Source organism: Labrys sp. Lb11 (assembly GCF_057554225.1).
Genome location: NZ_BAAJOT010000002.1, coordinates 457968 through 512777, shown reverse-complemented (window position 1 = coordinate 512777; position 54810 = coordinate 457968). Strand labels below are relative to the sequence as shown.

Here is a 54810-nt window from a genome sequence, read left to right as displayed (position 1 = left end):
ACATAGTCCGGAGCCGGGTCGAGCACGATGCGGGCCTCGTCGCCGATCGCCACGCGCCCGGCGCTGCGCGCCGGCAGGAAGATGGTCATGGTGACGTCCGTCAGGTCGAGCAGCGTCACGATCGGGGCGCCGGCCGCGACCACTTCGCCCGACCGCACCAGCTTGTACTCCACCCGCCCGCGGCGCGGAGCGGTCAGCACCGTGTCGTCGATCAGGGACTGGATGCGCGCGACGTCGGCCCGGGCGGCATCGGCTGCGGCATGCGCCTCTTCCAGGCCCGCGGCGGCCGCTCGGCCGGCCGCTTCCGCCACGTTCAACTGGCTGCGGCGCAGGTCGAGCTGCTGCGTCGTCCCGTATCCCTTGGCGTTGAGGGTCGTGGCGCGCTCCAGCTCCTGCTGGGCCAGCACCCGCTCGCTGTCGCGCTGCGCGATTGCAGCTTCTGCTTCCGCCGTCGCCTTTTCCGCTCGTCGGACCTGCGCTTCCGCCCCGGCGAGCTGGGCCTTGAGGTCGGACGCATCGAGCCGGGCGATGACCGCGCCGGCGTCGACGATCTGGCCTTCCTCGACCAGGACCTCGGTGACGCGGCCGGCCAGCTTCGCCGCGACCAGGCTCTGGTCGGCCTCGATGCGGCCGTTGGTCCGGACGATGTCCGCCGGCAGGCGATTGCCGCCGAGCGTGTTCAGGAACGACTGGAACCGGCTCGCGAGGCTTTCGCCTTCGGCCGCGGCGACCGGACCGGACAGGCAGGCGCCGACCAGGGCTGCGATCGCGACGCGCGACAGACGGTGGTGGCTCATGTTTCCTGCTCCGGTGGGAACCGCGACGGTGCGGGCGCGCCCGCTGGAGGCGCGTCCCGGATCTTCGAGCTGCTACGGCGCGCCGGGGACGACCGCGTTGATCGAGGTCAACCCGCCCGCTCCCGGCCGGCAAGCGCGGGTCGAAGCAGGGCGGGCGTCATGCACCGGCGCCGCTCCCCGCGCCGTAGGGCCAGCGCCAGTTGCGGATCTCGGGCATGTCCTCGCCGTGCTCGCGGACATACTGGATGTGCTCGGCGAGCTTGTCGAGGAGCTGGTGCTTCAGCTTCGCTCCGGCGGCGCCGAGACCGGACAGGCGTTCGAGCGCGGCGATGGCGAGGTGGAAGCGGTCGAGCCGGTTGAGCACCGTCATGTCGAACGGCGTGGTCGTGGTGCCCTCCTCCTCGAAGCCGTGCACATGCAGGTTGGCATGGTTGGCGCGGGCGTAGGTGAGGCGGTGAATGAGGTAGGGATAGCCGTGATAGGCGAAGATCACCGGCCTGTCCCGGGTGAACAGGGCGTCGAACGCGGCGTCGTCCAGCCCGTGCGGGTGTCGCGCCTTCGGCTGCAGCGCCATCAGGTCGACGACGTTGACGACGCGGATCGTCAGCTTCGGCAGGGCCTGGCGCAGGATGTCGACCGCCGCCAGGGTCTCCAGCGTCGGCACGTCGCCGGCGCAGGCCATCACCAGGTCCGGCTCGGCGCCCGCCCGCTCCGTGCCGGCCCAGGCCCAGCGGCCGATGCCGGCGGCGCAATGGGCCGACGCCTCGGCGATCCCCAGCCATTGCGGCGCCGGCTGCTTGCCGGCGACGATGACGTTGATGCGGTCGTAGGTCCTCAGGCAATGGTCCGTGACCCAGAGCAGGGTGTTGGCGTCCGGCGGCAGGTAGACGCGGACGATGTCCGCCTTCTTGTTGGAGACGAGGTCGACGAAGCCCGGATCCTGGTGGCTGAAGCCGTTGTGGTCCTGGCGCCAGACATGCGAGGTCAGGAGGTAGTTCAGCGAGGCGATCGGCTTGCGCCAGGGCAGCTCGCGCGAGACCTTCAGCCATTTGGCATGCTGGTTGAACATCGAATCGACGATGTGGATGAAGGCCTCGTAGCAGGAGAACAGTCCGTGCCGGCCGGTCAGGAGGTAGCCTTCGAGCCAGCCTTGGCACAGATGCTCGGAGAGCACCTCCATCACCCGGCCGTCCCTGGCCAGGTGCACGTCATAGGGCTCGATCCGCTCCATCCAGGCTCGTTCTGTGACGGAGAAGACGGCGTCGAGCCGGTTCGAGGCGGTCTCGTCGGGCCCCATGATGCGGAAGTTGCGGGCCTCGGCGTTGATGCGGACGATGTCGGCGAGCATGCGGCCCATGACCCGGGTCGCCTCGCTCTCGACGCCGCCCGGCATGGGGACGGTGACGGCGTAGTGGCGATAGTCCGGCAACACCAGTTCGCGCCTGACGAGCCCGCCATTGGCATGCGGGTTGGCGCCCATGCGCCGTTCGCCGACGGGCGCCAGGGCCTGCAGCTCCGGCCTGAGGCGCCCGCCCTGGTCGAACAGCGTCTCGGGCTGGTAACCGCGCATCCAGGCCTCCAGGATCGCGCGATGGGCGGCATCGCCGCGGGCATTGGCGACCGGCACCTGGTGCGAGCGCCAGAAGCCCTCCACCTTCAGCCCGTCCACCTCCTTCGGTCCGGTCCATCCCTTGGGGCTGCGCAACACGATCATCGGCCAGCGCGGCCGCTCGATCGTCGCCCCGGCCCGGCGCGCCTCGTCCTGGATGGCGCGGATGCGGACGACGAGCTCGTCGAGCACGCCGGCCATCCGCCGGTGCATGGCCGCGGGCTCGTGGCCCTCGACGAAGACCGGGTCGTAGCCGAAGCCGACGAACAGGCTGGTGAGCTCCTCGTCGCTCATCCGGCCGAGCACGGTCGGGTTGGCGATCTTGTAGCCGTTGAGGTGCAGGATCGGCAGCACCGCGCCGTCATGCGCCGGATTGAGGAACTTGTTGGAATGCCATGAGGCGGCGAGCGGTCCGGTCTCGGCCTCGCCGTCGCCGACGACGCAGGCGACGATCAGGTCGGGATTGTCGAGGGCGGCGCCATAGGCGTGCACCAGGGCATAGCCGAGCTCGCCGCCCTCATGGATCGAGCCGGGCGTCTCCGGCGCGGCGTGGCTGGGAATGCCGCCGGGAAAGGAGAACTGGCGGAACAGCTTGCGCAGGCCGTCGACGTCCCGGCCGACCTGCGGGTAGATCTCGCTGTAGCTGCCTTCGAGATAGGTGTTGGCGACCATCCCCGGCCCGCCATGGCCGGGGCCGCAGACATAGATCACATCGAGGTCGTGCCGGCGGATCACCCGGTTCAGATGGGCATAGATGAAGTTGAGGCCCGGCGTCGTGCCCCAGTGGCCGAGCAGACGGGGCTTGACGTGCTCGGCCCGCAGCGGCTCGCGCAACAGCGGGTTGTCGAGCAGGTAGATCTGGCCGACGGAGAGGTAGTTGGCGGCACGCCAGTAGCGGTCGATCAGGTCGAGCTCGGCCTGATCGAGGGCGTCGCCGCGCGTGTCCGGTTCGTCGTTCATCATCGGTCTCCTGTCGGGCGCGACCGGCGGCCTTGCGTCAACCCGGTTGGCCGGCGCTTGTGCCCTGCCGGATCGTGGGGTGTCGTGTTGGCGACGGTAGCATGAAACCGGGACTATGGAATTATCGGCGCGGATGGTCGTCGTGGTCCCGGGCATCGAGCAGCGCCCGGGCTCGCGCCAGGACGTCGCCGGGCGCCGCGGATGCGTCGAGCCGCGTCCATCCCAGGGCACCGAGGTCGTAGTCGAGCTGGCGGCGGACCACGGCGGCGTCGGCGTCCGAGGCGTCGTCCTGCCGGGCGGCGACGCGCTCGACCAGGACCGGCGCCGGCGCTTCCAGCCAGAGGCCGAGGAAGGGGACGTCGCAGCGTTCGGCCAGCTCGGCCAGCGCCGCGCGCTCCTCGGGGCGGGCGTGGACGGCGTCGACGATCACCGACCATCCGGCCCCGAGCGCCAGCTCCGCCTTGTGCCGGAGCCGGTCCTGGACCGCCTCGCTGACGGCCGGGCGATAGGCGGCGCCCGGCAGCCGATCGGTCTCGGCGACGCCGAACATCTGCTTGCGCTGGATGTCGCTGCGCAGGTGGACGGCGCCGGGCGCGCCGCCCAGGGCCGGCGCCAGGGCGGCGGCCAGGGTGCTCTTGCCGGTGCCGGAGAGGCCGCCGACGGCGACGAGCCGCGGCGGGGCGGCATCCAGGAACGACAGGGCCACGTCGAAATAGCGCCGGGCCTCGGCGATGAGCGGCGGGCGCCCGGCCCTGTCGCCGACCCCTGCCGCGGCGGCCGCGATCTTGGCGCGCAGGGCGGCGCGGATGCTGAGGAAGAGGGGCAGGGCGCCGAGCGCCGACAGGTGCCGCTTCTCGCCGGCGGCCCACAGATAGCGGTTCAGGACGGCGTTGGCCTCGGCCCTGAGGCCGCTCTGCCACAGGTCCATCAGGAGGAAGGCGAGATCGTAGAGCACGTCGCAGGTGGCGATGCCGTCATCGAACTCCACGGCGTCGAACAGCGTCGGTACGCCGTCGATCAGCACGAGGTTGCGCAGGTGCAGGTCGCCGTGGCAGCGGCGCACGAAGCCCTGGCGGCCGCGCTCGTGCAGGCGTTCGCGGCAGGCGGCGAGGATCGCGCGCGAGCCGGCGGTGAGGCGCGCCGCCCGGTCCGCCGCGAAGATGGCCGGAGATTCGGCGAAGGCCTCCTGGTTCTGGTCGAGATAGGCGCCGAGGGCGGCGGTCGCAGCATCGCCGTCGCGCAGCGGCGCCCGCTCATGCGAGGCGAGGACGGCCCGGGTCAGGCTGCGCAGCAGCGACGGCGTCAGCCCGCCGGCCTCGGCGACACGGTCGAGGGTCAGGCTCTCGTCGAATCGGCGCATGCGCACCACCCAGTCGACGGCCGTCCCGGCGCCGCCGAGATGGAGCCCGCCGTCGCGGCGCGTCACCGCGACCGCGTCGAGGTAGATCGACGGCGCATTGGGCCGGTTGATCGCGATCTCCGCCTCGCAGGCGGCGCGGCGTTTCTCGACCGTCGAGAAGTCCATGAACGGAAAGCGGACGGCCCGCTTGAGCTTGTAGGCATGCGCCCCGGCGAGAAACACCACGGCGCCATGAGTGTCGATGCGCTTCACCGGCCCGGCGAGGCCGTGGCTGGCCGGATCGGCGAGGAAGGCGATGACGTCGGACTGGTCCGCGACCACGTGGGAGGGGGACGTATCGCGCGTCGGTGCAGCGGCAGGCGTGGGGGGCATCGGGTCCTTTCCTCGGCGGCGCATCAGGTCAACGGGGCATTCCGCCGGCCGTTCCCGTTCCGGATGATCGGCCCGCGGCGCCTGCGGCTCCAGGCGCGCAGGCTGAGCGAGGCCGTCACCCCCAGGCAGAGCATCGCCAGGACAAGCAACAGCATCATGAAGGGCGGGATCGCCATGCCGTCCAGAGCCTCGAGTCCCGACCAGTTCATGACCGCCTCCCGCATCCGAGATCGGGCGCAGGCTAGGTGGCCGGCGCTCGCCCGGCCTTGATCCGGCGCAAGGCGCGGTGCAACGACGCATGGCAGCGGCCGGCGGCTTTCCCTCGCCGGCCGCGACGGCTAGACATGCGGCGGTGTGCGGGGATGCGTCGATGAGCGCGGCGTTCGGTGCCGGAAATGCGCAATATGCGGGCCTCACGGCGGGAGCCGTGCTCGAGGCCATGACGGATCTCGCCGTCATCCTCGTCGACCCCGACGGCGTCATCCTGGCCTGGAACAGCGGCGCCGAGCGCATCACCGGCCTCGATCGCGCCGCCGCCGTCGGCCGGAACGTCTTCGAGCCTCCGGTCGCCGCGGCCGCCGGCGGCATCGGCAAGCTTGCGGCCGCCCGCGAGGCCGGCCGGGCGGAGACGCACGGCGTGCGGGTGCGCGGCGACGGCACCAGCATCGCCGTCCAGGAGACGGTCACGCCGCTGGCCGGAGCCGATGGCGGGATCGAGGGCTATGTCGTGGTGCTGCGCGACATTTCCGAGCAGGTCGCGGCCGAGGCCGGGCTGCGGGCCAGGGAAGCGCATCTGCGCTCGATCCTCGACACGGTGCCGGACGCGATGATCGTCATCGACGAGCGCGGGCTGGTGCAGTCGATGAGCGCGACGGCCGAGCGCCTGTTCGCCTACCGGGCCGACGAGGTCGTCGGCCGGAACATCAAGATGCTGATGCCGGCGCCCTACCGCGAGCAGCACGACGGCTATCTCGAGCGCTACCTCGCCACCGGCGAGCGCCGGATCATCGGCATCGGCCGGGTCGTCGTCGGCCGGCGCAAGGACGGCGCGACCTTTCCGATGGAGCTGTCGGTCGGCGAGATGCGCTCGTCGGACGTGCGCTTCTTCACCGGCTTCATCCGCGACCTGACCGAGCACCAGGAGACGGAGGCGCGCCTGCAGGAGCTGCAGTCCGAGCTCATCCACATGTCGCGCTTCACGGCGCTCGGCGAGATGGCCTCCACCCTCGCCCACGAGATCAACCAGCCGCTGACCGCCATCGCCAACTACCTCAAGGGCTGCCGGCGCCTGTTGGAGCAGAGCGCCGACCAGAATGGCCCGCTGCTGCGCGACGCGGTCAACCTCGCCGCCGACCAGGCGCTGCGCGCCGGCCAGATCATCCGGCACCTGCGCGACTTCGTCGCCCGCGGCGAGGGCGCCCACCACGTGGAGAACCTGTCGAAGCTGATCCAGGAGGCGGGGGCGCTGGCCCTGGTCGGCGCCAAGGAGAAGGGGATCCGTGTCTATTTCCGGCTGGATTCGCATATCGACCGCGTGCTGGCCGACCGCATCCAGATCCAGCAGGTGCTGCTCAACCTGATCCGCAACGCCATCGAGGCGATGGAGAGCGGCGAGCGGCGCGAGCTCGTCGTCGCGTCCCGGCCGGACGGGGACGGCCTGATCCAGGTGAGCGTCGAGGACAGCGGGCCCGGCATCGCCCCCGAGATCGCCACGCAGCTGTTCCAGCCCTTCGTCACCACGAAGCCGCACGGCATGGGCGTCGGCCTGTCGATCTGCCGCACCATCGTCGAAGCCCATGGCGGCAAGATCTGGGTCGAGGCCGGCCCGGGCGGCGGGACGATCTTCCGCTTCACGCTCCGTTCCGTCGAGGACCCAGCGCATGTCCCATGACCTCGTCGTGCACGTCGTCGACGACGATATCGCGGTCCGCCAATCGCTGGCCTTCCTGTTCGCGACCCACGACATCTCCACGCGCCTGTACGAGTCGGCCCAGGCCTTCCTCGAGGCCGCGCCGCGGGCCGCGCCGGGCTGCATCCTCACCGATATCCGCATGCCCGGCATGGACGGCCTGGAGCTGCAGCGCGAGCTCAACCGGCGCGGCAGCGCCATGCCGGTGATCGTCATCACCGGCCATGGCGACGTGTCGCTGGCCGTGGCCGCGATGAAGCAGGGCGCGGTGGACTTCATCGAGAAGCCGTTCGACGACACCGCGGTCATCGCGGCGGTGCGGGCCGCGCTGGACCGGCAGGTCCGCCGGATCGACGAGGCGGCGGAGACGGCCGCCGTGCGGATGCGCCTGGCCGGCCTGTCGGAGCGCGAGCGCCAGGTGCTGGAAGGCCTGATCGCCGGCCATCCCAACAAGACGATCGCCGCCCATCATGGCATCAGCCCGCGCACGGTGGAGATCTACCGGGCGCATCTGATGACCAAGATGCAGGCCTCCAGCCTGTCCGAGCTGGTGCGCCTGGCCATCGTCGGCGGCGTGCAGCCGGCCGACGGCGCCAGGACGAAGCCCGCTCCGGCGGATTGACACAGGTCAAGTTGCCGCAGCCTGGGACGCGCTACTGATGGCAAGCCAGTTCCGGCCCTGCTGTAGGCGTTTTCGATGCTGCCCCCGTACTCGGGTTCCATACTCGTCGTCGACGACGATGCGGCGGTCCGCCACGCCCTCAAATTCGCCCTGGAGGCGGAGGGGCTGGAGGTCCGTCTCTACGGCGGCGGCCTGGAACTGCTGGGCGAGAGCGCATTGCCGGCAAAGGGGTGCCTGGTCGTCGACTACGCCATGCCGGTGATGAACGGCATCGAGGTCGTCGACGCCTTGCGCCGCCGCCATGTCGACATGCCGGTGGTGCTGATCGCCGGCCGGGTGACGCAGGATCTGCGCCAGCGGGCGGCGAAGGCCGGAATCGGCAGGGTGCTGGAGAAGCCGCTCTCCGACGGGGCGCTGGTCGAGGCGTTGCTTCGCGCCCTGCGCACCGGGCGCGCCTGAGGCGGGCTCGCCGCCGGAAGAGTCGGTCGATGCGGGCCGATCCCGGGTTCGGGGGCGGCGGAACGCCCGCCGGAGCCCGTCCTCCTCAGGGATTCCCCTTAAGGGCCGGTCCCCAGGGGATGCCCCTTAGCGTTGAACCGGAATTTCCGGCGCCCGCATCAGGCATTAGCCAGGAACCAGCACCGTCGGCACGGGGAAGCGAGGTTCCGATGCAAGCCGTTCAGACCATCTTCAGGCCGCAGGCCGCCATTGCCCTGGCCGCCGTTCCCGCCCTCGAGGCCGGGATCGCCCGCAGCTACGCCAAGGACGCCGAGATCTATGCGGAGGGCGATCCGGCCCAGCACTACTTCAAGGTGATGTCGGGGGTGGTGCGGTCCTGCAAGATCCTCAGCGACGGCCGCCGCCAGATCGACGCCTTCTACGTCGCCGGCGACATCTTCGGCATCGAGCGCGGCGAGGAATACCGCTTCTCGGCCGAGGCGGTCGGCGAGGTGACCGTGGTGACGTATCGACGCTGCCCGCTGGACATGCTGGCGACCAGCGACAGGCCGCTGGCCCGCCAGGTCGTCGCGACGGCGCTCCTGCACCTGGAGCGGGCCCAGCAACACACCATCCTGCTCGGCCGCCGTTCGGCCGTGGAGAAGGTCGCATCCTTCCTGCTCGACATCGCCGAGCGGGTGCAGGGCGACGCCATCGAGCTGCCGATGTCGCGCAGCGACATCGCCGACTATCTCGGCCTGACCATCGAGACGGTGTCGCGCACCCTGACCCAGATGGAGCGCGACGCGATCATCGAGCTGCCGTCGGCGCGGCGCAACATCCTGCTGCGGAACAAGGCGGCGCTGCGCCGGCTGAACGCGTGAGGGGGGCGCGAGCCTGCAGGATCGATGGAGGCAGGCAATAGTCCTGCGCTGTTCCCCTATTATAATCTCCGCCCCATCAGGGAATGCCATTGATTGCTCTGCGGCTCCTGGCGGACCGTAGGGTATGCTCGATGGTGGCGAGCGATGTCGTTGTCCGAAAATTGCGTCGGATCAACGAGTAACAGGGGATGCGTATGCTGCGGGTGGACGGAGGCCGGGTCACCGATCCGGAAACGTGCTTGCCAACGGAGATCGTGGAGACCTGCGGCCAACGCGAGCAACTGGTCATTCAGTTCAGCAGGCCCGATGCCTACACCCCGGCGACCTTGCAATCATTGAACGAAGCCTGCCGATTTCTCAAGGAACGTCTCCAAGTTCGCTTTTTCAGCCACCACGGAACGCAGTTCGATGCGGCCTTGCTGCGCCATCTGCCCGAGGCACGCAACCTCGCCGTCGATTGTCTTTCCGAGATCATCCACGAAGAAGAAATCGGCCGGCTACCGAAGCTGCAACAGCTGAGTTTCGGAGTGTTCGAAATGAATCGCTCCGACTTTCTCGACACGATCAACCTTGGTCAGCTTGAGCGCCTTGTGCGGACGGAAAACCGCAAGCGGAATATCGATCTGTCGCCCCTGGCGCTATGCGAATGGCTATACGAGCTATTTATCCAGGGCCATTCGAAAGGCATTGATTCCATCACAAGCCTGTACCGGCTACGCAAGCTGACGCTCAGCGCCTACGCCAAGGCCCATCCACTCGGCTTTATCGAGGCCATTCCCGGCTTGAACGAATTGACCCTGGTCCTCGGCAGCCGCGCCGATGTCGGCGCCCTGTCGAGTGCGACCATCGAGATGCTGCAAATCCTGCGCGTGCGCGGCCTCACCACACTGGGCGAACTGTCACGCTTACCCGCGCTTTCGGCTTTGCGTATCGAGGATCAACTTCGGCTTTCGCGACTGGATCTGAGCGGGGCGAACTTGGAACGGGTGTGGTTGTTCAATTGCAAGACGTTGGCCGAATTGCCTGGGTTGGACAAGCAGGACCGACTGCGGGAGTTCCACGCTTCAGGCGTGGCACTCGATCTGGACGCCTTGCGTGACCGGAATTGGCCCTCGACCATGCGTTCTGTCAGCCTGTTTTCTGGCAGAACGAAATGGAATGATGACGCTAAGGCTTGCCTGGCTACACGAGGATTGGGCGAGAAGAGCAGTCTCTGACCGTGCAGGTTCAGGTGATTAGGTGCGCTCATAGAGACAAGGCGGCTTCAGGTCTATCGATGCGATGACCGTCGCGATCGTCCAGATTCCCAAACATCGTGCAGGTCGCTAAACCAGCAGATTCCGGTTCACGTCCTGCATCTGGTGCAGAATGCGGATGATTTCCAGCCGGTCCCCACAGTCGCGAAAATAGACCATGTGCACTCCGGCGGCGTATTTCAGGTAGTCGGTGCGCACATCGACCGGCCGGCCCCGTCTGATGTCGGAGGCCAGAGCGCGGCAGGTCTCCCGGATTTCGTCGATATAGCGGATCCGCTTGGTCCGGGCCCCAATGCTCGGCGCCGTGGTTCCAGATGTGGTCAAGGTCCGCTCCCGCTGCAGGCGAGAGGGCAAGGGCCTTCATGGGCCCTGGTGCTCGGCGCGCTTGCGGGCCTTGAAGGCCTCGAAATCGAAGGGGCGGGGTTCTCCGGACTGCTCCCCGGCAACCAAGGGCATCCTGCAGGGCCTTTACCTTGGCCTCGTGCTCCTCCAAAAGCCGCAGCCCCGCCCGCACGACGTCACTGATTGAGCCGTGGCGGCCCGTCTTCACCCGATCGTTGATGAAGCTGGCGAAGTGATCTCCGAGAGTCACGGACGTGTTGTGGGCCATCGCTGCCCCTCTCCTGCCTGTTCCCGATGAAGGGGTCCGTACCAAATGTACTACACGGTCGGGGCAGGCAAGCTTCCTCCGGAAAAGTCCGGGAACGGTCAAAAAAGCTGCATGCTATGAGACGGGTTCGCCCGGTCTCATGCGTACATCCGGTCCAGGTTCAAACCTTGCGGATGGGGCCGGGATATTCTGCGACACGTTCATCGGCGGTCAGGAGGGTGATGCCTTCAACGGTGGCTTGCGCGACCAGAAGGCGGTCAAATGGGTCCCGGTGTATTGGCGGCAAGCTGTCGATCGACACGGCGTGCTCGCTGGTGATGACCAACTCCTCATAGCCGTTATCGAGCAGCGATCGGCGCAACAAACGCGGATCGACCTGAAAATCCTCTCGGCCAAGTCTCCGCTTGATGCTGATTTCCCAAAGACTGGCGACGCTGAACAGCAACGTATTATTCGTATCGAGGATCAGGCTGCGCGCAACTTTGGACAATTGCCTGGAATCGCCCGCGGCCCATAGCAGGATATGGGTGTCGAGCAGGAATTCATCCCTCGCCGCCGAACAGCTTCTCGACCTCGGGTCCGCCCATCCGGTCGAAATCGTCAGGCATCTTGATCTGCCCCGCCATGAAGCCGAGACGGCGCATCTTCTCGCCCGTGGGCCCGCTGATCGGGATCATCTTCACCATGGGCTTGCCCGCCTTGACGATGATGAAGGATTCGCCCTGCGCCGCCCGCTCGACCAGGCGCGACAAATGCGTCTTGGCCTGATGGACATTGATCGTTTCCATCGATCGATCCTCATGGACTAAGCTCGGTTAGCCTATCGCGAGGGTCGATCGCGTTCAACAAGCGGGGGGCGCCTGACTGTGCCCTCCCGCACTCACCCCAGCAGCATGCCGGTGAGGGCGGCGAGGAACAGCGCGCCGTCATGCAGGGCGAGGGCGGCGCGTCCCGGCGCAAGCCATGCCAGCCAGACCGTCGAGGCCGTGGTGGCGAGGCACCAGCCGACGCCGACAGCGACGAGTGACCCGGCCAGCACGGCGGCATCGGCAGCGGGCGTGGCCTGCGCGACGGAGGCCGCCGCGATGAGGCCGAGGCCGCCGGCCGCCAGCGTCGCGGGGCGCAGCCGGGAGAGCAGGGCCGGCGCCGCCAGCGCCGGGACATACATGGCGACGACGTGCCAGGCGACCGTGGCCGAGACGCCGGCGAAGGACACGCCGCAGCCGGCGAGGCCTACCGGCGTCGTCGCCATCAGGTGCCCCATGCCGAACCAGGCCGCTGCCGCCAGGCCGGTGGCGAGAACCACCTCCTGCCGGCGCTGCGCCCCAGGCGGGACGGCGGCCGTGGCCGCCTCGTCCGCGGGCACGGCGCCGGGGATGCCGGCCAGCGCGACCACGTGCGCAACTGCCGCGACGAGCAGCGTGCCGGCAAAGGCGTAGGGCGCGGTCGCGGCTTCGGCGAAGCGCACCAGGCTCGGCGCGGCGAGCCCGGCCACCGCTCCGGCCGCGACGATCGCGGCGACCGCAACCGTTCCGGCCCGCCCGGCCTGCCGGGCGCCGGCATGGCGGTAGAACAGGCCGAAGCCCTGGGCGATGCCCAGCCAGAGCGCGCCGACGACCAGGGGCGCGAACTGCTGCGCCGCAACGGCCCAGGCGGCGAGCAGGCCGCCGGCAATGCCGAGGCTCGAGCCGAGGGCGAAGGCGGCGCGCCGGCCGAACCCGTCGCGCAGCAGCGAAGCCGGCAGGGTCGCCAGGGCGGCGCCGATCATCATCGCGGCGAGCGGCCAGGCGGCGAGGCCCGGGCGCGGCGCCAGCATGGCGCCGGCCAGCGGCAGGGCCGAGACGCTCAGGACCTGCGACAGCACGGCCGCGCCGAAGCCGACGGCGAGCACGGGCACCGCGGTCCGCGGCGCCGGCCCGCCGGCCTCGTCGGGCGCCAGGAACGGGCCGCACAGGCATTGGATCAGGCCCGCCCGCGCCCGGCCGGCCGAAGCTCGGTCAAGGCTGGTCACGAGGCTTCAGGTCGTCGTTGGAGAGGATGCGCACGGCAGCGCCCTCGACGTCATCATACTGGCCGGCGCGCAGCGACCAGAGGAAGGCGAAGAGGGCGGTCAGCCCCAGGGCGAGGGCGAGCGGCACGAGATAGACGAGCACGGTCATGGCGATGGGGCTCCGGCCGGTTGCAGGCGGGGCGGCAGCGCGGGCGCCGACGGCGGCTCGGCTGCCGCGGCGGCGCGCCGGGCGCGCAGGGCGTTGAGCGTCACCAGCGCCGAGGAGCCGGACATGGCGGCGGCGGCGACGAGCGGGGTGACGAGGCCTGAGATCGCCAGCGGCACGGCCACGGCGTTGTAGATCACCGCGAGCCAGAGGTTCTGCCGCATCAGCTTGCGGGCGGTGGCGGCGATCGCGACGGCATCGGCCACCGGCGCCAGGCGGTCGCCGAGGAAGACGGCGTCGGCGCGGGTCTGGGCGATGCCGGACCCGGTGATCGGCGACAGCGAGACATGGGCGGCGGCGAGCGCCGGTGCGTCGTTGATGCCGTCGCCGACCATCAGCACCTGCCGCCCCGCCGCCTGCAGCGCCTCGATGGCCGCGACCTTGTCGGCTGGCTTCTGCTCGGCCAGCCAGCCGGCGAGGCCGAGCGTCACCGCGACGCTGCGGACGGGCGCCGTCCGGTCGCCGGACAGGATGCGCACGTCGAGGCCGCGGGCGACCAGGCGCGTCACGGTGCCGACGGCGTCGGACCGGAGCATCTGGCGCAGGCGAAACACGGCGCGGGCGCCGCCATGCGAGACGGCGATGAGCGAGGCCTCGGGATCGGCGCGGGCCGCCGCCAGCGCCTCGGCCGCGGCGCCGCAGAAGGCCGGGCTGCCGAGCCGCGCCGCCTCGCCGTCGACGGGCGCTTCCACGCCCTGGCCCGCCGTCTCGACGATGCCGGGGACGGGGCGGCGATCGTCGGCCTGTCGGGCCAGCGCCGCCGCCAGCGGATGGTGGCTGGACAAGGCCAGGCGGCCCGCCAGCGTCCGCAGGGCGGGAGGGATCTCCGGCGCGTTGACGAGGCCGGCGTCGGGCAGGGTCAGGGTGCCGGTCTTGTCGAGGATGACGGTGTCGGCCTGCGACAGGCGCTCGATGGCGTCGGCGCCGTTGAGCAGCACGCCGGCACGGAACAGGGCGCCCGAGGCCACCACCTGCACGGCCGGCACGGCGAGGGCCAGGGCGCAGGGGCAGGTGATGATCAGCACGGCGACCGCGATGACGAGGGCGTCGTGCAGCGAGGCGCCGGCGAGCAGCCAGCCGACGGCGGTGGCGGTGGCCGTGACGTGGACGACCGGCGCGTAGAGGCGCGCGGCGCGGTCCGCCAGCCGGACATAGCGCGAGCGCGTCTCCCCCGCGCGGGCCAGCAGCCGTTCGATCTCGGCCAGCAGCGTGTCCTCGCCGGCGGCCGTCACCGCGACGGTGAGGGCGCCGCCATGGTTGAGCGCGCCGCCGTGGATCGCGTCGCCGACGCCGACCGGCCGGGCTGCGGTCTCGCCGGTGACGAGGCTCTCGTCGATCTCCGATGCCCCGGCCAGGATCCGGCCGTCGACCGGACAGCGGTCGCCCGGGCGGACCAGCACGCGGTCGCCCGGCCGGATCGCCGCCACCGGCACCAGCACGGCCTCGCCCCGGCCGTCGAGGCGATGGGCGACCTCCGCCTTCAGGGCCGCGAGGTTGCCGGCGACGGCGCGGGTCCTGCGGCGCATGGCGAGATCGAGGTAGCGCCCGCACAGGAGGAAGAACAGCAGCATCACGGCGCTGTCGAAATAGGCGTGCTCGGCGTGGCGCGCGGTCTCGACGACGGACATGCCGAGCGCGAGGAGGATGCCGAGCGAGATCGGCACGTCCATGTTGATCGCCCGGGCGCGAAGGCCGGCGAGGGCGCTGCGGAAGAACGGCTGGCCGGCATAGGCGGCGGCCGGCAGGGCGATCAGGGCCGACAGCCAGTGGAAGAGGTCGCGGGTCTCCGGCGTGATGTCGGTGACGTTGCCGGCCCACACCGAGACCGACAGCAGCATGATGTTCATCGCGGCGAAGCCCGCCACCGCCAGGCAGGACAGCAGCCAGCGGGCCTGGCGCGCCTCGTCCTGCTCGCCGCCGGACGGATCGATCGGGTGGGCCCGGCAGCCGATGCCGGCGAGCGCGCCGAGGATGCCCTCCGGCGCGAGCTCGCCGCGGCGCCAGCCGACCGCGAGGCGCAGATTGCCGAGGTTCAGGCGGGCGGTGAGGACGCCGGGCAGGGCCCTGACCGCCTGCTCCACCGTGTCGACGTTCCAGGGGCGGTCCCCGCGCTCGACGGCGAGCTCGATCGTGTCGACGCCGCCGTCGCGCCGCCGGACGAAATGGGAGAGGTCTAGCCCGGGGGCCATGGCGGTCACCTCAGCTCGACGCGGTTGCGCGAGCGGAACAGCTGCTCCCCGCCGCGCGTCATGTCGATCAGCACTTCCCACTGGCCGGCGGCGGCGTCGGCGGCGCCGTCATAGGTGCCCGGCCGCGTCTCCGTCAGCGGGATCGTCCGGTCCAGCCGCCCGTCGATGGGGTGATGCAGCGTCGCGGTCGCGGCGAGGCCGTTGAGGGGAGCGCCTTCGGCGTCGCGGGGCGTCAGCTCGACCGCGACCTTGCCGTCCGGCTGACGGTGGATCGAGCCTTCGACCCGCCAGTGGCGCCGATCCTGCTCGCCGGCCTGCCGGGTCTCGTTGGCGAAGGCGAGGCCGGCCTTGTAGGAGCTGCTGGTCTCGACGCCGCCGAAGGTGGAAAGGGCGAAATGCACCAGCATGGCGTTGGCGGCGAAGACGACGCCGAAGAAGGCCAGCAGGCACACCAGCACGGTGCGGCCGGTGACGCGGCTGCGGCGGGCGGCCAGGGCCTGGGGCAGGAGGGTGGGCATGGCGGCTCCTCGTCAGCGCGGTGCTTCGAAATGGTCGTCGACGGCGATGCTGCGTCCGCCGTCGACGGGCGTAATCCGGAACGTGACGGGCCGGGTGGCCGGGCCGGCGTCCGGGTGGCGCGTCACCAGCACCCGGACTTCGCGGGTGCGGTCGGGCTCGACGGCCAGGACCGGCTCGCCATCGGCCGCCGGCGCGCCGACCACCTCGACCGTCGCGTCCGGCAGGCCTTCGACGCCCAGCCGGAAGCTGCGGTCCTGCTGCGTCTTGTTGAGGATGCGCAGGGTGTAGGCGTTGCGCAGGCTGCCGTCCGACAGGCGGACATAGAGCGGGTTGCGGTCGTGCAGCACGCTGAGCCCGGCATCGCTGCGCGTGGCGAGCCCGTAGAGCATGACGCCGCCGACCAGCAGGATGAGCGCGGCATAGAAGATCGTGCGCGGCCGCACGATCCGGCGGCTCTCGGGCTTGCCTTCCATGCGCCGCCGGACGTTGAGGTCGGTGTCATAGGCGATCAGCCGGGTCGGGCGGCCGATCTTGGCCATGACCGTGTCGCAGGCGTCGATGCACAGGCCGCACTGGATGCAGTCGAGCTGCAGGCCCTTGCGGATGTCGACGCCGGTCGGGCAGACCGCGACGCACTGGGCGCAGTCGACGCAGTCGCCGGCGGGCTGGCCGAGGGCGCGCAGGGCCGCATTCTTCTTGGCCGAGCCGCGCGGCTCGCCGCGATCGTAGCGATAGGTGACGTTGAGGGCGTGCTCGTCGGTGAGGGCGGCCTGGATGCGCGGCCAGGGGCACATGTAGGTGCAGACCTGCTCGCGCATGAAGCCGGCGAGGACATAGGTGGTGAAGGTGAGGATGGCGATCCAGACATAGGCCAGCATCGGCGCCTGGCAGGTGAGGAGCTGGCCGACCAGGGTCGGGGCGTCGGCGAAGTAGAGCACCCAGGCGCCGCCGGTCCACCAGGCGATCATCAGCCAGGCCCAGTGCTTGACCAGCTTGCGGACGGTGGTCGCGACGGTCGGGCCGGCCTGCGCGTTGCGGATGCGCTCGCGCCGGTCGCCCTCGATCAGGCGCTCGACAGCGTAGAACAGGTCGGTCCACACCGTCTGCGGGCAGAGATAGCCGCACCACACCCGCCCGGCGACGGCGTTCATCAGGAACAGCGCCAGGGAGGCGAGGATGAGCAGGCCGGTGATGTAGTAGACTTCCTGCGGCCAGATCTCGATGAAGAAGAAGTAGAAGCGCCCCCCCGACAGGTCGATCAGCACGGCTTGGTCCGGCGCGCCGGGGCCGCGGTCCCAGCGCACGAAGGGCAGGGCGTAGTAGATGCCGAGCGTGATCGCCAGCACGATCCATTTCGTGGTGCGGAAGCGTCCGCGCACGCTCTGGGGATAGATTTGCCGACGCGCCTGATAGAGCGGACCGACGTCGGCCTCGTCGTCGGCGGGGTGGGGGAGGGCCATCTTCGTCCTGTCGTTCACGCGCCGCCCAAGCGCGTTCACGTGTCGCCCCGGGCGGATACCGGTTGCTGTCCTAGGCGGCGGCCGGAGCCGCCGCGTTGATCCAGGTCAACCCGGATGTGCTACTCGCCGCCGCCCATGGAATGGACATAGACGGCCAGGGCCTTGATCGTGGTCGGGTCGAGACGCCCGCCCCAGGCCGGCATGGCGCTGCCGCGGCCGTTGACCAGGCTCTCGACGATGGTCTTCTTGTCCGGGCCGTAGAGCCAGACGGCGTCGGTCAGGTTGGGGGCGCCGAGCTCGCGCTTGCCCTTGGCGTCGTCGCCATGGCAGCTGGCGCAGTTTTCGGCGAAGACGGTGCGTCCCTTGGCCAGATCCGCCCCTGCCTCGACCGGCAGGCCGGAGAGCGAGCGGACATAGTCGGCGACGCTGGACATGGCCGGCCCGTCGAGCACGCCGGTCTTGCCGAAGGCCGGCATGCTGCCCTGGCGGGTGTCGTCGTCGCCGGGCCAGCGGATGCCGTGGGTCACCGTCTGGGTGATGTCCTCCAGCTTGCCGCCCCACAGCCAGTCGTCGTCGTTGAGGTTGGGGAAGCCCTTGGCGCCGCCGCCCCCGGCGCCGTGGCAGGGAGCGCAGTTGTCGCCGAACGCGGTCTTGCCGAGGGCGCGCGTGAAGGACAGCAGCTCGGCGTCCTGCTCGACGGCGGCGATGGGCGTCGCCTCCAGCCTGACGGTCATCGGCGCGCGCAGGGCCTTGAGATCGGCAAGGTCGCGGGTGACGGCGGTGCGCGACTGCCAGCCCATGATCCCGGCCGTGTAGCTCGTCACCAGCGGCCAGGCGGGGTAGGCCACCCAATAGCCGACCGCCCAGAGGATGGTGGCGTAGAAGGTCCACAGCCACCAGCGCGGCAGCGGGTTGTTGAGCTCCTTGATGCCGTCGAAGGAATGGCCGGTCGTCGAGACGCCGGTGACCTGGTCGATATCCTGGTCGTGCTTGTCCATGGCGGTCAGTCCTCGCGGAGCGGAATGCGCGAGGCCGCGTCGAACTTGGCCTTGCGGGAGGGGGCGAGCGCGTAGACGAGCACGCCGAGGAAGATCAGGACGAAGTAGAGGAGGCCCCAGGTCTGGGCGAACTCGGCCACGGCCTTGTAGGAAGCGGGCATGGAATGATCCTCAGCGCAGGTTGGCCTTATCGTCGTAGTGCTTGAAGTCGACCAACGTGCCGAGCATCTGCAGATAGGCGATGAGCGCGTCGGCCTCGGTGACCCGGCCGGGGTTGCCGTCGAAATCGCGCGACTGGGCCTTGGGGTAGCGGCTGGCCAGGCCGTCGGCGTCGGCGGCGTCCGTCGTCGCCTGGGTGGCGATGTCGTCGGCGGCCTTGCCGATCATCTCGGGCGTGTAGGGCGTGCCGAGCAGGGCGAGAGTGCGCATCTCGTCGGCGATCTGGCGGGCGTCGATGGGGTTGTCCTGCAGGGCCGGATAATCCGGCATGATCGAGGCGGGCACGACGGAGCGCGGGGCAGCCAGGTGGGCCCGGTGCCATTCGTCCGAGTACTTGCCGCCGACCCGGGCCAGATCCGGGCCGGTGCGCTTCGATCCCCACTGGAACGGATGGTCGTACTGGCTCTCGGCCGCGAGCGAGTAGGGGCCGTAGCGCTCGACCTCGTCGCGCAGCGGGCGGATCATCTGCGAATGGCAGAGATAGCAGCCTTCGCGGACATAGACCCCGCGGCCGGCGAGCTCGAGCGGCGTGTAGGGCCGGACGCCGTCGACCTTCTCGATCGTGCTCTTGAGGTAGAACAGCGGCACGGCCTCGACGACGCCGCCGATGGCGATCACCACCAGGATGCCGAGCACGAGCAGAATGGAGTTGGTCTCGAAGATCTTGTGGCGGTTCCACAGCGACATCGACGGATTCCTTATTCGGCGGGCACGAGGGCGGGGACCAGGGGCTCGCCTGCGACGGCCGCATCGACCGCCTCCACCGAGGTCACGGTCTTCCAGAGGTTGAAGGCCATCAGGACGGCGCCGGCGAGGAACAGGATCCCGCCCAGGGCGCGGATGACGTAGAAGGGGTGCATGGCCTCGACCGACTCGACGAAGGAGTATTCGAGGAAGCCGAGCGCGGTGTAGGCGCGCCACATCAGGCCCTGGAGGATGCCGGCCACCCACATCGAGGTGATGTAGAGGACGATGCCGAGCGTCGAGACCCAGAAGTGCCAGTTGACCAGTTTCAGCGACCACAGCCCCTTGCGGTTCCATAGCCAGGGCACCAGGCAATAGAGCGCGCCGTAGGAGACGTAGGCGACCCAGCCGAGGGCGCCGGAATGGACGTGGCCGATGGTCCAGTCGGTGTAGTGCGACAGGGCGTTGACCTCGCGCACCGACATCATCGGCCCCTCGAAGGTCGACATGCCGTAGAAGGCGATCGAGACCACCAGCATGCGCAGCACCGGGTCGGTGCGCAGCTTGTCCCAGGCGCCCGACAGGGTCATGAGGCCGTTGATCATGCCGCCCCAGGAGGGCATCCACAGCATGATCGAGAAGGTCATCCCGAGCGTCTGGGCCCAGTCGGGTAGGGCGGTGTAGTGCAGATGGTGCGGGCCGGCCCAGATGTAGAGGAAGATCAGCGCCCAGAAGTGGATGATCGACAGCCGGTAGGAATAGATCGGGCGGTCGGCCCGTTTGGGCACGAAGTAGTACATGATGGCCAGGAAGCCGGCGGTGAGGAAGAAGCCGACGGCGTTGTGGCCGTACCACCACTGCACCATGGCGTCCTGCACGCCTGACCAGACGATGTAGGACTTGGACGAGAACAGCGAGACCGGCACGGCTGCGTTGTTGAACAGGTGCAGCACCGCGATGGTGACGATGAAGGCGAGGTAGAACCAGTTCGCCACGTAGATGTGCGGCTCGGTGCGGCGGATGATGGTGCCGAGGAACACCAGGAAGTAGACGACCCAGACCACGGTCAGCCACAGGTCGGCGTACCAGCCGGGTTCGGCGTACTCCTTGCCGTCGGTGATGCCGAGGAGATAGCCGGTGCCGGCGATGACGATGAAGAAGTTGTAGCCGAGCACGACGAACCAGGGCGCGAGATCGCCGGCCAGGCGTGCCCGGCAGGTGCGCTGCACCACGTAGAGGGAGGTCGCGATCAGCACGTTGCCGCCGAAGGCGAAGATCACCGCCGAGGTGTGCAGCGGGCGCATCCGCCCGAAGCTGAACCAAGGCAGGCCCGACAGGTTGAAGACGGGGAAGGCGAGGTCGAGCGCGATCCAGACGCCGACCGCCAGGCCGGCGAGCCCCCATACCACCGAGGCCACCGTCGCGAACTTGACCGGCGCCACGTTGTAGTTGGGCTTGCCGCCGATGGTCAGCGGCGGCAGCGCGGCCGGGCGCTCCAGGTACCGGTTCGTCACGGCGAAGATCGCCGCCAGGCTCCCGGCGGCGAAGAGCAGGGCATGGAAGCTGTAGGCGGTGGTGTTAGCCTTGCCGGCAACCAGAAGCGAGAGGGCGAACAGGCCGCCCATGGCGGCGATGAGCCCCAGCTCCCCGGGCGTCATGGTCTTGCGAAGGGTGGTCGCCTCGATCATCGGATTGTCCCGTCCTCTGCGCCGCCGGGGCGCGGATCGTCCCCGGCGGTCGCGGTCTGCCCCAGGGGGGTAGCGGCGGGCATGCCGGGCCACATTGATTTGCATCAAGCGTGTCCGGGGCGGGCGGCCGCGCCCGATTGAGCGAGATCAAGGCGCCGTGGGCGGACGGGGGCTAGCCGGAATGCAGATCGAGGATTGCCCGCGCCCATGCCCAGTACCCTCAAGGCCGCCTGCCTCAGCCGGGAGGCCCCGCCGGCCGCCGAGCTCGTCGTCCGCTACGACCAGCGGGTGCCGCGCTACACCAGCTATCCCACGGCGCCGCATTTCCATGCCGGCGTCGGCGAGCGGCAGTACCGGCAATGGCTGGGCGAGCTCGACGGGGTCGAGGCGGTGTCGCTCTACGTCCATGTCCCGTTCTGCGAGCGGCTGTGCTGGTATTGCGGCTGCCACACGACGGCCGTCCGCCGCTACGATCCGGTCGCCGACTATGTCGCGACGCTGCTCGCCGAGATCGACCTGGTGGCCGATGCGATCGACCGGCCGGTCAAGGCCGGCGCCATTCATTTCGGCGGGGGCACGCCGAACATTCTTGCACTCGCCGATTTCGTCCGCGTCGTCGAGAAGCTACAGCATCGCTTCCGCCCGCAGCCGAGCGCCGAGTTCGCCGTCGAGTGCGACCCGCGCGGCCTGGCGCCGGACTGGGTGGAAAGGGCCGTAGCGCTCGGGGTCAACCGGGTCAGCCTCGGCGTCCAGGATGTCGATCCCGTCGTCCAGCGCGCCATCAACCGCTGGCAGCCCTTCGCCACGACCGCCGCCGCCGTCGAGATGCTGCGGCGGGCCGGCATCGGCTCGGTCAATCTCGACCTGATGTACGGCCTGCCGCAGCAGACCGCCGCGGGCCTGCGCGCCACCGTCGATGCGGTGATGGCGCTGGCGCCCGACCGGATCGCGCTGTTCGGCTATGCCCATGTGCCGTGGATGAAGCCGCATCAGGCGCTGATCCCGGGCGGCACGCTGCCGGGCACGGTCGAGCGCTTCCGGCAGCAGGCGGTCGCCGCCGACATGCTGGAGGAGCGCGGCTATGTCCGCATCGGCCTCGACCACTTCGCCCGGTCCGACGACCCGCTGGCGAAGGCCCTGGTGCGCGGCGACGTCCGGCGCAACTTCCAGGGCTACACCACCGACGATGCCGAGACGCTGATCGGCTTCGGCACCTCGGCGATCGGCCGCCTGCCCGGGCGCTACGTCCAGAATGCCGCGAAGGTGCCGGACTGGCGGGCGGCGGTGGAGGCGGGGCGCCTGCCCGTGGGGCGCGGCATCGTCCTCACTGCCGACGACCGCTTCCGCGCCGAGATCATCGCCCGGCTGATGTGCGATTTCGCCGTGGATCTGGCCGAGGTCGCCGGGCGTCACGACACCCATGTCGACGGTATCCTGCCGGACCTCGTCCGCCTGTGCGGTTTCGAGGAGGACGGCCTGATCGAACGGCGCGACAGCCATCTCGTCGTGACGCGGCTCGGCCGCCCGTTCGTGCGCTCGATCTGCGCGGTGTTCGACCGCTATCTCGATCCCGGCGCCGCCCGGCACGGGACGGCGATCTGAAGGCTGCTCTCGAACGCCGGCGGGCGCGACCCCCGCGGCCTGCGTCAGCGAAGGCTCATGCGCCGGAGCGTGCCGTCGCGCAGGACGAACTGGTGCCAGATCGCCATCAAGGCATGCAGGCCGGCGAGGTAGAGGATGACGGTGCCGGCATTCTCATGAAGCTCGGCGATCAGGCCGGGAGGCCCCTGGACCGGATCGGCGATGGCCGGCAAGGGCAGGCCGAAGACGGAAACCGGGACGCCGAGGCGTGAAGCGGCGTACCAGCCGGTGAGCGGCAGCGCGATCAGGAGGAGGTAGAGCACGGCATGGCCGGCCCTGGCGGCGAGGGCGAGCCATCCGCTCTGCCCGTCCTCACCCGAGAGCCCTCCTCCCGTGAGCCGCAGGATCAGCCGGGGCAGGACGAGCACGAGCACCGCGAGCCCCAGCGAGAAGTGCAGCAGGGGCGGGTTCTCGACCACGTGCCGGCCGCCTTCCGAGGTCAGCCAGGCGCCGAGGACGAGCAGGGCGGTCAGCCAATGGAGGAGGACCATGCTCTTCGAATAGCGGACAGGGGGCTGGGACATGGCGAGATTGTCCTTGGGAGGCCGCATTGCCCGACAGGCGACGCAGGCGATTGCCTATCTTAACCCGATCTTCGGCGCGGCGCCCGTCTCGAACGGGAGATTTGCGATCAGCCCGCCGCCGGCCGCAACGTCCGCGCCGTCTGTGGCCGGTCGAGCCCCCAGTTGTAGCGACCGGCATCGCGGGTCCTTTCGTCGCAGTCTGACGAGCGTGAATGTCGTCGGGGTGATCCCCATAATCGCGGAGATACACGATCGTCGGAGAAAGGGGCTCAGCCGTTCGGTGGCGTCTCGGCCGGATCAAGTCAGGCCATGACGGTGGAGAGGGAGGCGCCTTTCCCAGGAGTGACATGGTTCGCCCCTATCTTGGCGCCGTGGAGGGCTCCTCGGGGAACTGGAAATTCCTCTCGCTATACTCGGGAGAGGTATTCGGGAGCGTCTGCGCGGCGCAGGGGGAAGCTGATCCAGATCAATGCGGCGGCGCGCGCTGCGGGCGAGAGAAGGCGGCACACTGGGAAAGGACGGAGACGTGATGTCGATCAGGAGCATGTTTCTCGGCCTCGTCGTCGAGGAGGATGAGGTTTCGCAGAAGGCCCTGGATTACGCGGTCGATCTAGCCGCCCGTCGGGGCGCGAGCCTCTCGGTCGGCCTCGGCGTTCCCAGGTTCGTCGCCGCCGGCAGCCTGGCCGTGCCCGGCGTCGCCGGCATGCTGCAGGCGGCGAACCACGAGCGCCACCAGCGTGCGGAGCATCTCGCCACCGGCCTGACACGGGCGGCCTCGCTCGCCGGCGTCCCCGTCCGCATCGAGATCGTCCAGAACGACTATCTCACCGCGCGGGATCGCCTGGTGCAGCTCAGCCGTGCCAGCGACCTCGTGGTGGTGACGCGCTCGCCCGAGATCAGCCCGTCGGAGCAGGACATGGCCGAGGACCTGCTGTTCACCTCGGGCCGCCCGGTGATCATCGTGCCGCCGGAATGGGACGGGCCGGCGACCTTCAGAACCGTGGTGGTCGGCTGGGACGGCAGCGCCAAGGCGGCGCGGGCCGTCGGCGATGCCATGGGATTCCTGGCCGAGGCAGCCAGCGTCGACGTCGTCTGCGTCAAGGACGACCCGAACCGGACCAAGGTGCTGGCCGGCGTCGAGATCGCCGAGCATCTCGCCCGCCATTGCCGGGCGGTGAAGACGACGGAGCTGGCGCCGGTCGGAGGCGACATCGCCGCGGCCCTGCTTGCCCATGCCACGCTGGAGGGGGCGGACCTGCTGGTCATGGGTGGCTACGGCAATGCCCGGTGGAAGCAGATGCTGCTGGGAGGGGTGACGCACGACGTGATCACCGGCGCCACGCTGCCGGTGCTGCTCTCGTCCTGAAGCGTCCGGCGATCTGACGGATCCGCGTCAAATCGCAAGGGCTCGTCGAAACAAGGTCTTCGAGCAAGCGGTGTCTCCACGGAGGCATCCCTTGCTCCGCCCAGGGGAGGGGCTCGTCCGTTCGGGAGGGCGGACGAGGCCGGCCCGGACGCGCCGGGATCCAACGTTGGGCGCGTCCGGGCCGTGCCCTCCCGAGGCGTGCGGTGCGGCAGGCATGGAGAGAGGAGATGTTCGAAGTCAATGTCGGGCTCGCCGATCGCGCCGTCCGCATCGTGCTGGGACTCGGCCTGCTCGGGCTGCTCTTCGGCCTGTACGGCGAGACCGGCTTCAACTGGGCCGGCTATGCCGGATTCGCGCTGCTGGCCACGGCCGTTACCGGCATCTGCCCGCTCTATTCGCTCCTTGAGGTGTCGACCCGCCGCTGAGCGACGTTTCCTGGATTGCCGCGCGGTCCCGGACCCGGGCGTCTTGGGCTTCTGCGGGATTTCTACGCCGGCCCGATCGGCGGCAGGATCGCTGGTCCACTAAGGGGCCGTTTGCGAACAAGTGCTGCGTTACTCGTAGGGCGCTCCCTCCCAGCCGTCATGGCCGGACTTGATCCACGGGTGTCCGGCACGCTTTGTCTTCGCCGGCCTGCTGGCGGCGGTGATGGCGCAACTGCAGGCCGGTTATCGCCGCAAGATCGGCGATTGCGTGCGCCTGATCGATTCCACCAGCATGCGCCTGAGTCGGTGGAGCGGGCCGTGGGCGCAGTTTTCGGCGGGCGTGTACGGCGCCAAGGCGCAGATCGTCTACGATCCTGACGCCAACCAGCCGCTCTACCTCATGGTGACGGGCGCCAACGTCAACGACATCACCGCCGCCCGGCAGATGCCGATCGAGCCGGGCGCGACCTATGTCTTCGACTTGGGCTACTACGACTATCGCTGGTGGGCGAGCCTGGCGGCGGCCGGCGGCCGTGTCGTCACCCGCCTCAAGACCAACGCGCCCTTCACGGTCGAGGAGGAGCGGCCGGTGCCGACAGGCTCGGCGATCCTGAGCGATCGCACCGGCTATCTGCCCCGGTGTCTCGCCTATAGTCGCAAGAACCCGATGTCGGATCTCGTCCGGGACATCACGGTCAGGATCGAGACCGGCAAGGTGCTGCGCCTCTTCACCACCGACCTGGAGGCGAACGCCCAGGAGATCGCCGATCTGTACAAACGGCGCTGGGAAATCGAACTGTTTTTCCGGCGGGTTAAGCAGACCCTGAAGATCAAGAAATTTCTGGGAAAATCAGAAAACGCCGTGCGCCTTCAGATCACGGTCGCGCTCATTGCTTTTGTCCTGCTGCGCCTGGCCCATGACGCCAACAAGATCATCAGGAGCCCGCTCACCTTTACCCGGCTCATCCGCACCAACCTCATGCACCGGCGCCCCGTGCCGGCCCTGCTGCACGCACCACCCTCCCCTCGGCTCCCGCGCCAGACCTGCTTCGAGTTCGGCGAGGCCGCCACCCGGGCCGCATGGCGACGGCGGGCACAGCGCGCCGGGGGCACCCGGTCAGGCGCTGGCCGCATGACAGCATAAACCGTGCCGGACACCCGTGGACCTGATCCGGCCATGACGCCCACGTTGACTCACTTGTTCGCGAACGGCCCCTAAGACAAGCCAAAGATCACGGCACGGTCCATTCGCAAGCTGCCCGTCAGGTCTTTTGCGCGCGCCCGATACTGGGCGGCGGCGCCGTGCGATGGCGGGTCGACGGGCGCTTGGGCGCGCAGTGGGATATCGCTTTCCTGCTGCCGAAACATAGGGTTCGGAGCCGTTTCGGCCCGTTCGTCTTTCGGTCTGAAACAAGCCGCAGAGACTGACGCTACGAGCCCTCTTGCCGTCTTGGCGGCGCCATTCTCGGCGCAGCGCTCGGCGCTGCTCTATCGAAGCATCATCTGAGCCCGGACTCCAGGGACGCGATCAAACTGGCTACGGCGGTCGTCGCCACACTGTCGGCACTGGCCCTTGGCCTTTTTTTGGTGGCTTCCGCCAAGACGGCCATGACGCGGCCGATATGGCGCTGAGGGCCTCGATCGCCCGCATCGTCCGGCTCGATCAGGTCATGGCGCATTACGGCCCGGAAACGAGGGACGCCCGCGTCCGGCGCTCCATGCCGCCTTCTACCGGCACGCAGGGCGTCACACCTCAAATCGCCTGGAGGAGTCTGAGCCGTACACGTCCCGGAGGTCTCAGCCACGACCTCGATGGAGGAGGCGCTGTTGCGGCGCTCTCTGTCGGGCGGTGTGGCCGGCTCGGGTCTCGAGACAAACCGGATCCTCCTCGGTGTCGGGATGGACGAGGCAAGCTCCGGCGAGGGAGGTCATGTGGTCCCGTGGGCTGCGGGCCTGCTGGGCCACCCGATGGAGTGCCGGGCACGTCGCGCCGCCGAACCGATCAGGCTGCGGCCACGGCCCTGAACGCTGCGGCTGCCGCGCCGGCGGCGAAGGCGGCGAGAGTGACGACGGCCAGTTGCAGGGCGAAGCGCCCGCGTTCGAGCAGGCCGGCATAGGCGGCCCGGGCCACCGCGTTCGCAGCCAGGGCGAGGAGGATGGCGATGGCGGCCGTTTCGGCAGAGATGGTGCCGCCGGCCAGGCGGGCCGTGGACACCGCTATGGCGTCGACGTCGACCAGGCCCGAAATCAGGGCGACGGGGTAGAGGCCGGCGCTGCCGAAGCGCTGGTTCACCCAGGCCGCGGCCAGCCAGATCACGGCGAGCAGCAGGGCGAAGCCCAGGACCGGGAGGATCTCGAACGGGTTTCTCAGGCTGGTCTCGCCGTCGCCGCCGCTGCTGCGCCGAAAGAGCGCGACCAGGGCGGGAGCGAGGAAGACCGCTGCGGCCGCGACGGCCGGGGGCGCGACGAAGGCAGCCAGGGCCGGCTGGATCGTCGCGGTGATGACGAGCACGCGCAGCAGCGACACAGCGGCGGCCGTGGCCGCGCCGGCAGCGAGCGTGCCCGCCTCTTCCCCGCCGGCGGCGCGCCGGGCGAAGGCGACGGTCACCGCGGTGGAGGAGACCAGCCCGCCGGTGAGGCCGGTGACGAGCGTGCCCCGGGCCGGGCCGAGCATGCGCATGGCGAGGTAGCCGGCATAGGAGAGCCCGGCGACCAGGATGGTGAACAGCCAGATCTCACGCGGATTGACGGCTCCGAACGGATCAAGGGCGCGGTCGGGCAGCAGCGGCAGCACGATGGTGGTCATGCCGAGCAGCAGCAGGGCCGAGCGGATCTCGAGCCAGGTGATGCGTGTGATCAGGCCGTGGACATGCTCCCGGCTGGCGAGGACGCCGGCGGTGACGATGCCGCCCGCAGCCGCCAGCCGATGGTCGCCGACCACGGCGAAGGCGCCCAGGCCGAAGACGAGCATGGCGGCGATGACGCCGGTGACGCTGAAATCGCGATCGTGCGCGGCCTCCGCATGCTTGAACCAGGCGAACACCGCGATGAAACCGGCGAAGCCGAGACCGATCAGCAGCGGCGCGGCGGCCGCAACTGCCAACGCGCCGAACACGCCGCCGAGCAGGCCGGACAGGGTGTAGGTGCGGATGCCGGCGGTACGGCTGCCGGGCTCGGCGTCGCGTTCGCGCCAGCCGCGCTCCACGCCGACCACCAGGCCGATGGCCAGGGCGAGAGCGAGCCGGAAGGTCAGGTCGGCATCCATGGCGTGCAGGCGGTTCGAGGCAATGGGGCGGGGCAGGCAGCGCCGACAACGCGCAAGGCCCCTCTTCCGGTGGGAAGAGGGGCCTTGGCGGCGGCGTCGCGCCGGCTCAGGCCGTCCGGCTTTTGCCGTCCTCGTCGGGCGCGGAGATCCGCAAGCCCGTGATGGCGTCGACCAGGGCGAGGTGGTCCTCGACACGCTGCACGCCCGGAATGTTCTCGGCAGCGACCCGCAGGGCGCCCCGTTCGCGATCGTCGAAGACCGCGCCATAGAGATGCACGACGCCGTTCTCGACCTCGACCTCGACGGCGGCCTTCGGCGCCCAGGGCTGGCTGGCGAGCTCGGTGAGCAGGCGGCGCCGGATCTCGGCGTCGCTGGTCGCCTGCTCCTCATAGGCCGGGCCGACATAGCCGACCAGGCCGCGGATCACGTCGGCGCGGGTGAGGATGCCGACGAGCTTGCCCTCATGGGTAACCGGCAGCCGCTTGACCGAATGGTGCTCCATGGCCGCGACGGCCTCCTCGAGGCTGGCGTCCTCGGCGATGGTGACGGGCTCGGTGGTCATGACGTCGCCGACGAGGCGGCCGTGCGCCCGGGAATATTCGGCGGCGAGATGCCCGGGCTCGACCAGCCATTCCAGCCAGCGCGGCCGGCGCCGCTGCGTGCCGACCTCGGCGCGGCGCAGCAGGTCGCTCTCGCTCAGCACCCCGACCAGCGTGCCGGTCTCGTCGACGACCGGCAACCCGCTGACCCTGGCACCGATCAGCAGGCTGATCGCCGATGTGATGGTGGCCGTCGGAGCGACGGTGATCACCGTCTTCGACATGATGTCCTTGACGCGCATGAGATGCTCCGGTCCGAAGAGCGTCGATCCGCTCCGGACGGTAGATTGCCACCAACCGGGAGCGACGTCATTGACCTGCCGCAAGCGACGGCGCGTCGGACATCCGGGATGTAAGGGGAGGGCTCCCGGCGACACGAGCGACCCATCCTCGGGGCCGCCGCGCCTGCCGGGTCACTGCCCCGGCCGTGTCAGGCCGGCGGCCGCGAAGGCCTTGCGGATGGTGGCGGCGATGTCGCCGGCATGGTGCGGGGCGGAGGCGCGGGGCCGAGGCTCCTCGGCGTCGGCTTCCTCGCGGGCGCTTTCGCTGCGCGGCATGCGGTGCCTGGTCAGGCCCCAGGCTTCGGCGATGGCGAAGGTGGAGGAGACGCCGGCCTCCAGGAAGAACGGCCCGGGGTGGCCGCAGATGTCCTCGCCCGTGCCCGACGTGCGCAGGGGCGTGCCGTGGCCGAGGCCGGGAACGGTCAGTTCCTCGACCGCGACGCCTCGGGCCCCGGACCAACTGCGCCGCCTGGCGCCGCGCAACCGGCTTTCGACAGGCCGGTCCTCGTCGATCCCGTGCACGTCGAGCCATTGCTTGACGAGCTCGCCGGCATTGCCGGGGGTGACGACGGTGTCGGCTTCGCCGTGCCATATCGCGATGCGCGGCCAGGGGCCGCGATGGGCGGAGGCGGCGCGCACGCGGTCGCCCCAGTCCTGCGCCGGCCTCGACTGGCCCTGCAGCATCGCTGCGAGCGCATCCTGGACGGTCGTCGCCGTGCCGTAGGGCAGGCCGGCGATGATGGCACCGGCGGCGAAGACCTCGGGATAGGTCGCGAGCATGGCCGCAGTCATGGCGCCTCCGGCCGACAGGCCGGTGATGAAGATGCGGTCGCGGTCGATATCGTGTGCCCGCACCATCGCTTCCACCATCGAGCGGATCGAACGGACTTCGCCCTGGCCGCGCGTCGTGTCGCCGGCGGCGAACCAATTGAAGCAGAGCTTGGGATTGTTGACGGCGCGCTGCTCCGGGAACAGCACGCAGAAGCCGTAGCGATCGGCCAGGGCCGACCAGCCGGCGCCGTGGTCGTAGCCCGCCGCCGTCTGGGTGCAGCCGTGCAGCACCACCACCAGCGCCTTCGGCGCGGCGAGCTTCGGCGGAACATGGGCGAACATGCGCAGATTGCCCGGATCAGGCCCGAACTCGGCGATCTCGACCAGGCGGCCCGAGTGTTTCCTGGCGGGGGCGCTCCCGGGCAGTGCCCGGCGCCATTGGCGCTTGAGCAGGTCGAGATCGGCGAAGGTCTGGTTCAGATTGGCCACGGGACATCTCCCTGGATCGCGGCCGGGGACCGGCCGACAGGTAGGTTCCTACATAATTGCTGCGATGCAGCAATCCAAGGTGCGGTGCATCAAAAAGCGGGATGGCCGGCAGAGGCCGTGTCGCCTAAGACCCTGCCCTGACAAGGCTTTCGACGACGGCGCCATAGTGGCATCCTGCCGCAGCGAGCACGAAGCCGTGCCAGATGGCGGTGTTGAAGCGCAGCCTTTCCCAGATGTGGAAGATGACGCCGACGGAATAGAGGATGCCGCCGATGCAGATCAGCCGGAGCGTCGGGACGGGGAGGGCGGCGGCGACCGCGTTCGCCGCCAGCAGGCCGCTCCAGCCGAGGGCGAGATAGAGGCCGATCGACAGGCGGTCGAGATGGCCGGGAAAGCCGAGCTTGAGCACCATGCCGGCCAGGGCCACCAGCCACACGCCGGCGAGCAGGCCGATCGACACCAGCCGGTCCGGCACCTGCATCAGGAAAGGCGTGTAGGTGCCGGCGATCAGCAGGAAAATGGTCGCGTGGTCGAAACGCCGCAACAACCACTTGGTCCGCGAGATCGGCCAGATGTTGTAGGCGGCCGACACGCCGAAGGCGGCCATCAGGCTGGCGGCATAGACGGTCGCTGCGGCCAGCGAGGCGCCGCCGGCGAACAGGGCGCACAGCACGACCAGGGTCACTCCGGCGGCGAGCGCGAACGTGCTGCCGAGGACATGGACGACCCCGTCCGCGATCAGTTCGGCGCGGCTGAACGACCAGTCCAGCCGCAACGGCTTTCCGTCTTCGTCGATCATGCAGTCTTCCCAGCCGGATGCTCGCAGCCGATTGGGGCTTCTCCGTGACGGGGCTACAGCACCCCGGGATAGGCGCCGCCGTCGATCAGCAGGCTCTGGCCGGTGATGTAGCCGGCCCGGGCCGAGCAGAGGAAGGCGCAGGCCGCGCCGAACTCCTCCGGCGTGCCGATGCGCCGCGCCGGGATCGAGGCTTCCTCCTCCTGCCGCACCGTGGCGATGTCGACGCCGCGGCTGCCGGCTTGGCGCTCCAGGCCGGCCTGCAGCCGGCGGGTGTCGAACGAGCCGGGCAGCAGGAAGTTGATGGTGACGTTGGCGTGGGCGACCGAGCGCGCCACACCCGCCAGGAAGCCGGTCAGGCCGGCGCGGGCCCCGCTGGAGAGATCGAGGCCGGCCAGCGGCATCTTCACCGATCCGGAGGTGATGTTGACGATGCGCCCGAAGCGGCGCTCGACCATGCCGTCGACCACGCGCTGGATGAGCTCGATCGGCGCGACCATGTTGCCGACGACGCCGGCGAGCATGGCCTCGCGGTCGACGGCGCGGAAGTCGCGATAGGGCGGCCCGCCATTGTTGGTGACGAGGATGTCGAGCTGCGGCACGGCGCCGAGGAGGGCGTCCTGGCCCGCGCGGGCGGCGACGTCGGCGATCACCGGGATGATCGTCGCCCCGGTGTCGCGCCGGATGTCGGCGGCGGTCGCCTCCAACGCCGCCGCGTCGCGGCCGTTGATCACGACGGTGCAGCCGGCGCGGGCCAGCTCCGTCGCGCAGGCGCGTCCCAGCCCCCTGCTGGAGGCGCACACCAGCGCCGTGCGCCCTTTCAATCCTAGATCCATGGCACCCTCGCGTTGCGTCAAATGCAAATCCGCCGGCCACTATCGGCGGATGCGGCGCCGGGCTCAACCAGGGACGGCACGGCATGGCCCAAAACGACGAAGCCCCGCCATGGGCGGGGCTTCGGGAGGGACAAGGGGGGATCAGCGGCAGACGCGAACCTGAACGTAGCGGTAGTAGCCGTAATCGTCGTAGACGCGCTGCTTCTTGTAGAAGCAGGTCGGCTGGTAATAGGTGTAGCTCGGGCTGTAGCTGTAGGAGGGCTGATAGCCGTAGCTGTAGCCGCCGCCATAGCCGTAGCCGCCGCCGTAACCGTAGCCGCCGGCCTGGGCGGAGGAGGTGGAGAGGAGGGCCGCGCCGGCGAGGGTGGCGGCGATGAGGGTAGCAGGCACGAACTTGCGGATCATGGGTCTGTTCCTTCGGTTTTGATCGCCGCGCCCTTGCGCTTGATCGATGAAGCCAGCATAGCCGCGCCCCGGTCCGACGCCGTGCGCGTTGACACAGGGCGGCTCGCCGGCTTCGCCCGCTCTCTGCAGGGCTCCGCGACGGAACATTTGCCGCGCCTGCCAGTTGTCCCGCAGAGGCGGCGATGGACGCCGCTTGGCATCCATGCGGAGGAATGCATGAACTGGGACCGCATCGAAGGGAATTGGAAGCAATTCAAGGGGCAGGTTCAAGCTCAGTGGGGAAAGCTTACCGAAAGTGACCTTGATGTCATCGAAGGAAAGCGCATGGAGCTTGCCGGAAAGCTCCAGGAACGCTACGGCATAGCCAAGGATCAGGCCGAGCGCGAGATCGACAACTGGCTGAGCGGAACGAAGCACTGACGGTCCGCGCCCGGCCTCCGGGCCGGGCGCGACCGAGCATTCGACGCGACCAACTCATATCGGAGACTCGGAATGACCCGCAAACTGGACCTCGTCACGGACGATGCGAATGTCGGTGACCTTGCTGCGCAGATCGAAACGCTGCGTTCCGAACTGGCGACCCTCGCCACCTCGGTTTCGGAGCTGGTCACAAAGTCCTCCGCGGTCGGCGCAGGCATCGGCGCGAAAATGGCCGAGAGCGCCGAGAGGACCGCGGCACGGGCGAGCGGCCTGGCCGGGGAACTCGCCGGCCATTCCATGGAAAGCCTCGCCGCGGCTGGCGACAAGGCCAAGGACGCCTCGCTGCAACTGCTCGATGCGGTGGCGGCGGAGGTGCGCAAGAACCCCGGTCGGACCCTGGCGGTCGCGCTCGGTGTCGGCATGATCCTCGGACTGTTGTCGCGGTCCTCGAAATGACGGGGATGGCGGGGGCACATCGATGCGGCCGGTGATGCGGATCCTGGCGGCGATCGGCCGCAGCCTGCCGGTGAAAAGCGTCGCAGCCGCGCTCGCGCTCTATGCGACGGCGGCGCTGCTCGCGCTTCTCGCCTTGCAATTCGCCCTGCTCGCCGCCTTCTTCGCCCTCGCTCCGGCCTGGGGCGAGGTGCAGGCGGCCTCGCTGATCGCCTTGGGCGTGGCGGCGGCAGCGCTGGTCTGCGCCGGCATCGCGGTCTTCAAGATGCGCCAGGCCCGGCGCCGGGCGGCGTTGCTGGCGGCGGCTGCGCCGGTCGCGGCGGCCGGACTTCCGGCTGCGGCCGGCCTCGTCAAGCGGTCACCGGCCCTGCTGGCTCTCTCCATCCTCGCCGCGGGCTTCCTGGCGACGCGCCGATGACCTTCACCAGCGAAGGCCGGGGCGTGGATGGGCGCGGCCGGCGATCCTCGCCCAGAGCCTGACGCGACGGCTTTCGGGAGCAGGCTCTCAGGCCGCGTCGACGATACGGGCCGACTTCTGGTCGAAGAACAGGGCCTGGCTGATCACGGCCTTCAGCGTGTTGGCCTGGAACGGCTTGGTGATCAGGAAGGTCGGTTCCGGCTTGGCGCCGGTGAGCAGGCGCTCGGGATAGGCTGTGATGAAGATCACCGGCACCTCGACATTGCCGAGGATGTCGTTGACGGCGTCGAGGCCGGAACTGCCGTCGGCGAGCTGGATGTCGGCCAGCACCAGGCCGGGCCGGGTCCGCGCCACCGCCTTCACCGCCTCGCCGCGGGTGCGCGCCACGTCGGTGACGTTGTGGCCGAGCCCTTCCACCAGCGCTTCCAGGTCCATGGCGATGATCGGCTCGTCCTCGATGATCAGCACGTCGGTGAGCACCTGCTCGGCGATCTCGCGCGCGGCCCGGTCGATCAGCTCGGCGAAGGCTTCCGGCGTGACGTCCATCACAAGGGCCGCATCGGCGTGGGAAAAGCCTTCGACGCTGGTGAGCAGGAAGGCCTGGCGCGAGCGCGGCGTCAGGTTCTCCAGCTTGGTGTCGGCCTCGAGCCGGATCGGCGGCTGGCCGTTGATCGGCGCGCCGTTCCAGATCGACAGGAACAGTTGGTAGAGCGCCGGCCTGGCGTCGATGTCGGTCCTGAGGGCCAGGCGGTCGGCCACCAGCGTCTCCAGGGCGGCCGCGACATAGGCATCGCCCCCTTCCTGGCTGCCGCTGAGGGCGCGGGCAAAACGGCGGAGATAGGGCAGGTGGGGGCCGATCAGGTCGGTCATCGACATGGTTCTTCTTTCTCCGTGGACGTCCCGGAAGGCGGGATGATCCCGCGCGGCCGCATGTCCCTACCGATGGGTGGAACTCCTTCTCCAACGCAACCTTCAGAAAAAAGTTCCGGACCGTCCGGAACAATCGTCGGACGAGGCCGTTGCGGCTTTCGACGGGATTGGGCACGACATCACATGGGAACTTCCGGTTCCCGGCCGGCGTTGGCAGTCCAGATTGTCGGGATCGTGCAGGATTGCGGGCAACCATCACGTGCGGGCCGCGGATCCGGCAGGGATCGGGCGTGCGGGTGCAAGTCGGACGCAAGGGCCGTTGCGGTAATGTCCGGCGGATGAGGATCCGGCGGGCAAGGTAGCGTTGACTGGAGACAAGAATGGTTGATCAAAACCTGAAGACGCTGCCGAGAGCCGCGCCGACCAGACGGGCTCCGGCCCTTCCCCGGGATGCCCAAGCCAAGATCGGCGAGAAACTGAAGGCGCTCTACGACGACGTCGTCAACCAGCCCGTGCCGGAGCGGTTCAAGGATCTCCTGGCCCAGCTCGACGGCGGAACTGCGGACGCCGGCCAGGCGGCTTCCTCGGAAAGGGTGGTGGAATGAGTCAGTCCCGGAGTTTTCGCGAAGCCCTGCTCGCCGAAATTCCGAACATGAGGGCCTTCGCATTGTCCCTCGCCGGCAAGAGCGACCGGGCGGATGACCTGGTGCAGGAAACGCTGCTGAAAGCCTGGGCCGCGCATGAGAGCTTCATCGACGGCTCGAACATGCGCGCCTGGCTGTTCACCATCCTGCGCAACGCCTATTTTACCGAGCTCAGACGCAAGCGGCGCGAGGTCGAGGATATCGACGGCAAGCACGCCGCCGCCATCGCCGTGGCGGGCGAGCAGTCCGGGCACCTCGACATGGCCGATTTCCAGAACGCGCTGGCGCGCCTGCCGCCGGATCAGCGCGAGGTGCTGACGCTGGTCGGCGCGTCGGGCTTTTCCTACGAGGAAGCCGCCGAGATCTGCGGCGTCGCGGTCGGCACCATCAAGAGCCGTCTCAACCGGGCGCGGGCTCGCCTCGCCGCCCTGCTGGCGATCGGCGAGGTTTCCGAGATCGGGCCGGACCGGGCGACGCTCGCGGCCACGGCGCCGCCGCATACGGGGGCGGGCCTGTAGCGCGGCTTCGGCGCGCTGTCGGCCCGGGGGGCTGGAACGCAGGCGGGGGGTGGTCATGGCGGGAGGGAAAATCCTTCGAGCCGTCCGGCTCCCGGGGCTGTTCAGGGGCGGGCGGTGCTTCGGCGCTCTCCACCCCGCCCGAATCCGCAACTGACGACAGGCCCCAGGGGCACCAGTGCCAGCGTCCCTCCGATCGCGCATCCTCCTGATCATGATCGCCGCGGTCGTGCCCGCGGCGATCGTCGTTTGCATGTTCGCCTATCAGTTCTACGACTCGGCCCGGCGCAGCCAGTTCGGCACGTTGGAGCGCAACGCCGACTTCCTGCTGTCCCGCCTCGACGCGCTGGTGCTCGGCACGACGCGGACCGCCGCGACGCTCGCTTCCTTCAGCCGGTTCGCCGTCGAGGACGAGGTCGGCTGCAAGCGCGACGCGGCCGCCATGCTCGGGCGCTACCGCAGCTATTCGGGGATCGCCGTGCTGAAGGACGGTGCCGTCTGGTGCGAGTTCCGCAAGCCGGGCACCGTCGCGATGGCGGAGGCGATCAGCCATATCGACCTCAAGATGATCCGCGACGACACGCCCATCGTCTCCATGGTGGTGCTGCCGGACGGCCGCCTGTCGCTCGCCGTGGCGGCGACGGGGATCGAGGCGGCGGCGCCCGGCGTCGCGGTGGTGCTGGCCGTCGACAATGCCGGCATCGCCGACGTGCTCGACGATTTCCGCAGCGCCCGCTCCAGCGTCGCCGCGCTCGCCGACCGCAGCGGCCGCATCCTCGTCACCCCTGCGGGCAGGGAAGGGGAGCCGATCTGGCCGGCCGAGCCGCTGACCGGGCAGGAGCAGCCGCACATCGTCTCCAGGCCCTCCGCCGAGGGCCGGGCCTCGATCTACACCGTCGCGAAACTGCCCTCTGCCGAGCTGTGGCTGCTGACCGCCCAGCGCGAAAGCGATGTCCTGGGCGCGCCGCTGCGCCAGTTCTCCGTGACGGCGCTGGCGCCGGTGGTGATGATCCTGGTCGCGGCCTTCGCCATCTGGATCGGCCTGCACGGCAGCGTGCTGCGCTGGGTGTCGGGCCTGCTCAAGGCGACGCGCGCCTATTCGGCCGGCGACCTGACCCGTCGCATCGGTGACGCCGCCACGGCCCCCCGCGAGTTCGCAGAGCTGGCCGGCGCCTTCGATGCCCTGGCCGACGGCATGGCGGAACGCACCCGCGACCTGGAGCAGGCCCTGGCGGCGCGCAACAGCTATATCCGCGAGATCCATCATCGCGTGAAGAACAATCTGCAGGTGATCGGTTCGCTCCTGGCGCTGCAGAAACGGGATCTGGCGGCCGACGACCGTGCCATCCTGCGCTTCCCGGAAGACCGTATCAATGCGCTCTCGGCCGCCTATCGGGCCTCCTATGCCATGTCCGAGGTCGGTCATGTGCCGATCGGCCAGGTGGTGCGCGACGTGTCGCATCGCCTGCAGAGCGGCGCCGAAGGCGGCCAGGCCCAATTCGTCTACGACTTCACCGGCGACGAGCTTGAGATCGACCTCGACACCGCAGTGTCGATCGCCATGCTGCTGGCCGAGATCCTGCCGGCCTATGCCGATGCCGCGGTGCATGGCGGCGCCATCGTGAGCATCGCCCTGGCGGCGACGCCGAAGACGCTCAGGCTCGACATCGCCGGCAGCGAGGAAACGGAGCGCCTCTCCGGACACCTGCCGCACCATCTCTCGCGCCGGTTCGTCCAGGCCTATCTGCGCCAGCTCCATGCCACGCTCGACGAGGCGATCCCGGGCCGCACCCGCATCGAGGCGCCGTTTCCGACGATCGGCGGCGGCAGGATGCCGGGGCTCCACGCCTGACCGCCGGGAACCTTTGGCGCTTCCGCGCGTAATTCCGGCGTGCACACCGCTGCAACGAGCTAGGGGATGGAGGTCTCGATGATGACCCGACCGATGCTTCGACGTTTTGCCGCCTGTTGTGCCGCCGCTGTCGTCGTCGCCGGCGCCGCCGTGGCGGATCACGGCGCCCGGCAGCCCGAAGCAGCCCGTCAGGCCGCACGGAGCAACGACATGGTGATGGCCGCGATCATGCGCGAGGCCCGCAACGGCAATCTGGTGGTATCGCGCGAGGTCGACGGGCGCATCGTGATCGACGCGGTGGCGCCGACGGGCGAGCCGGCCTCGCCGGCGCTGCGGGTCGCGGCGCTGCGCTGACGCCGGCCGGACCGGGTGGGCGGCTGCAGCACCGGGGGCCCGCTTGCCGGGCGGCTCCCGCCGGATCGGCGAAGGTCCCCGCCGGTCGTCGGCTGTGGAGGTGCGGGTCAGGTTCGGAGAGGACGCCCATGAACATCTTCTTTGCCATCGACTACCAGAGCCGGGCCGAGGCGGAGCGCGGCCTGGCGGAGGCGCGCCGCCTGCAGCGGGCCGGCCGGGAGCGGAGCACCGGCCTGACCATCCTCGACGCCGCGCCGGCGCAGGCCGACGACCATGAAGGGCCGGACGGGGAGCGGGCGAGCATCCTGGTGCTGGCCGCCGACACGGGCGAGGAGGCAGCGATCATCGCCGCCCTCGGCGCGCTCGGCGGCACCATCCGCCATGCCGCGATCGCGCCCTATGCCGGCTCGCATATCCGCGAGGGCGCCGGAGGGCGCCCGGCCCGCGCCGAGCCAGAGGTGGCCGACGCCGTGGCCTCGCTCGACCGAGGCTGAGCCGGAGACCGGCGTGAAGCGCCTGATCGTGACCCATCGGACGACCTACCGCTACGCCGAGGCGGTGGCGTTCGGGCCGCATCGCTTGATGCTGCGGCCGCGCGACAGCCACGAGATGAAGCTGACCAGCGCGACCCTGACCACGTCGCTGCCGGCGGAACTGGGTTGGACCTACGACGTGTTCGGCAACGTGGTCTGCACCGCGCGGTTCGAGGGGGCCGCCGACGAATTGTCGATCGAGAGCCGGCTGGAACTCGAGCGCTACCCCTCGGCCGGGCCCGAGTTCGTCACCGGCGCGGACGTGCCCTACCCCGTGCCCTATTCGCTCGACGAACGGGCCGACCTCGGCGCCTGCCTCGGCGGGGCGGGGGAGCCGTTCCCGCCCGACCTCGAGGCCTGGGCGAGCGCGGCGCCGGCCCGCCATCCCGGCGGCGCCATGGCGTTGCTGGAGGGGCTGTGCCGTGACATCCATGCCGGCTTCGCCTACGAGCCGCGCTACGAGGAGACCATGCGCGGCGCCGCCGAGACCTTCCGCCTGCGCCGTGGCGCCTGCCGCGACTTCGCCGCCCTCTTCATCGCCGTGGCCCGGCGGCTGGGATTCGGCGCCCGGTTCGTCTCCGGCTACCTGTTCGACCCGCCGGCGCCGGGCGGCGCCGGCCTGCAGGGCGCCGGAGCGACCCATGCCTGGGCGGACGTGTTCCTGCCGGGAGCCGGCTGGATCGAGTTCGACCCGACCAACGGGCTGATCGCCTCGGATCGCCTGATCCGCGTCGCCACGACCCGGGAACAACACCAGGCCAGCCCGATCGAAGGCTCGTTCGTCGGCACGCCCGGCGCCTTCGTCGGCCTGTGGGTCGGCGTGACGGTGGCGAGCGCCGGGCCGGCGCCGTCCGCCGCCTCGGCGGCATGAGGGTCAGGCTCCGGCCGGCGGCAGCTCGACGGTGAACAGCGTGCCGCCGCCGGTGCGGGCCGTGCAGGCCACCCGGCCGCCATGCCGCAGCGCGATCTGGCGCACCAGCGACAGCCCGAGGCCCCAGCCGCCGGCCGACTCGCTGCGCCCCGCCGGCCGGTAGAACGGCTCGAACACCCGCTCGCGCTCGCCCTCGGGAATGCCGGGCCCCTGATCGGCGACGCTGATGCGGGCACCGCCTCCGGCCGGCTCGACGATGATCTGGATCGGCGCACCGCCATGCTTGGCGGCGTTCTCCAGGAGGTTGCGGATCATGCGGCGCAGCAGGGTGGCGTCGCCGGTGATTTCCACCGGCGTGCCGAAGGCGGCGGCATCCACGTGGGCGGCCTCCTCGGCAGCGAGGCCGAGCAGGTCGATGGACGTGGCCGGGCCGGGCGGCACCCCGGGATGGTCCAGGCGGCTCGCCAGCAGGATCTCCTCGACCAGCTGGTCGATCTCGGCGAGGTTGCGGGTGATCTCCTCGCGCACGGACGGGACGGGGTGATCGGAGAACATCTCCACCGCCATGCGCATGCGCGCCAGCGGCGAGCGCAGCTCGTGGCTGGCATTGGCGAGCAGTCCCTTCTGGGCGGCGATCAGGCCTTCCACCCGCGCCGCCGCGGCGTTGAAGGTGCGCGCCACCACCGCCACCTCGTCGCTGCCGGTTTCGGGAACGCGCGTCGACAGGCGGCCGTCGCCCCAGGCGGCGGCGCCGGCCCGCAAAGCCTCGAGCCGCCGCGTCAGCCGGGCCGTGACCGGGAAGGCCGCCAGCCCGACGCCGCCGGCCACGATCGCCATCAGCGTCAGGATGCGCAGGCCGCGCTTGTGCGGTGGCCGCATGCGCGCCATCACCGTGCGGCCGTCGGGCAGGTCGACCCGCATGATGCGGTACTGCCAGCGGCCGCGCTGCTCGTCGTCCTCGCCGGGCAGCATCACCGGCTCGCCGCGCGATCCCGCCAGCTTGCCGGCCTTGTCGTAGATCGAGACGTCGGCGTCGACGGCCCTGCTGAGCTTTTCCAGGGCCTCGGCCAGCGCGCCGGGCGGTGCGTCGGCCCCGGGCAGGAGCATGTCGGTGAGCTGGATGCGAAAATCGCCGCGGCGCTCGTTGATGCTGTCGCCGGTCAGCCACCACAGCCAGCCCATCAGCATGGCGACGCTGACGAGGCTGGCCAGCAGCGTCAGGTAAACCTTCCAGAACAGGCGCTGGTGGACGAGCATCATGGCTCGCGGCTCTCCCCGGTGTTCTCCGTGCTCATTCGCCGTCCTGGCGCCGGGCGAAGACATAGCCGGCGCCGCGCACCGTCAGGATGCGGCGGGGATGCTTGGGGTCGTCCTCGATCGCGGCGCGGATGCGCGAGATATGCACGTCGATCGACCGGTCGAAGGCGTCAAGCTCCTCGCCCTTGACCAGGTCCATCAGCCGCTCGCGGTTCAGCACGCGGCCGGCATTGTCGGCAAGCGCCGCCAGGAGGTCGAACTGGTGGCTGGTCAGGGACCTCTCCTCGCCGTCGACGCGCACCTGGCGCGAGCCGCGGTCGATCTCGAGGCGGCCGAAGCGCATCGTGCCGGCCTCGTCCTGGGGCGCGGCGGTGCCGCGGCGGCGCAGGATGGCGCGCAGGCGCGCCAGCAGCTCGCGTGGATTGAATGGCTTGGGCAGGTAGTCGTCGGCGCCGATCTCGAGCCCGACGATGCGGTCGGTGTCGTCGCCGCGCGCGGTCAGCATCAGCACCGGCACGTCGGACTTGGCGCGCAGCAGGCGGCAGACCTCGAAACCGTCGATGTCGGGCAGCATCACGTCGAGGATGACGGCGTCGAAGGCGCCGCGGTCGATCGCCGCAATGCCCTCGGCGCCGGTCAGGCGGCGGTCGACCGTGAAGCCGGCCGCCGCCAGATAGTCGGACACCATGGCGGCGAGCCGCGCGTCGTCATCGACGATCAGAAGCCGTTCAACCATGGTGCCCCCGTCATGCCTGCAACTGCGATCCTCAGTTCTCGTCCGGCGCGTCGGGGCCGGGGCCGCTGTCGGGCCGCATGTCGTGGCCGCGGCGCTCGCTCCACGATCCGCGGTGTCCGCCCCACGGACCGCGCGGCTTCCACTGCTCGATCCGGTCGGCGAGCTTGACGCGCTGGTCCGGCGTCAGCACGTCCGCGGCATCCAGCACCGCGCCGACGAGAACCTTCGAGCGGGCGTCGAAGGCCGCGACCTGGTCTGCGCGCAGCTTCTCCACGGCGGCCCGGTCGATGGTCGGCGCCTTCAGCAGCTCCAGCGCCTGCTTGCGCATGGCCATGCGGCTCTCGCGATCGGGGGCGACCTGGTCGAAGCTGCGGGCGACGATGTCGTGGATCTTGGTTTCCTGGTCGGACGTGGCGCCAACCGAGTCGAGCGCCCGCAGCACGATGGCCTGGATACGTTCGAGGCGCGGGCCGCCGTGCCAGCCGCCCATCTGGCTGGACGCGGCGGCGGCAAGGCCGCCGGCGCCCAGCGCCACGCCAAGGACCAGCGCGCCGCCGACGAGGGCGGTGCGCCCCAGGCCGAGGCGTCGTGTCCTGGCGGGAATGGCGGGGGCGGGGGAGGTCTGGGATTGGTTCATCTCGGTCATGGTGGTCTCCTGCATCGGCGGCGCCGCAGCGCTGCGTTGAAGGGAGACTAGGATGACGAGGTTTCGGGAAATCCGGGCGAATGTAAAGAAAGATGAAGCGCTTCACCTGGCCTCGCCGCCGCCCCGCCGTGCCGCTGCGGCGACGGCCGGCCTTCGCCGGAACGGCGGAGAAGCCGGAGCGGTGTTCCGGCCGCAAGGCCCCGAGGCGAAGTATCGCGGGAGGAAAAACCGGGCGGACAGCTTTTGTTCCTCAATTGTTTTCTGTATGCAGTGTCTGCATGAACTCTCGCTGGGGAGCCCCGGATCGTTCCGCCACCGACCGGTGCCTTCGCCCGGCGGCGGCGTTGCGCCGGACGGCGGTGCGGAGCCGCCGATGATGGCGAGGAAGTGATGGACGACAAGGAACGAGTTTTGTCGGCAAGACGGCAGACGGCCGAGGAGCGGGACAGGGAACGCGGCTACGCCATCAGCTACAAGCAGCTTGGCCTGGCCTTCATGGCCGAGGGCTTCGTGATCGCCGCGAGCCTGTACGGCGCCTATCTCTTCGCCCTGCAGTACGGTCACAACGACATCGAGATCAGGATGATGATGCTGGCCCCGATCGGCTATGCCATCATCGAACTCGCCCGCGTGCCGCTCGCCCTGGCGGTGCGGACCCAGCCCAACGTGATCTGGAAGGTCGTGGCGCTGATCGGCGTGCTGTGCGCCGCCGGCGTGACCGTCAAGTCCATGTCCCAGCTCGGCGAGATCATGTTCCGCCCGCGCCTGATCGACGTGGTGCAGGCCAAGCAGGGCCTGGTCGCCGCCCGGAACGATCAGGAGTCGCTGGGAGCGAAGATCGCCGCCGCCCAGAAGATCGTCGACCAGAACCAGGCCCAGCTCAGCGAGGCGGAGGCGCGGGTCAAGACCGTCAACGAGCAGATCGGCCAGCTCCCGCCGCCGACATGCTCGCCGTTCCAGCGGACCGACAAGCACGGCCGCACGGTCAAGAGCCAGATCTGCTCCAAGGACCAGCGCGCGCCGGTCCTGGCGGCGAGCCTGGAGAAGGCGCAGGCCGACCGCGACGCCGCCGCCAAGGCGCTCGACGACGCGCGGGCCGGGCGCGGCGCCCTCGATCCGGAGGCGACGGACAAGGCCGTCACTGCGGCGGAGCTGGCGCACCGCAAGGCGGTGATGAACTCCCAGCTCCATTCCTTCACCGCCATGGCCTTCGGCGTCGACCCGACCGACATCACCGACGGCCAGATCCACACCTTCCTGCGCCTGTTCGTGTTCCTGCCGGCGATCTTCGTGTCGCTGGCGGCGACGCTGCTGGCCATGACCGCCGTGCGGCGGATCAAGACCCTCGGCACCGTGACCATTCCCGACGGCGCCATGGAAAGCCTGATCGGCCCCTTCGCCAACGAGGTCATGGCCCGCGCCGCCGCGGCCTCGGAGCAGCGGGTGGTGCAGATGATGGAAGCGGCCGCCAAGCTGCCGCCGCCCGCTGCGATGATCGAGGCGATCGCCGCCAAGGTGGCGGCGGCGGGCGAGCCGGAGCAGTCCAAGCCCGACGCGCCGGCTGCGACGGCCGAGCCGGAGCCGCAGGATCCGGTCGCCGCCGCGGCTGAAGCGCCCGCCTCCGCCACGGCGGCGGAACCCGCCGAAGCTGCGGCGCCGGCCGGCGCCGCCGACACGGCGGAGGCTCCCGCCGCCGCCGCGGTCGAGCCTGCTGCCGAGGCTCCTGCGGAAGCCGCGGCGGACCCGGCCGACGACGGCAAGCCGGACGAGGCGGACATCCGGCCGCCCGGCAACGCCCATGCCGATGCGGTGATCATCCCGCTCCCGCCGCATGTGCATCCGCTCGCCGGGCACGAGGGCGAACCGGCCCAGGCGAAGACGCGCAGGATGGCTGGAGACGCGTGATGGAAGTCCCCGCAACGCCCGAGAACCGTGCCCTGGCATCGGCGATCCAGGGCCGGCTCAAGGCCGACTCCCGTCAGATCACCGCCAATGCGACCTTCTGGAGGGCGCTCGGCGTCGGCGGCGGCCTCTGCCTCGCCGGCATCGGCATCGGGGCCGCCCTGTTCGGCTATTCCTATGTCACCGACGGCACCACCTCGGCCGACCGCATCGCCGAGGCGATCACCCGGGCCCTGCGCGACACCACCTTCAAGGCCACCGGTGAGGTCGCGCTGGACACCCGGGGCGCCAGCATCCGCATGGAGGACGGCAAGGTGACGCTCGACCAGCCGGCCATGGTCCAGCTCGATCCCGGCGCGACGGTCAGGGTGGAAGGCGGCAAGCCCGTCGACGTGCCCAGGCCGGTGTCGGAGCAGCTGACGCCGCCGAAGGCATCGCGCGGCCCGGACGTCGCGACGACCTTCACGATCTTCAAGACGGTGAAGTTCGGCACCGGGGTCGTCGTCACCGGCTGGGTGTTCTCGTCGAGCGACCAGCCGGCACCGTCGACGCAGTTCTGCTACTTCGGCGAGGACGCGGGCACGGACGGGACCTCGCTGCGCTTCGACCTCGCGCAGAACGGCATCCTGACCACGGCCTCGGCGCCGGCTGCGCTCGGCGCCTTCGATATCAGGCTCGCCGGCCGGCAATGCGTGTGGTTCGACGGTGGAGCGACGCGGACGGCGCTGTGACGGGGCCGGCGCCCGGCTATCGCGGGGCGCGCTTGGCGAGAATGCGCTGCAGGGTGCGCCGGTGCATCGCCAGGCGCCGGGCCGTCTCCGAGACGTTGCGGCCGCACAGCTCGTAGACCCGCTGGATATGCTCCCAGCGCACCCGGTCGGCCGACATCGGATTTTCCGGCAGGTCCGGCTTGTGGCCGGACTCGGCCATCAGGGCGGCATGGATCTCGTCGGCGTCCGCGGGCTTGGCCAGGTAGTCGAAGGCGCCGAGCTTCACCGCCGTGACCGCGGTGGCGATGTTGCCGTAACCGGTGAGGATGACGCCGCGGGCGTCGGGACGCTTGGTCTTCAGCCGGGAGATCACGTCGAGGCCGGAACCGTCGGCCAGCTTCATGTCGATGACCGCGAAGGCGGGAGCGGCCTCCTCGACCTTGGCGATGCCCTCGGCGACGCTGTCGGCCGTGGTGACGGCGTAGCCCCGGGTCTCCATGGCGCGGGCCAGTCTCTGCAGGAAGGCCTTGTCGTCGTCGACGATCAGCAGGGACGGGTCGGGCGAAATCGGTGCGGCAGGGGTCATGACGCGGGAACTCCATCGCCGGAGGCGAAGCATGGGCCGGATTGCTCCGGGTCGAGGGCGGGCGGATCACTGAAGCACCCGGCGGCGCAAGGTCTCACACTGTGACATAGAGACGCAAGATCGGCCGACGGCATCGGCGGAAACATCGGCAAGGGTCAGATCCGGTCTTCGGTGAGGGTGTTGTGCCGTTCGAACTCGCTGCGCGGCCATTCCAGGCGGACGGTCGCACCCGTCTGGGGCAGCGTGCGGTTGGCCAGCGAGATGGTCGCGCCGGAGCGCTCCAGCAGCGTCTTGGCGATGAAGAAGCCGAGGCCGAGGCCGCCGCCGGGCTGTCCGGGAGCGCGTTGCCGCCGGCGGGTGATGTAGGGATCGCCCAGGCGGCCGATGACGTCGGCCGGAAAGCCCGGGCCGTCATCGGCGACGACGATCGAGACGAAGTCCGCGTTCCAGTTCGCGGCGATGGTGACGCTGCTGCTGGCGAAGTCCACCGCATTCTCGACGATGTTGCCGAGGCCGTAGAGCAGGCCGGCATTGCGCGCGGCGGCGGGCTCGTTGCGGCGATCGCCCTCCAGCGCCACGCTGATGTCGATGCCGAAGTCGCGATGGGGGGCGACGACGTCCTCGATGATATGGGCAAGGTCGAGCAGGCTGAACGGCGCCGAGCCTTCCTGGCCGAGGGAGGAGAGCTTGCCGAGGATCTCGCGGCAGCGCTGCACCTGGCTGCGCAGCAGGCGGACGTCGTCGGCGAGCTCGCCCTGCCCGGCGATGCTCGCCTCCATCTCCTTGGCGACGAGGGCGATGGTGGCGAGCGGCGTGCCGAGCTCGTGTGCGGCGGCGGCCGCCAGACCGTCGAGCTGGGAGAGGTGCTGCTCGCGCGCAAGCGCCAGCTCCGTGGCGCTGAGCGCGTTCGACAGGAGCCGTCCTTCCTCCGCCACGCGCCAGGCATAGACGCTGATGAAGGCAATGCCGAGCAGCACCGAGAACCACATGCCGACGACGAGCAGCAGCGGCAGATCCAGGGTCTCGCCGGGGTACCAGGGCAGCGGCAGGTGCCAGCGGATCAGCGCGGTGGCGCAGGCCACGGCCAGGGCGCCGAGCACCAGGGTCAGGACCGGCGGCAGCGACGTCGCCGAGATCAGCACCGGCGCGAGGAACAGGAAGGCGAACGGGTTCTGCAGGCCGCCGGTCAGGGACAGCAGCAGCGCCAGCTGGACGATGTCGAAGGCCAGGAAGGTGGCGGCGCGCGGTGGGTCCATGCGCTGCGTCGCCGGATAGCGCATGCCCAGCACAACGTTCACCCCGGCCGACGCGCCGATCAGCGCCAGGCATTCGGCCAGGGGCAGCGGGAAGCCGAGGCCGAATTGCACGGTCAGCACGGCCGAGACCTGGCCGATCAGCGCCAGCCAGCGCAGGCGGATCAGCGTGCCGAGGCGCAGCGTGTGCAGGGTGAAGTCGGCTTCGGTCGCGTGCGTGGGATGCATGGTCCGTCCTGGGCGTCGATCGCCGACCGGCAGTCGGCGCGGCCCCGTCTTCCCGTCCGGAGCGCCGCGGCGATTCACCGATCCGCCGCCAACCCTAAGCAGAAAACCGGGCTTCGCCCATGGGGCAGGCGGAAAATACCGGTCGGGAGGCCGGGGGGACCCGAGCGGGGTGCCGCCCCTATACAGCTTCGCGCGCCCGCGCTAAGGAAGCCGCTATCGGATCGAGGTCTTCTGGAAGGTGAGCGGCATGGTGGCGGTCAGCGATCGGCTGGTGACGGTGTTCGGCGGATCGGGCTTCATCGGGCGCCACGCGGTGCGCTCGCTCGTCCAGCGCGGCTATCGCGTGCGCGTTGCCGTGCGGCGGCCGGATCTGGCGAGCTATCTGATGACGGCGGGGGCCGTCGGACAGGTCAATGCCGTTCAGGCGAATCTGCGCTATCCGGAATCGATCGAGGCGGCGGTCGAGGGCGCTGTCGCCGTGGTCAACCTCGTCGGCATCATGCACGAGCGCGGCCGCAACAGCTTCGAGGCGACCCAGGCCTTCGGCGCCGGCGCCGTGGCGCGGGCGACCAAGGCGGCCGGCATCGGCACGCTGGTGCACATGTCGGCGATCGGCGCCGATCGCCATTCGGCGGCCGGCTATGCCGTGAGCAAGGCCAAGGGCGAGGAGGCGGTGCTTGCCGCCATGCCGGAGGCGGCGATCCTGCGTCCGTCGGTGGTCTTCGGCCCGGAGGACGACTTCTTCAACCGCTTCGCCGCCATGGCCCAGGTTTCGCCGGTGCTGCCGCTGGTCGGCGGCGGGGAGACGAAGTTCCAGCCGGTGTTCGTCGGCGACGTGGCCGAGGCGATCGCGACCGGAGTCGACGGACGGCTGGCGCCGGGCGCGACCTATGAGCTCGGCGGCCCGGATGTGCTGAGCTTCCGCCAGATCCTGGAACTGGTGCTGAAGGTGACGAACCGCTCGCGCCTGCTGGCGCCGCTGCCTTTCGGCCTGGCGGGGCTGCTCTCGCGCTTCACCCAATATCTGCCGAACCCGCCGCTGACCCCCGGCCAGGTGACGCTCCTGCGGCACGACAACGTCGTCTCGGCGGAGGCGGCGGCGCACAAGCGTACCCTGGACGGCATCGGCATCGTGGCGACCTCGGTCGAAGCCGAGGTGCCGACCTATCTGTGGCGTTTCCGCAAGGCCGGCCAGTTCGAGAAGATGCCGGCCTGAGGCAGGGATCGGGGGCGTCCGCCGCCCTCGCGCCGTACGACCCGCGAAAGAGCGCGAAAAAGCCTTCTCCCGCAGCGGCGACGGATGGGTGTGGCGGACAGGCGCAAGTCCGTGCTCGGCCGGCACGACGGTCGTGCGGCTCTGTTCGCGATCGAGCCTTGCGGACTGCGCCCCGACTGCGCCGGGGCGCCTTCCCGACCTTCGTCGGAGAAGGTTCTTTCGCCCTTTCCTGCTTTCGCCTCAGCCGAAGACGGTGAGCGCGATCAGGCCGAGGACGCCGACGACGATGCGCCACCAGCCGAACACCGCAAGGCCGCGCTTGGAGACGAAGTCCAGCAGCGTCTTGACCACGAACCAGCCGGAAATGAAGGCGGCGACGAAGCCGACGGCGATCAGGCCGCCGTCGGTAAAGCTGATCGTCTTGTAGCTCTTGGCCAGGTCGAAGACGAAGGCGCCGAGCATGGTCGGCATGGCCAGGAAGAAGGAGAATTCCGCCGCCGAGCGTTTGTCGGCGCCGAGCAGCATGGCGCCGACAATGGTGGCGCCCGATCGCGACACGCCCGGGATCATCGACAGGCACTGGAACAGGCCGATCTTGAAGTAGACCGGCAGCGGCATGACGTAGGCGTTGGCGAAGCGCTTCTGCAACGGCATCTCGTCGACGGCGATCAGCACCAGGCCGCCGGCGATCAGGGCGTAGCAGACGATGGCGACGTTGAAGAGATATTCCTTGATGAAGCCGTGCAGCAGCGCGCCGACGACCGCCGCCGGCAGGAAGGCGAGCAGCACGCCGAGGACGAAGTGCCGTGCCTCCGGATCCCTGGGCAGGGCGACGGCGATGCGCCAGAGGCGTTCGGCATAGATCGCCAGCAGGGCCAGGATGGCGCCGAGCTGGATCAGGATCTCGAAGCTGGCGCTGCCCTCGAAGCGCAGGAAATGCGCGGCGAGCAGCAGATGTCCGGTGGAAGAGACGGGGATGAACTCGGTCAGGCCCTCGACGATGCCGAGGATGATGGCTTCTGCCACGTCGAAGAGGGTCATGCAGGCTCCGCGCGTCCGTCCGGTCGAATCGTATCGCTCATGCATACCGGGCTTTGCTTTACGCCGTAACAAAGCTGTGTGCCGGCTTGCACGAAATTCGAAACGAATTCATGTCAACATGGCGGGGTTTCGGCGGAGGATGTTCGGGCCGGGCACGGGATTGCGATGTCGGAGCGGTTCCTGGACAGGATCGGCGGCAGGATTGCCGCAATGCTCGACAAGCCCATCAAGGGCTACCAGCCTTCGACGCCGCCGGATGCCGAGGCCCTGGCTTTCTCGCTCAGGCCGGCCGACGTGATCCTGGTCGAAGGCAACAGCCGCGTTTCTTCCGTGATCAAATACCTCACCCAGTCCACCTGGTCGCATGCGGCGATGTATGTCGGGCCGGTGGCCGGCCGGGCCGAGGCGAATGGCGAGCAGCATGTCCTGATCGAGGCCAATCTCGGCGAGGGCGTCGTCACCGCGCCGCTGTCGAAATATCGCGAGGCGCATGTGCGCGTCTGCCGGCCGATCGGGATCAACGTGCAGGACCGTGCCCGGGTCGTGGCCTACATGCTCGCCCATCGCGGGCTCGACTACGACGTGAAGAACATCACCGACATGATGCGCTATCTCGTGCCCCTGCCGGTGCCGACACGTTGGCGACGGCGGATGATCGCCATGGGGTCGGGCGAGCCGACGCGGACCATCTGCTCCACCCTGATCGCCCAGGCCTTCGAGAGCGTGCGCTACCCCATCCTGCCGCTGGTGGAGACCACGAGCGAGTATTCCCGCCGCGAGATCCTGCATATCCGGCATCATTCCCTGTTCGCACCGCGCGACTTCGACCTGTCGCCCTATTTCGCCGTGATCAAGCCGACCATCGAGCGTGGCTTCGACTACAAGGCCATGGTCTGGGGCGGGGATGACGCGCAGGTCGCCGAGGAAAGCTGAGCCGCAACGACATGCGGGGCGAGGCGCATGGCGCCGTGGCGCCCGCAGCGCGTCGCGACTCTTGCGGAGCTTCGGGCCCATGGCCGGAGACCGGTTACCGCGGAGAAACCGGAAAGCGCAGGAGCGGGCGTAATCCGCGTTGGCAATGGAGGCCCCGCTCCATACAGTCCGGCCGGCAACTGCCAAGAAGGAGTTTTCTCGATGCGGCTCTATTTCAAACCGGGCGCCTGCTCGCTCTCGTCCAGGATCATCCTGACCGAGCTCGGCCTGCCCCATGAGGCGGTCAAGGTCGACACCGCCGCCGGTCGGACCGAGACCGGCGCCGACTATCGTGCCATCAATCCCAAGGGCTATGTCCCGGCCCTCGAACTCGCCGACGGCACGGTCATCACCGAAAACCCTGCGATCCTGCAATATCTCGCCGACAGCCATCCGGGCGCGGCGCTGGCCCCGGCCAACGGCACGCTGGAGCGCGTGCGCCTGCAGGAATGGCTGAATTTCATCGCTTCGGAACTGCACAAGGCCTATTCCCCCTTCTTCGGTGGCCAAAAGCCGGAAGGAGCGGACCGGGAGAAGGCCGAGGCCCGCCTCGGCCGGCGCATCGACGACATCGAGCGCGCCCTTTCCGACGGCCGAGCCTTCATCCTCGGCGACGGGTTCAGCGTGGCCGACGCCTATCTCTTCGTCGTGCTGAACTGGTCGAACTTCATCGGCGTCGACCTGGCGCGCTGGCCGCACGTCTCCGCCTACATGGCGCGCGTGGCCGCCCGCCCCGCCGTGCACGCTGCCCTGGTGCGCGAGGGCCTGGCCAAGGAGGCCGCTGCTTGATCGTGGCGGCCGTGGGGCCGGCTACGCCGCGGGCGCCACGGCCGCCTTGTCCTGCAGGGCGGCCTTGCGGGCCGGCCGGGGGGCGATCCAGGCCCAGGCGGGGCGCTCGAACAGGAAGCGCAGCGGCGTGCGCCGGATGGCGAAGTAGACCAGCAGCGGCAGCGCCACCGAGACCGCGGTGATCAGCAGCGACAGGACGCCGAGGTCGCCGATCAGGCCGAATTTGAGGAAGACCGTGCGCAGGATCGCCATGGGCACGAAGAAGGCGAGATAGATCACCAGCGAGTGCTGGCCGCACAGGCGCAGCGCCCCCAGCCAGTCGATGCTCGACAGCAGCACGCCGACGGCGACCACGGCACCCGCGCCGGCGAGGCCGAGCACGAGGCCGATCCCCGGCATATGGGCGATGCCCATCGCCACCAGGGTGCCGTTGACCAGCGCCCAGGCGGCCAGGCCGAGGAGGGCCGGGCCGCGATGGCGCGCCACGGCCTCGGCGAAGCGGAAGACCTGGGGCGCGGCGTAGTAGCCGACCAGGAAGAACACCAGGCGTTCACAGAACTCGTTGATCATGAACAGGCCGGAGGCTTCCAGCCAGGCCGTGTCGCGCGGCACCACCTGCAGCAGCGCCGCGGCGCCGAGCACCAGGGCCGGCGGCAGGGGGCGGGCGAGCTTGGTCAGCACGAAGAAGATCGGCAGCATGTAGATGAACCACAGCGTGCCGGGCGGATCCCAGACCATGGCCAGGAGATCCCAGCCGGCGGCGGCGAGGTTGCCGGCGGCATAGGCGGGATAGATGTCCTTCATGGCCCACTGGATCAGGGCCCACAGGACGTAGAAATAGAGGAAATGCACCACCTTGCGGTCGAGATAGGTGCGCCAGTCGCGGCCGATGACCCTGGCCAGGAACAGGCCCGAGATCATGAAGAAGTCGGGCATGCGGAAGGGCCTGGCGAACTCGATGGCCGCGTTGAGCCAGCTCACCTCCCCGGCGGCCTTCTCGACGCCGAGCGTGGTGTGCATCATCACCACCATGATGATGCAGATGCCCTTGGCGTAGTCCACCCAAGGAACCCGCCCCTCATCCCCGACGGGGACACCCGTGCCGCCGCTTGCCGTGCTCATCTCAGCTCCTGTCCCAGTGAGGGACGATAGGGCCCAAAATGTCAACGCGGTCGCAAGCGCTGCACCGGAACCGCGCGGCGCCGGGCCGGAATCGCGCGGTTTCGGCGATCAGGGTGAACGAAGGGTTGACGCGCGGCCGGAACCGCCGCGTCAGCCCCGCAGCGTCGCGCCGGTCTTCCTGGCGACCTCCGCGACGATCCGGCCGGCGACGGCCTCGATCTCGGCGTCGGTCAAGGTCTTCTCGCGCGGCTGCAGCGTCACCTCCACGGCGACCGACTTGCGGTCGGGCTCGATGCCCTTGCCTTCGTAGATGTCGAAGACGTCGATGCCGGCCACCAGCTTCTTGTCGGCGGCCTGCGCCGCCTTGACGATGTCGGCGGCCTTGACCGAACGGTCGACCACGAAGGCGAAGTCGCGCGTCACCGGCTGGAAGGGCGAGATCTCCAGCGCACCCCTGGTCTTGGTCGGCTTGGGCTTGGCGAGCGGGATCTGGTCGAGGATCACCTCGAAGGCGGCGAGGGGCCCTGCGGCGTCGAGCCCTTCCAGCGCGGCGGGATGCAGTTCCCCGAACCAGCCGATCACGGTCTGCGGACCGAGCTGGATGGTGCCGGAGCGGCCGGGGTGGAACCAGGCCGGGCCGCCCGGGACGATCTGCAGCTTGTCGACGGGCGCGCCGAGAGCGGCCAGCAGCGCCAGCGCGTCCTGCTTGGCGTCGAAGACGCCGGCGGGCGCCGCCGGGGCGGACCAGTGGCGGCCGCTGCCGCCGGGCCGGGCGAGGCCGCGGCGCACGCCCGTGGCGGCGATCTTCTGGTCCTCCGGCTTGTCGCCGCGGAAGACCTGCCCGACCTCGAACAGGGCGACGTCGCCATTGCCGCGGTCGGCATTGCGCTGGGTGGCCGCGACCAGGCCCGGGATCAGGCTCGGCCGCATGTCGGAGAGGTCGGCGGCGATCGGATTGGCGAGCGCCAGCTCCGGCTGGCCGCCGCCGAACAGCACGGCCTGCGCCCTGGAGATGAAGGACCAGGTGACGCCCTCCATCAGGCCGCGGGCGGCCAGCGCCCGCTTGGCCAGGCGCGTACGCTTCTGGATCGGGGTCAGCACCGGGGCCGGGACATGGGGGGCGCGCGGCAGCGGCGTCACCGGGATGGTGTCGACCCCGACGATGCGCATCACCTCCTCGACGAGATCGGCCTTGCCGTGCACGTCCGGCCGCCAGGTCGGCGGCGTCACCGCCAGGCCGGCGTCGGCATCCGCGATCTCGAAGCCGAGCGAGGCGAGGATGCGCCGGATGTCGGCGGCGGAGGTGTCGAGGCCGGTGAGGCGGGCGACCTCGCCGGCGGGGAGGGCGATCGGCCCGGCCCGGCCGGGCACGGCGCCGGCCAGCGTCACCGCGGTCGGCGTGCCGCCGCACAGCTCCAGCACCAGCGCCGTCGCCAGGTGCAGGCCCGGGACGGTGAAGGCCGGGTCGGCGCCGCGCTCGAAGCGGTAGCGCGCATCGGTGTTGATGCCGAGCGAGCGGCCGGTGCGGGCGACGTTGAGCGGCTCCCACAGCGCCGATTCGATCAGCACGTCGGTGGTGCCGGCGTCGCAGCCGGAATGCTCGCCGCCCATGATGCCGGCGATGGATTCGACGCCGTCGTCGTCGGCGATGACGCACATGCTGTCGTCGAGCGCATAGGTCCGGCCGTCGAGGGCCAGGATGCTCTCGCCGGCCCGGGCGCGGCGCACGACCAGGTTCCCGGCGACCTTGGCGGCGTCGAACACGTGCAGCGGCCGGCCGCGGTCGAAGGTGACGTAATTGGTGATGTCGACCAGGGCGTTGATCGGCCTCAGACCGATGGCCGTGAGGCGGCGCTGCATCCAGTCCGGCGAGGGGCCGTTCCTCACCCCGCGCACCAGGCGCAGAGCGAAGGCCGGGCAGAGCGGCGGCGTGTCGCCGAAATCGAGGCTGACCGCGACCGGGCAGGGCCCCTCGCCGGGGATGGCGGCCACCGGCGGGGTCTTCAGCGTGCCGAGGCCGGCGGCGGCGAGGTCGCGGGCGATGCCGGCGACACCGGTGCAGTCCGGCCGGTTCGGCGTCAGGTTGATCTCGATCAGCGGGTCGTCGAGGCCGGCCCAGGCGGCATAGGCGGCGCCGACCGGCGCGTCGGCCGGCAGGTCGATGATGCCGTCATGGTCGTTGGAGATCTCCAGCTCGGCGCCTGAGCACAGCATGCCGCGGCTCTCGACGCCACGGATCGAGCCGATGCCGAGCGTGATGTCCTTGCCGGGAATGTAAGTGCCGGGCGGCGAGAACACCGACTTCATGCCGGTGCGGGCATTGGGAGCGCCGCAGACCACCTGCACCGGATCGCCCGAGCCGGTGTCGACCATGCAGACCCTGAGCTTGTCGGCATTGGGATGCTGCTCGGCCGAGACGACGTAGGCGATGGTGAAGGCGCCGAGCGCCTTGGCCCGGTCCTCGACCCGCTCGACCTCCAGCCCGATGCGCGTCAGCGTCTCGACGACGGACTCCAGCGAGGCGTCGGTGTCGAGGTGGTCCTTCAGCCAGGAAAGCGTGAATTTCATCGGTCGGGCCAGGTTCGGAAATGGGTTGCGCCAGCCGATAGCGCGTTGGGAAGACAGATGCAAAGGGATGCTGGCGCGTGCCAGCCATCGCAGGCTGGCGAGAGCCCTCTCTTTCCACTAGCTTTTCCCGATATTTTCGACTATAGGCCCGCCAGCTTGGCGATGTGCCCGGCCTAGACCCCGCTTCCGCTGACCCTCCTGGACGACATCCCGGCCGGGCCGACGTGAAAGACGGTACACGGATTTCCCATCCGTTCCCTCGTCGCAAGACGGACCTTCGCCCCGCGCCCGGCGCGGCGGCGTGCTTTTGAAAGGACTTCCCGATGTCGATCACGGCCGAGCGCAAGGACGCGCTCATCAAGGAGTTCGGCGCCAAGCCGGGCGATACGGGTTCGCCCGAGGTGCAGGTTGCCATCCTCACCGAGCGGATCGTCAACCTTACGGGCCATTTCAAGACCCATACGAAGGACAACCACTCGCGGCGCGGCCTGCTGAAGCTGGTGGCCCTGCGCCGCTCGCTCCTGGACTACCTGAAGTCCCGCGACGAGGGCCGCTACAAGGCGGTCATCGAGCGGCTCGGCATTCGTCGTTGATCGACGGCCTTTCCAAAGACAACCGGGCGTGGCGGCATGGGGCCGCCCCGTCTTCTATCCGACCGGACGCGCG

55 protein-coding genes and 2 pseudogenes (1 of these 57 cut by a window edge) are annotated in these 54810 nt (G+C 69.9%); 24 read left to right on the top strand and 33 right to left on the bottom strand.

What is annotated here, in order from left to right; all coding sequences use genetic code 11:
• From AC27L4_RS07575 to AC27L4_RS07560, 4 genes are all read right to left on the bottom strand, one after another.
• Nucleotides 1–797, bottom strand: the 5' portion of a protein-coding gene (locus AC27L4_RS07575) for an HlyD family secretion protein (protein WP_487141476.1). 232 nt of this gene lie to the left of the window's left edge; only the first 797 of its 1029 coding nucleotides appear in the window; its start codon is at nt 795–797; the stop codon falls past the left edge of the window.
• Nucleotides 798–954: 157 nt separating this feature from the next.
• The gene (locus AC27L4_RS07570; protein ID WP_487141475.1) at nt 955–3366 is read right to left on the bottom strand and encodes a phosphoketolase family protein; all 2412 of its coding nucleotides are present in this window, start codon (nt 3364–3366) and stop codon (nt 955–957) included.
• 121 nt (nt 3367–3487) lie between these two features.
• Nucleotides 3488–5098, bottom strand: a complete 1611-nt coding sequence (locus AC27L4_RS07565; protein WP_487141474.1) for a bifunctional aminoglycoside phosphotransferase/ATP-binding protein — start codon at nt 5096–5098, stop codon at nt 3488–3490.
• 23 nt (nt 5099–5121) lie between these two features.
• A complete protein-coding gene (locus tag AC27L4_RS07560) occupies nt 5122–5307 on the bottom strand; it encodes a hypothetical protein (RefSeq protein ID WP_487141473.1) in 186 nt (61 codons plus the stop codon).
• Between the two features lie 161 nt (nt 5308–5468).
• On the opposite strand from AC27L4_RS07560, the gene AC27L4_RS07555 reads away from it, so the two are divergent.
• The 5 genes from AC27L4_RS07555 to AC27L4_RS07535 all read left to right on the top strand — a co-directional run bounded on the left by AC27L4_RS07555 (nt 5469) and on the right by AC27L4_RS07535 (nt 10168).
• Nucleotides 5469–6989: a sensor histidine kinase gene (locus tag AC27L4_RS07555; protein WP_487141472.1), complete on the top strand. Its 1521-nt coding sequence runs from the start codon at nt 5469–5471 to the stop codon at nt 6987–6989.
• A complete protein-coding gene (gene fixJ, locus AC27L4_RS07550) occupies nt 6979–7629 on the top strand; it encodes a response regulator FixJ (protein WP_487141471.1) in 651 nt (216 codons plus the stop codon). The genes AC27L4_RS07555 and fixJ overlap by 11 nt, the downstream gene beginning before the upstream one ends.
• Nucleotides 7630–7704: 75 nt before the next feature.
• Nucleotides 7705–8088 carry a response regulator gene (locus AC27L4_RS07545; protein WP_487141470.1) on the top strand — a complete coding sequence of 128 codons (384 nt, stop codon included), beginning with the start codon at nt 7705–7707 and terminating at the stop codon, nt 8086–8088.
• 209 nt (nt 8089–8297) lie between these two features.
• Nucleotides 8298–8951 (top strand): helix-turn-helix domain-containing protein, encoded by a 654-nt coding sequence (locus AC27L4_RS07540; protein WP_487141469.1) that lies wholly within the window; start codon nt 8298–8300, stop codon nt 8949–8951.
• Nucleotides 8952–9145: 194 nt separating this feature from the next.
• Nucleotides 9146–10168, top strand: a complete 1023-nt coding sequence (locus AC27L4_RS07535) for a hypothetical protein (RefSeq protein ID WP_487141468.1) — start codon at nt 9146–9148, stop codon at nt 10166–10168.
• 108 nt (nt 10169–10276) lie between these two features.
• Here the strand turns inward: AC27L4_RS07535 and AC27L4_RS07530 are convergent, their stop codons facing one another.
• From AC27L4_RS07530 to ccoN, 13 genes and pseudogenes are all read right to left on the bottom strand, one after another.
• On the bottom strand, nt 10277–10531 hold the full coding sequence (locus AC27L4_RS07530; protein ID WP_487141467.1) for a type II toxin-antitoxin system RelE/ParE family toxin: 255 nt from the start codon (nt 10529–10531) through the stop codon (nt 10277–10279).
• A 36-nt stretch (nt 10532–10567) separates the two neighbouring features.
• Nucleotides 10568–10817: pseudogene (locus AC27L4_RS07525) on the bottom strand (type II toxin-antitoxin system ParD family antitoxin).
• Nucleotides 10818–10977: 160 nt separating this feature from the next.
• Nucleotides 10978–11355: a type II toxin-antitoxin system VapC family toxin gene (locus tag AC27L4_RS07520; protein WP_487141924.1), complete on the bottom strand. Its 378-nt coding sequence runs from the start codon at nt 11353–11355 to the stop codon at nt 10978–10980.
• 4 nt (nt 11356–11359) lie between these two features.
• The gene (locus AC27L4_RS07515) at nt 11360–11605 is read right to left on the bottom strand and encodes a type II toxin-antitoxin system Phd/YefM family antitoxin (RefSeq protein WP_487141466.1); all 246 of its coding nucleotides are present in this window, start codon (nt 11603–11605) and stop codon (nt 11360–11362) included.
• Nucleotides 11606–11697: 92 nt separating this feature from the next.
• Nucleotides 11698–12828, bottom strand: a complete 1131-nt coding sequence (locus tag AC27L4_RS07510; RefSeq protein ID WP_487141465.1) for a hypothetical protein — start codon at nt 12826–12828, stop codon at nt 11698–11700.
• Nucleotides 12815–12976, bottom strand: a complete 162-nt coding sequence (gene ccoS, locus AC27L4_RS07505) for a cbb3-type cytochrome oxidase assembly protein CcoS (RefSeq protein WP_487141464.1) — start codon at nt 12974–12976, stop codon at nt 12815–12817. The genes AC27L4_RS07510 and ccoS overlap by 14 nt, the downstream gene beginning before the upstream one ends.
• Entirely contained in the window at nt 12973–15222 is a 2250-nt protein-coding gene (locus AC27L4_RS07500; protein WP_487141463.1) for a copper-translocating P-type ATPase, read from the bottom strand. Before AC27L4_RS07500 ends, ccoS begins: the two co-directional genes overlap by 4 nt.
• Before the next feature lie 5 nt (nt 15223–15227).
• The gene (locus tag AC27L4_RS07495; RefSeq protein ID WP_487141462.1) at nt 15228–15740 is read right to left on the bottom strand and encodes a FixH family protein; all 513 of its coding nucleotides are present in this window, start codon (nt 15738–15740) and stop codon (nt 15228–15230) included.
• Between the two features lie 12 nt (nt 15741–15752).
• Nucleotides 15753–17201, bottom strand: a complete 1449-nt coding sequence (gene ccoG / locus AC27L4_RS07490) for a cytochrome c oxidase accessory protein CcoG (protein ID WP_487141461.1) — start codon at nt 17199–17201, stop codon at nt 15753–15755.
• A 119-nt stretch (nt 17202–17320) separates the two neighbouring features.
• Nucleotides 17321–18199, bottom strand: a complete 879-nt coding sequence (gene ccoP / locus AC27L4_RS07485; protein ID WP_487141460.1) for a cytochrome-c oxidase, cbb3-type subunit III — start codon at nt 18197–18199, stop codon at nt 17321–17323.
• Between the two features lie 5 nt (nt 18200–18204).
• Nucleotides 18205–18360, bottom strand: a complete 156-nt coding sequence (locus AC27L4_RS07480) for a cbb3-type cytochrome c oxidase subunit 3 (RefSeq protein ID WP_487141459.1) — start codon at nt 18358–18360, stop codon at nt 18205–18207.
• A gap of 10 nt (nt 18361–18370) precedes the next feature.
• On the bottom strand, nt 18371–19105 hold the full coding sequence (gene ccoO / locus AC27L4_RS07475; RefSeq protein ID WP_487141458.1) for a cytochrome-c oxidase, cbb3-type subunit II: 735 nt from the start codon (nt 19103–19105) through the stop codon (nt 18371–18373).
• Between the two features lie 11 nt (nt 19106–19116).
• Nucleotides 19117–20727 (bottom strand): cytochrome-c oxidase, cbb3-type subunit I, encoded by a 1611-nt coding sequence (gene ccoN / locus AC27L4_RS07470; RefSeq protein ID WP_487141923.1) that lies wholly within the window; start codon nt 20725–20727, stop codon nt 19117–19119.
• Nucleotides 20728–20997: 270 nt separating this feature from the next.
• Between ccoN and hemN the strand changes: the two genes are divergently transcribed.
• Nucleotides 20998–22392, top strand: a complete 1395-nt coding sequence (hemN, locus tag AC27L4_RS07465) for an oxygen-independent coproporphyrinogen III oxidase (RefSeq protein WP_487141457.1) — start codon at nt 20998–21000, stop codon at nt 22390–22392.
• A 44-nt stretch (nt 22393–22436) separates the two neighbouring features.
• Here hemN and AC27L4_RS07460 read toward each other — a convergent pair whose 3' ends face one another.
• The gene (locus AC27L4_RS07460) at nt 22437–22955 is read right to left on the bottom strand and encodes a cytochrome b (RefSeq protein ID WP_487141456.1); all 519 of its coding nucleotides are present in this window, start codon (nt 22953–22955) and stop codon (nt 22437–22439) included.
• Nucleotides 22956–23484: 529 nt separating this feature from the next.
• On the opposite strand from AC27L4_RS07460, the gene AC27L4_RS07455 reads away from it, so the two are divergent.
• The 3 genes from AC27L4_RS07455 (at nt 23485) to AC27L4_RS07445 (ending at nt 25890) form a co-directional block, all read left to right on the top strand.
• On the top strand, nt 23485–24321 hold the full coding sequence (locus AC27L4_RS07455) for a universal stress protein (RefSeq protein ID WP_487141455.1): 837 nt from the start codon (nt 23485–23487) through the stop codon (nt 24319–24321).
• A 227-nt stretch (nt 24322–24548) separates the two neighbouring features.
• Nucleotides 24549–24746 (top strand): YgaP family membrane protein, encoded by a 198-nt coding sequence (locus AC27L4_RS07450; protein ID WP_487141454.1) that lies wholly within the window; start codon nt 24549–24551, stop codon nt 24744–24746.
• 169 nt (nt 24747–24915) lie between these two features.
• On the top strand, nt 24916–25890 hold the full coding sequence (locus AC27L4_RS07445; RefSeq protein ID WP_487141453.1) for an IS4 family transposase: 975 nt from the start codon (nt 24916–24918) through the stop codon (nt 25888–25890).
• A gap of 858 nt (nt 25891–26748) precedes the next feature.
• Here AC27L4_RS07445 and AC27L4_RS07440 read toward each other — a convergent pair.
• The 6 genes from AC27L4_RS07440 to AC27L4_RS07415 all read right to left on the bottom strand — a co-directional run bounded on the left by AC27L4_RS07440 (nt 26749) and on the right by AC27L4_RS07415 (nt 32188).
• On the bottom strand, nt 26749–28011 hold the full coding sequence (locus AC27L4_RS07440) for an MgtC/SapB family protein (RefSeq protein WP_487141452.1): 1263 nt from the start codon (nt 28009–28011) through the stop codon (nt 26749–26751).
• Nucleotides 28012–28117: 106 nt separating this feature from the next.
• Complete coding sequence (locus AC27L4_RS07435) at nt 28118–28852, bottom strand: CBS domain-containing protein (RefSeq protein WP_487141451.1); 735 nt, start codon at nt 28850–28852, stop codon at nt 28118–28120.
• A 171-nt stretch (nt 28853–29023) separates the two neighbouring features.
• Nucleotides 29024–30151, bottom strand: a complete 1128-nt coding sequence (locus AC27L4_RS07430) for an extracellular catalytic domain type 1 short-chain-length polyhydroxyalkanoate depolymerase (protein WP_487141450.1) — start codon at nt 30149–30151, stop codon at nt 29024–29026.
• A 124-nt stretch (nt 30152–30275) separates the two neighbouring features.
• Entirely contained in the window at nt 30276–30950 is a 675-nt protein-coding gene (gene trhA / locus AC27L4_RS07425) for a PAQR family membrane homeostasis protein TrhA (protein WP_487141449.1), read from the bottom strand.
• Nucleotides 30951–31003: 53 nt separating this feature from the next.
• The gene (locus tag AC27L4_RS07420) at nt 31004–31783 is read right to left on the bottom strand and encodes an SDR family oxidoreductase (protein WP_487141448.1); all 780 of its coding nucleotides are present in this window, start codon (nt 31781–31783) and stop codon (nt 31004–31006) included.
• Between the two features lie 141 nt (nt 31784–31924).
• Nucleotides 31925–32188: a hypothetical protein gene (locus AC27L4_RS07415; RefSeq protein ID WP_487141447.1), complete on the bottom strand. Its 264-nt coding sequence runs from the start codon at nt 32186–32188 to the stop codon at nt 31925–31927.
• 216 nt (nt 32189–32404) lie between these two features.
• Between AC27L4_RS07415 and AC27L4_RS07410 the strand changes: the two genes are divergently transcribed.
• The 3 genes from AC27L4_RS07410 to AC27L4_RS07400 all read left to right on the top strand — a co-directional run bounded on the left by AC27L4_RS07410 (nt 32405) and on the right by AC27L4_RS07400 (nt 33479).
• The gene (locus AC27L4_RS07410; protein WP_487141446.1) at nt 32405–32608 is read left to right on the top strand and encodes a CsbD family protein; all 204 of its coding nucleotides are present in this window, start codon (nt 32405–32407) and stop codon (nt 32606–32608) included.
• 72 nt (nt 32609–32680) lie between these two features.
• Nucleotides 32681–33064 (top strand): hypothetical protein, encoded by a 384-nt coding sequence (locus AC27L4_RS07405; RefSeq protein ID WP_487141445.1) that lies wholly within the window; start codon nt 32681–32683, stop codon nt 33062–33064.
• Between the two features lie 31 nt (nt 33065–33095).
• A complete protein-coding gene (locus AC27L4_RS07400) occupies nt 33096–33479 on the top strand; it encodes a hypothetical protein (protein WP_487141444.1) in 384 nt (127 codons plus the stop codon).
• A gap of 87 nt (nt 33480–33566) precedes the next feature.
• Here the strand turns inward: AC27L4_RS07400 and AC27L4_RS07395 are convergent, their stop codons facing one another.
• Nucleotides 33567–34355, bottom strand: coding sequence for a response regulator (locus AC27L4_RS07395; protein WP_487141443.1), 789 nt, complete (start codon nt 34353–34355; stop codon nt 33567–33569).
• A gap of 374 nt (nt 34356–34729) precedes the next feature.
• On the opposite strand from AC27L4_RS07395, the gene AC27L4_RS07390 reads away from it, so the two are divergent.
• The 6 genes from AC27L4_RS07390 to AC27L4_RS07365 all read left to right on the top strand — a co-directional run bounded on the left by AC27L4_RS07390 (nt 34730) and on the right by AC27L4_RS07365 (nt 39118).
• Entirely contained in the window at nt 34730–34954 is a 225-nt protein-coding gene (locus tag AC27L4_RS07390; protein WP_487141442.1) for a NepR family anti-sigma factor, read from the top strand.
• Nucleotides 34951–35511 (top strand): sigma-70 family RNA polymerase sigma factor, encoded by a 561-nt coding sequence (locus AC27L4_RS07385; protein ID WP_487141441.1) that lies wholly within the window; start codon nt 34951–34953, stop codon nt 35509–35511. Before AC27L4_RS07390 ends, AC27L4_RS07385 begins: the two co-directional genes overlap by 4 nt.
• Nucleotides 35512–35686: 175 nt before the next feature.
• Nucleotides 35687–37360, top strand: a complete 1674-nt coding sequence (locus AC27L4_RS07380) for a sensor histidine kinase (protein ID WP_487141440.1) — start codon at nt 35687–35689, stop codon at nt 37358–37360.
• Nucleotides 37361–37438: 78 nt separating this feature from the next.
• Nucleotides 37439–37714 (top strand): hypothetical protein, encoded by a 276-nt coding sequence (locus tag AC27L4_RS07375; RefSeq protein ID WP_487141439.1) that lies wholly within the window; start codon nt 37439–37441, stop codon nt 37712–37714.
• A 128-nt stretch (nt 37715–37842) separates the two neighbouring features.
• Nucleotides 37843–38208, top strand: a complete 366-nt coding sequence (locus AC27L4_RS07370) for a hypothetical protein (protein ID WP_487141438.1) — start codon at nt 37843–37845, stop codon at nt 38206–38208.
• A gap of 13 nt (nt 38209–38221) precedes the next feature.
• A complete protein-coding gene (locus AC27L4_RS07365) occupies nt 38222–39118 on the top strand; it encodes a transglutaminase family protein (RefSeq protein ID WP_487141437.1) in 897 nt (298 codons plus the stop codon).
• 3 nt (nt 39119–39121) lie between these two features.
• On the opposite strand, the gene AC27L4_RS07360 is transcribed toward AC27L4_RS07365, so the two are convergent.
• From AC27L4_RS07360 to AC27L4_RS07350, 3 genes are read right to left on the bottom strand one after another with little or no spacing between them, the layout of a single operon-like run.
• On the bottom strand, nt 39122–40378 hold the full coding sequence (locus AC27L4_RS07360) for a sensor histidine kinase (protein WP_487141436.1): 1257 nt from the start codon (nt 40376–40378) through the stop codon (nt 39122–39124).
• 31 nt (nt 40379–40409) lie between these two features.
• Nucleotides 40410–41111: a response regulator gene (locus tag AC27L4_RS07355; RefSeq protein ID WP_487141435.1), complete on the bottom strand. Its 702-nt coding sequence runs from the start codon at nt 41109–41111 to the stop codon at nt 40410–40412.
• A gap of 31 nt (nt 41112–41142) precedes the next feature.
• On the bottom strand, nt 41143–41757 hold the full coding sequence (locus AC27L4_RS07350; RefSeq protein ID WP_487141434.1) for a Spy/CpxP family protein refolding chaperone: 615 nt from the start codon (nt 41755–41757) through the stop codon (nt 41143–41145).
• A gap of 411 nt (nt 41758–42168) precedes the next feature.
• Between AC27L4_RS07350 and AC27L4_RS07345 the strand changes: the two genes are divergently transcribed.
• Together AC27L4_RS07345 and AC27L4_RS07340 are read left to right on the top strand one after the other, a co-directional pair.
• Complete coding sequence (locus tag AC27L4_RS07345; protein WP_487141433.1) at nt 42169–43662, top strand: ATPase; 1494 nt, start codon at nt 42169–42171, stop codon at nt 43660–43662.
• The gene (locus tag AC27L4_RS07340) at nt 43662–44390 is read left to right on the top strand and encodes a hypothetical protein (protein WP_487141432.1); all 729 of its coding nucleotides are present in this window, start codon (nt 43662–43664) and stop codon (nt 44388–44390) included. The genes AC27L4_RS07345 and AC27L4_RS07340 overlap by 1 nt, the downstream gene beginning before the upstream one ends.
• 16 nt (nt 44391–44406) lie before the next feature.
• Here AC27L4_RS07340 and AC27L4_RS07335 read toward each other — a convergent pair whose 3' ends face one another.
• A complete protein-coding gene (locus AC27L4_RS07335; RefSeq protein WP_487141431.1) occupies nt 44407–44955 on the bottom strand; it encodes an ActR/PrrA/RegA family redox response regulator transcription factor in 549 nt (182 codons plus the stop codon).
• Nucleotides 44956–45110: 155 nt separating this feature from the next.
• Nucleotides 45111–46436 carry an ActS/PrrB/RegB family redox-sensitive histidine kinase gene (locus tag AC27L4_RS07330; RefSeq protein ID WP_487141429.1) on the bottom strand — a complete coding sequence of 442 codons (1326 nt, stop codon included), beginning with the start codon at nt 46434–46436 and terminating at the stop codon, nt 45111–45113.
• 247 nt (nt 46437–46683) lie between these two features.
• Between AC27L4_RS07330 and AC27L4_RS07325 the strand changes: the two genes are divergently transcribed.
• The gene (locus AC27L4_RS07325; RefSeq protein WP_487141427.1) at nt 46684–47652 is read left to right on the top strand and encodes a complex I NDUFA9 subunit family protein; all 969 of its coding nucleotides are present in this window, start codon (nt 46684–46686) and stop codon (nt 47650–47652) included.
• A gap of 240 nt (nt 47653–47892) precedes the next feature.
• Here AC27L4_RS07325 and AC27L4_RS07320 read toward each other — a convergent pair whose 3' ends face one another.
• Nucleotides 47893–48693, bottom strand: coding sequence for an undecaprenyl-diphosphate phosphatase (locus AC27L4_RS07320; protein WP_487141426.1), 801 nt, complete (start codon nt 48691–48693; stop codon nt 47893–47895).
• 165 nt (nt 48694–48858) lie between these two features.
• Here AC27L4_RS07320 and AC27L4_RS07315 point away from each other — a divergent pair.
• A pseudogene (locus tag AC27L4_RS07315) lies at nt 48859–49617 on the top strand (C40 family peptidase); the annotation flags it as partial.
• Between the two features lie 210 nt (nt 49618–49827).
• Complete coding sequence (gene gstA / locus AC27L4_RS07310) at nt 49828–50454, top strand: glutathione transferase GstA (protein ID WP_487141424.1); 627 nt, start codon at nt 49828–49830, stop codon at nt 50452–50454.
• A gap of 21 nt (nt 50455–50475) precedes the next feature.
• Here the strand turns inward: gstA and AC27L4_RS07305 are convergent, their stop codons facing one another.
• Both AC27L4_RS07305 and pheT read right to left on the bottom strand, forming a co-directional pair.
• A complete protein-coding gene (locus tag AC27L4_RS07305) occupies nt 50476–51576 on the bottom strand; it encodes an acyltransferase family protein (protein WP_487141422.1) in 1101 nt (366 codons plus the stop codon).
• 150 nt (nt 51577–51726) lie between these two features.
• Nucleotides 51727–54144 (bottom strand): phenylalanine--tRNA ligase subunit beta, encoded by a 2418-nt coding sequence (gene pheT, locus AC27L4_RS07300; protein ID WP_487141420.1) that lies wholly within the window; start codon nt 54142–54144, stop codon nt 51727–51729.
• Nucleotides 54145–54467: 323 nt separating this feature from the next.
• Here pheT and rpsO point away from each other — a divergent pair, with 323 nt between their 5' ends.
• A complete protein-coding gene (gene rpsO / locus AC27L4_RS07295) occupies nt 54468–54737 on the top strand; it encodes a 30S ribosomal protein S15 (RefSeq protein ID WP_487141419.1) in 270 nt (89 codons plus the stop codon).
• The last annotated feature ends 73 nt before the right edge of the window (nt 54738–54810 follow it).

Bases quoted from the DNA above. Each gene is read 5' to 3' on its own strand.
- AC27L4_RS07570 (WP_487141475.1), bottom strand. From the start codon at position 3,366: ATGAACGACGAACCGGACACGCGCGGCGACGCCCTCGATCAGGCCGAG.
- AC27L4_RS07565 (WP_487141474.1), bottom strand. From the start codon at position 5,098: ATGCCCCCCACGCCTGCCGCTGCACCGACGCGCGATACGTCCCCCTCC.
- AC27L4_RS07560 (WP_487141473.1), bottom strand. From the start codon at position 5,307: ATGAACTGGTCGGGACTCGAGGCTCTGGACGGCATGGCGATCCCGCCC.
- AC27L4_RS07555 (WP_487141472.1), top strand. From the start codon at position 5,469: ATGAGCGCGGCGTTCGGTGCCGGAAATGCGCAATATGCGGGCCTCACG.
- fixJ (WP_487141471.1), top strand. From the start codon at position 6,979: ATGTCCCATGACCTCGTCGTGCACGTCGTCGACGACGATATCGCGGTC.
- AC27L4_RS07545 (WP_487141470.1), top strand. From the start codon at position 7,705: ATGCTGCCCCCGTACTCGGGTTCCATACTCGTCGTCGACGACGATGCG.
- AC27L4_RS07540 (WP_487141469.1), top strand. From the start codon at position 8,298: ATGCAAGCCGTTCAGACCATCTTCAGGCCGCAGGCCGCCATTGCCCTG.
- AC27L4_RS07535 (WP_487141468.1), top strand. From the start codon at position 9,146: ATGCTGCGGGTGGACGGAGGCCGGGTCACCGATCCGGAAACGTGCTTG.
- AC27L4_RS07515 (WP_487141466.1), bottom strand. From the start codon at position 11,605: ATGGAAACGATCAATGTCCATCAGGCCAAGACGCATTTGTCGCGCCTG.
- ccoS (WP_487141464.1), bottom strand. From the start codon at position 12,976: ATGACCGTGCTCGTCTATCTCGTGCCGCTCGCCCTCGCCCTGGGGCTG.
- AC27L4_RS07500 (WP_487141463.1), bottom strand. From the start codon at position 15,222: ATGGCCCCCGGGCTAGACCTCTCCCATTTCGTCCGGCGGCGCGACGGC.
- AC27L4_RS07495 (WP_487141462.1), bottom strand. From the start codon at position 15,740: ATGCCCACCCTCCTGCCCCAGGCCCTGGCCGCCCGCCGCAGCCGCGTC.
- ccoG (WP_487141461.1), bottom strand. From the start codon at position 17,201: ATGGCCCTCCCCCACCCCGCCGACGACGAGGCCGACGTCGGTCCGCTC.
- ccoP (WP_487141460.1), bottom strand. From the start codon at position 18,199: ATGGACAAGCACGACCAGGATATCGACCAGGTCACCGGCGTCTCGACG.
- AC27L4_RS07480 (WP_487141459.1), bottom strand. From the start codon at position 18,360: ATGCCCGCTTCCTACAAGGCCGTGGCCGAGTTCGCCCAGACCTGGGGC.
- ccoO (WP_487141458.1), bottom strand. From the start codon at position 19,105: ATGTCGCTGTGGAACCGCCACAAGATCTTCGAGACCAACTCCATTCTG.
- ccoN (WP_487141923.1), bottom strand. From the start codon at position 20,727: ATGGGCGGCCTGTTCGCCCTCTCGCTTCTGGTTGCCGGCAAGGCTAAC.
- hemN (WP_487141457.1), top strand. From the start codon at position 20,998: ATGCCCAGTACCCTCAAGGCCGCCTGCCTCAGCCGGGAGGCCCCGCCG.
- AC27L4_RS07460 (WP_487141456.1), bottom strand. From the start codon at position 22,955: ATGTCCCAGCCCCCTGTCCGCTATTCGAAGAGCATGGTCCTCCTCCAT.
- AC27L4_RS07455 (WP_487141455.1), top strand. From the start codon at position 23,485: ATGTCGATCAGGAGCATGTTTCTCGGCCTCGTCGTCGAGGAGGATGAG.
- AC27L4_RS07450 (WP_487141454.1), top strand. From the start codon at position 24,549: ATGTTCGAAGTCAATGTCGGGCTCGCCGATCGCGCCGTCCGCATCGTG.
- AC27L4_RS07440 (WP_487141452.1), bottom strand. From the start codon at position 28,011: ATGGATGCCGACCTGACCTTCCGGCTCGCTCTCGCCCTGGCCATCGGC.
- AC27L4_RS07435 (WP_487141451.1), bottom strand. From the start codon at position 28,852: ATGCGCGTCAAGGACATCATGTCGAAGACGGTGATCACCGTCGCTCCG.
- trhA (WP_487141449.1), bottom strand. From the start codon at position 30,950: ATGATCGACGAAGACGGAAAGCCGTTGCGGCTGGACTGGTCGTTCAGC.
- AC27L4_RS07420 (WP_487141448.1), bottom strand. From the start codon at position 31,783: ATGGATCTAGGATTGAAAGGGCGCACGGCGCTGGTGTGCGCCTCCAGC.
- AC27L4_RS07415 (WP_487141447.1), bottom strand. From the start codon at position 32,188: ATGATCCGCAAGTTCGTGCCTGCTACCCTCATCGCCGCCACCCTCGCC.
- AC27L4_RS07410 (WP_487141446.1), top strand. From the start codon at position 32,405: ATGAACTGGGACCGCATCGAAGGGAATTGGAAGCAATTCAAGGGGCAG.
- AC27L4_RS07405 (WP_487141445.1), top strand. From the start codon at position 32,681: ATGACCCGCAAACTGGACCTCGTCACGGACGATGCGAATGTCGGTGAC.
- AC27L4_RS07395 (WP_487141443.1), bottom strand. From the start codon at position 34,355: ATGTCGATGACCGACCTGATCGGCCCCCACCTGCCCTATCTCCGCCGT.
- AC27L4_RS07390 (WP_487141442.1), top strand. From the start codon at position 34,730: ATGGTTGATCAAAACCTGAAGACGCTGCCGAGAGCCGCGCCGACCAGA.
- AC27L4_RS07385 (WP_487141441.1), top strand. From the start codon at position 34,951: ATGAGTCAGTCCCGGAGTTTTCGCGAAGCCCTGCTCGCCGAAATTCCG.
- AC27L4_RS07375 (WP_487141439.1), top strand. From the start codon at position 37,439: ATGATGACCCGACCGATGCTTCGACGTTTTGCCGCCTGTTGTGCCGCC.
- AC27L4_RS07370 (WP_487141438.1), top strand. From the start codon at position 37,843: ATGAACATCTTCTTTGCCATCGACTACCAGAGCCGGGCCGAGGCGGAG.
- AC27L4_RS07360 (WP_487141436.1), bottom strand. From the start codon at position 40,378: ATGATGCTCGTCCACCAGCGCCTGTTCTGGAAGGTTTACCTGACGCTG.
- AC27L4_RS07355 (WP_487141435.1), bottom strand. From the start codon at position 41,111: ATGGTTGAACGGCTTCTGATCGTCGATGACGACGCGCGGCTCGCCGCC.
- AC27L4_RS07350 (WP_487141434.1), bottom strand. From the start codon at position 41,757: ATGACCGAGATGAACCAATCCCAGACCTCCCCCGCCCCCGCCATTCCC.
- AC27L4_RS07340 (WP_487141432.1), top strand. From the start codon at position 43,662: ATGGAAGTCCCCGCAACGCCCGAGAACCGTGCCCTGGCATCGGCGATC.
- AC27L4_RS07335 (WP_487141431.1), bottom strand. From the start codon at position 44,955: ATGACCCCTGCCGCACCGATTTCGCCCGACCCGTCCCTGCTGATCGTC.
- AC27L4_RS07330 (WP_487141429.1), bottom strand. From the start codon at position 46,436: ATGCATCCCACGCACGCGACCGAAGCCGACTTCACCCTGCACACGCTG.
- AC27L4_RS07325 (WP_487141427.1), top strand. From the start codon at position 46,684: ATGGTGGCGGTCAGCGATCGGCTGGTGACGGTGTTCGGCGGATCGGGC.
- AC27L4_RS07320 (WP_487141426.1), bottom strand. From the start codon at position 48,693: ATGACCCTCTTCGACGTGGCAGAAGCCATCATCCTCGGCATCGTCGAG.
- gstA (WP_487141424.1), top strand. From the start codon at position 49,828: ATGCGGCTCTATTTCAAACCGGGCGCCTGCTCGCTCTCGTCCAGGATC.
- AC27L4_RS07305 (WP_487141422.1), bottom strand. From the start codon at position 51,576: ATGAGCACGGCAAGCGGCGGCACGGGTGTCCCCGTCGGGGATGAGGGG.
- pheT (WP_487141420.1), bottom strand. From the start codon at position 54,144: ATGAAATTCACGCTTTCCTGGCTGAAGGACCACCTCGACACCGACGCC.
- rpsO (WP_487141419.1), top strand. From the start codon at position 54,468: ATGTCGATCACGGCCGAGCGCAAGGACGCGCTCATCAAGGAGTTCGGC.